Raw genomic sequence first — 53,634 nt, 5'->3', positions numbered from 1 at the left:
GCAGAGAATGGAAAAGTTCTAGCGGGTGCGGAATTTAAATTAAAGAACGAAGCTGGTCAAGTAGTTGGAGAAGCGAAAACAACGAATAAAGACGGTGTTGTGAAATTCGAAAGCTTAGTGCCAGGAAAGTATACGTTAGAAGAAACGAAAGCACCAGAAGGTTATAAAGCGTTAGAAGTAACAGTAGAAGTAAATGTTGTAGCAAATGAAGTAGTAAAACAAGAAGTTATGAATGAAAAAGTGAAAGAAGAAATTACAGGTCAATTAGAAATTACAAAGGTAGACGCTAATAATACAAATAAAATATTAGCAGGCGCAGTGTTTGAAATTTGGAAAGACGGAACAAAAATCGACACATTAACAACAAATAAGAGCGGTAAAGCGACTTCTAAGAAGTTAGAACCAGGAGATTACACTTTAAAAGAAATCCAAGCGCCAGAAGGATATACTTTATCCGATAAGGAAATGAAATTTACGATTTCTAATGAAAAAATTGAATTTGTAAAACTTCAAATTACAAATAAAAAAGATACAGAAAAAGGTCCGGAAAAACCAGGTGAAGGAACAGAAAAACCAGGTGAAGGAACAGAAAAACCAGGTGAAGGAACAGAGAAGCCAGGTGAAGGAACAGAGAAGCCAGGTGAAGGAACAGAGAAGCCAGGTGAAGGAACAGAGAAGCCGGGTGAAGGAACAGAGAAGCCAGGTGAAGGAACAGAAAAACCAGGTGAAGGAACAGAGAAGCCAGGTGAAGGAACAGAAAAACCAGGTGAGGGAGTAGAAAAACCTAATTTACCAGAAAAAGGACAAGGTTCTTCTAATAATCAACAACTTCCAGCTACAGGACACAATACGAATTACGTTCCATTCATCGGTTTTATGCTTCTGTTACTAGGAATACGTTTAAGATTCATGGCTAAAAATAGTTAAAAGATGTATAAAAGGCATCAGAGATTATACAATCTCTGATGCCTTTTAAATTAATACAGATAAATATTTTAAGCTTCAATTACGCTAAGCATTCTGTTTATAAATGCAGCTGCGTGTGCACGTTGTGATGGTCCTTTTGGTACGAATTGATTAAATTCATTACCTTTTACAATTCCATATCCATACACTCTTTGTACTTCTTCTTTAGCGTAAATTAAGTTTTGGTCTACGAATGGTAGTTCAACTTGTTTTGCAAAAATACCAGCGTGTTTTAGAGAACGATCAATCATAATAACAGCTTCTTCGCGTGTAATTGTAGTATTTGGATCAAATGTATTATCACCACGTCCGCGGATTATGCCTGCGCTTGCTGCACGATTAATACCGTCTCTTAAAGATGGGTGTACTTGTTCTAAGTCTGTGAACTTAGCGTTTCCACTTGGTAATTGTAAAGCACGAGTAATTAGTGTAGCAAATTCAGCACGCGTTACAAGACGTTCTGGGAAGTACTTGCCGTTCCCTTCTCCTTGCATAATGCCTCTAGCTGCTAATTGACGAATGTCTTGTTCATACCATCCACCTGTAATGTCATCAGTTACGGGATTTTTTTGGTTTTCCTTATAGTATGTTTCAGTTCCTTTTAAGAAAGCATTCCATTGTCCGCGTTGAATCATAAACGCAGGGCAGTTTTTTCCTGACCAAAATTGATGTTTTTGGACCTTATCTAGAGAAATATTTAAGTCGTTCATTAAATAAGCTGCCAATTTACGGGCATTTTCTACCGCTTTTTCATAGTTTCCATCTTGATTAACGGCAATTTCAATTCCGATAGATTCATAGTTTCCAGTTTTATTTCCAGCATGCCATCCAACTTCATTTACCGGAAGATGTTGATAAATTTCTTTATCATCTACTGTGAAATGCCAAGATGCGGCGCGATCAGCTGTTCCGCGTGCTTGGTTATCTAAGAATTTTGCATGATTTAGAGCATTAGCACCTTTCGCTGTATTAGCCGTTTCGTGAATCGTAATATATTTAGGTACCATCGGGTAGCCAGGGCGAATATCGTCATTTCCTTTTGGGACAATCATTTCTTTAAATGTAACGCCATAAATATTGTTTGTTTGTAGAGCTTCCGGAACTCTCAATAAACTATTTTTAGCAGTACGACTGTTTTTTAGTAATGAAGCTTTTGTACCTTCAAATGTAGCAGAAGGTGCATAAATCCATTTTGCTGTTTCGTTTATTTGGACTTTAAACCAATTTCCAGCTTGTTCAGTAGGAGTAATGACTTGTGGTTGTAGTTTCCCTTCTTCTTTAAACGATTGGAACGGAAGGGCATGTATGGAAGCTTCTTCTTTTACGATTAATTTTTGGTTAGATAGTTTATGAATCTCTTGAACTTCTAAGCTATTATCATTGTTATCTATCCATCCAGCGCCAGTTGGCGTCGTTATGTAGTAAGCATTTCCTTTTTTCTTTGTCGCCGTTACGACTTGTTCTGTAATCTCGATATTCGATTTGTTTTTTAAATCATTCGCGGTATATAATGAATGCTTTTTTGAAGTGTATAGTAGGAATTGGCCAGTAACCTCGATATCTTCTTCATGAGTACTATGCTCATTAACATGCTCCTTAATACTTTTAAAAACTTGATCCTCCGTATATACTTCGGCGGATTTTTCAGCACTCTCTGCAAATGAATAAGTAGGTGCAAGAACAGTTTGTAATGCAAGAGAGAGAGTTAATACACTATAAAATTTCTTTTTCATATTTTTTTTTAACACATTAGATTATAAAATCTAGTGTTAACATTCCTCCTTTATATATTGTATTTTCGCTATGTAACGATTTTTTGTACTAATAAATTTTAACAAGAGAAAATCATGATGTCTATATACATGAGCGATATTCATAAAAAGAATTATTTGAAAAAATGTAAGAGAAACAGGTAAAACCTTCTGTATTGACCTGTAAACGCCCTTCAAGTAAACTAAAGAGAGTTTGCAAATGAAAAGGTGATAATGTGTTAATTTCAATTAAAACGTTACAAGATGATCGTTTTTTACGTCCGCTACAAAATATTGGCGGCTTATTTTTTGAAGATAGTACGATTGGATTTGAACAAGAGGAAGCGAATCTGATCGTTGATATACACATTGAGGATAATGTGAAAGCATCCGCTCGATTAACGGATGTTAGCACAGGAAATGTGTATGAAGCAACATTCTCGAAAGATTTATCTGCTTTCACAGATGAAAAAGAGCGTATGAAGCAAGTGAAGCATGTTGTTTCTTATGTATATCTTTCTGTTCTTCAGCAGTTAACTGGACTTGAACAAAGCTGGGGTATTTTAACGGGAGTACGTCCGACGAAACTTCTTCATAAAATGCTTCAAAATGGTATGTCAAAAGAAGAAGCGCATCAAGAACTTCGTGAAAGTTATTTAATTCATGAAGAGAAAATTGAACTTCTTCAGCGTATTGTTGATTGCCAATTAGCAGTTGTTCCGGATTTATACCGTTTGAAAGAAGAAGTAAGTATTTATATCGGTATTCCGTTCTGCCCAACGAAATGTGCATACTGTACATTCCCGGCTTATGCGATTAATGGACGCCAAGGGTCTGTTGATTCGTTCTTAGGTGGTTTACATTATGAAGTTCGTGAAATTGGTAAGTTTTTAAAAGAAAAAGGTGTGAAAGTTACGACGATTTATTATGGCGGCGGTACACCTACAAGTATTACAGCAGAAGAGATGGATATGCTGTATGAAGAAATGTACGAAGCGTTCCCAGACGTGAAAAATGTACGTGAAGTAACAGTTGAGGCAGGTCGTCCAGATACGATCACGCCAGCCAAGCTAGAAGTGTTAAATAAATGGAACATTGACCGTATTAGTATTAATCCACAGTCATACCATCAAGAGACACTAAAAGCAATTGGACGTCATCATACTGTAGAAGAAACAATCGAGAAATACCATTTAGCTCGTGAAATGGGAATGAACAATATTAATATGGACTTAATTATTGGTCTTCCTGGTGAAGGGTTAGATATCTTCAAGCATACGTTAGATGAAACAGAAAAGTTAATGCCAGAATCATTAACAGTTCATACGTTATCATTTAAACGTGCTTCTGAAATGACGCAAAACAAACGTAAATATAAAGTAGCAGGTCGCGAAGAAATTACAGCGATGATGCACGAAGCAGAAGAATGGACGCAAAAGCATAATTACGTACCATATTACCTATATCGTCAAAAGAATATTTTAGGTAACTTAGAGAACGTTGGTTATGCAATGCCGACGCAAGAAAGTATTTACAACATTGTCATTATGGAAGAAGTACAATCAATTATCGGACTTGGTTGCGGTGCATCAAGTAAATTTGTTCATCCGAAGACGGGGGCAATTACGCACTTCGCGAATCCGAAAGATCCAAAATCATATAACGATGGCTTCGTAAAATATACAGAAGATAAATTGAAAATTTTAGAAGAGCTATTCGCATAAGAAGAAAGAGGTTGTTCCGAGTCGGAACAACCTCTTTTTATCCTGCAGTAACGGGGGGCCGATTATATCTTGTCAGTTTTTGTCGGTAAGTCGATATATTCGAAAAATCGCCGATATAATTTCATTTACCGTCTAGCGGTATCGTATGTAAAACTATGTCGATAATAATCAGAAAAATTAGTCAAAACATTGAAGGACAATGTCTACTTATAGACGAAATGATAGATTTATGAAAGAGAAAAGGGGGAAATTGTTGGCATGTACATGACGATAGGGAGAATTTTTGATTTATCTGTTGGTAAGTATACGAATAAAGAGGCGTTAGTGGAACCTGAAAAAAATATTCGCTGGACATATAAACAGTGGGATGAACAAATAAATAAAACGGCACACGCTTTATTAGAAGACGGAGTAAGAAAGGGAGATACAGTATCTGTTTACTTATATAACTGCCATGAATTTGTAAACGTTTACTTAGCTTGTGCGAAAATTGGTGCAATTTTTAATCCGATTAACTTTCGCTTAAAGGCGAAAGAAGTATCTTATATTCTTCAGGACGCATCCTCGAAAGTCGTTGTCTTTGAAAAAGCAGTTGAGTCAACTGTTGCTATCATTGAACGAGATTTTCCAAATACATCTTTTTGGTCTATAGAAAACGATAAACCTTCCTATGCAAGTTCCTACCATGAAAAAGTGAATGCAGCATCTTCTGAGAAAGTAAATATCGAAATTGATGAAATGGATTATTGTTCAATGCTTTATACGAGCGGTACGACAGGTCATCCGAAAGGCGTGTTACATCGTCATCGTGAAATGGCTGAGCATAGTATGATTTGTACGTATTTCCTAAAATATAATAGAGATAGCGTTGGGCTTGTTGTTGCGCCTTTATATCACTGTGGTGAATTAAATGCCGGAATCATACCACGCATTCAAGTTGGCGGAAAAAATGTCATTTTGCATCATTTTGATACAGAAACAGTATTACATACGATTCAAGAAGAAAAGATTACGACGTTCTTTGCAGCACCGACGATGTGGAATATGTTGTTGCAAAAAGATTTAACTCAGTATGATTTAACTTCAATGAAAATCGGTATATATGGCGGAGCGGCAATGGCACCGGCGTTAGTGAAGGAATGTAAAGAACGTCTTTATATTGACCTTGTTCAAATATACGGAATGACAGAAATGGGACCAGTTGTGGCGTTTCTCGTAGAGGAGGATCAAATTACGAAAGCTGGTTCAGCAGGCACGCCATGCTTTAGTCATGAAGTTCGTATTGTGAAACCGAACGAGGATGCACCGGCAGAACCAGATGATGTATTACCTCCATATGAAGTAGGAGAAATTATTTTACGCGGCCCAACTATGATGGCTGGCTATCATAATCGCGAAGAGGCAAATAAAAAATCGATGTATAAAGGATGGTATCATTCTGGTGATTTAGGATACTTTGATAAGGATGGTTATTTATTCGTTGCAGATCGTGTTGATGATATGGTAATTAGCGGTGGCGTAAATATTTACCCTCGTGAAATTGAAGATTTCCTTCATAGTCATCCCGGTATATTAGATGTGGCGGTACTTGGTGAGCCAGATGAATTATGGGGAGAGCGTGTTGTAGCAGTTATTGTGAAGAAAGATGAAACAATAACAGAAGCTGATTTAGAAACGTATTGCAAAGAAAGTGACGAATTAGCAGATTATAAGCGTCCACGTCATTATTTATTTGTAGATGAACTCCCACGTAATGCGAGCGGGAAGTTGCAGAAGTTTGTGCTGAGGGAGTCACTGAAAGGTGCGAAAAAATAGAAAATGAAGGATGCCCCATATCTATGGGGTATCCTTCATTTTTCTGTATTAAACAGAAGAAACAATATCTTTTTCAATTCTCATTTCTTCTTGGTGAAGGTTAATTAGCGCATTTGAAATAAGGTGGAAAAACAAAATGGATGTAATGTCCAAAAAGAAAAGACACCTTAAGGTGCCTCTCTCCGACTTGAACCATTTCATTTCATACGAATCGGAATCTATCCGTATTACCATTACCCCTTTGTTATGAGTGTAAACACACACTATAAAGCAGAATCGTCTATATACACTAGATTGTTAGTTCACAAAAGACAAGAGATTTGAGATCAATATCGAAGTGACGCCACATCCCCTATAATAATTGATATGTTACGCCTTTTAAAAGAATCTGCTTTATAGAACGTGCCCACAAGTTATATTTTAATACATATAATATTCATTTAGTGTATTTTTTAATGAATATGTATAATTACATAAACTGTATGAAAAAAAAGAGAGTATACTCTAACATTTTGTAATAAAGATAAAGCCCGCTTACGGAATAGGGGGCTTTTCTTACTTTTTATAGATATTTATTCCAATTATATTATCAGATGAATCTAAACGAATATAAACGTCAGCTGATAAAAGGTGTGCATTATATATTCGTTGTTTATATGTTGATATCTCGAAGCGTTTTCCATTTAATTCACATTCTAGAATAATCATATCGCCATGTTCTTTCCAATTTATTAATTTAGCAGTTGTATTCATATAAACCTCCTCTGAATCATTTTATGAAAATTAATAGAGATAGTGTGAGAAAGGAGTTTATATAACAAAAAAAGACACCTTAAGTGTCTTTTTTGATTACTATAAAAGTCGTTGGATGAAATAGGTTTCTATTTTTATTTACGTGAAAACCCTTCTTCATCAAGGTATTCCGCAGCTTCTGGATAAGAGTTGAATGTACCGTCTAAGTTTACACCAGCGTACACGTTCCACATGTCATCCTCTGAAATAAGAGTAAGAATATGACCATCTTCGTTCTGCCATTCTTCTTCTTTTGCAGGTTCTACAGGTGCTACTACTTCTTCTTGTGATAGAAGGTCAATTGATTTCTCAATTACTGAACGTAACTCTTCTGCTGAAAACTCACGGATGTTAACCATACCCTTATCATCCGTTTTGTAACCTTTAATACCGCTTGCATACACAAATCCATTTCCATTTGGGTGTAAATGAAATACAACGTTCTTTTTATCTAAACGACTTTCTTCAAAGTGGAAGTTTACACGTTTTAATGATACGTTCTTTCTTTCTAGTTCTGGGAAAGATTCAATAATCGATAATTTTTCTTCAAAAGTTAGCATAGTGCCTCCAAGTATATAGTAAAAGATTTAATTTGTTCATTATAGCATAGTTGCAATTGTTTCCAAAGATAAGGGGGAAACTTTTCATTGAATACGTTTACGTCACGAGAATGTAAAAAGTGAGCTAACGAATGTATCTTTTTAGGTGTACAATGGAACATGGACTTTATACAAAGGTGGTTTTTTTATGTTTCAAAAAATAGCAAAGGAATGTTTAGCAGGATTTACTGTTGCGATTGTTGCGTTACCACTTGCGATTGCATTTGGTATTGCTGCGACAGGAACGTCTGAGGGAGCGCTTGTTGGATTGTATGGTGCGATTTTTGCAGGTTTATTCGCAGCGTTATTTGGCGGGACACCTGGGCAAGTAACGGGGCCAACTGGACCGATTACCGTTATCGCAACAGGAGTTATTGCGACGCACGGGTTAGAGGCAAGTTTTATTGCCTTTATGATGGCAGGGTTATTTCAAATTTTATTCGGTGTATGTAAGCTCGGTTCTTACGTTCGATATATTCCGTATCCTGTCGTTTCAGGATTTATGAATGGTATTGCATTAATCATTATTTTAGGCGAAATAAAGCACGTACAAAATAGTTTTCTACTTGTTGTGTTAACGATTATTGTAATGATTGTTTCTGGTAAATGGATTAAGGCGATTCCATCTAGTTTAGTAGCACTAGTCGGTGTGACAGCTTTGCTACCTTTATTTTCTTCCCTACTTGAAGGACTTACAGTAAATTTACCGATTATCGGAAATCTTTCATTAAACAAAGTAATTGAAAAGATTGGAATCATTCCAGAAGCGATGCCTACGCTTCATATTCCATCTTTAAGTGGAACAGGAATAGCAGCACTTATTTTACCAGCGCTTAGTATTGCTTTATTAGGATCGATTGACTCGTTGTTAACATCGGTCGTAATGGATAATGTGACAGGTACACGTCATAAAAGTAATAAAGAGCTCGTTGGACAAGGTATCGGTAATATGATGAGCGGATTGTTTGGTGGATTAGCAGGTGCAGGTGCGACTGTAAGGTCTATCGTGAATATAAGAAGTGGCGGTAAAACGGCACTTTCGGCATGTATGCATAGTGTTATCTTATTCATTTTTATTATGGGTCTTGGTTCGGTCGTACAATATATTCCACTTGCTGTATTATCAGGTATTTTAATTTTAACTGGTATTGGAATGTTCGACTGGGAAAGCATGAAAAAGATGCATGTCGCGCCTAAAGGTGATGTCGTTGTTATGCTAGTAACGATGATTGTGACGGTGAAGTTCGATTTAATGATTGCTGTTGCATTCGGTATTATTCTTTCATTCATCATATATATGGTGAAATGTAAAGAACGTAAAACTTCTATCGTAAAAGAAAGAGAAGAAACGTATACGATTCAAGGACCGCTCTCTTTCTTATCAGTAGATCGTATTTTCTCTACTTTACAAGATGTGAAGTCACCGGTTGTTTTACGTATGAAAGATGTGCGTTATATGGATGTATCAGGAGCTATGGCATTATTAAATTTTGTTGAGCAATCAAATAAAGTAGGAGCAAGTGTAAAGCTTGAGCAAGTACATCCGAGTATTGAAAAAACAATCATAGTAATGGCAAGCGATGAACAGAAAGAACAATTGAAAATCTTAAGTGCTTAGATGGTAATTAGAATATCTCACAATCTTACATACATTATAATGTAGAGTTGTGGGATATTCTTATAATGTTTTTAGTAATATGCACTGCAGTGATAGAGAAGAGCTCTTTTTGAGTAACGAAAACAGTTATAATGTGTACATATAATGGAAGGAATTAGAAATTAGAGTGTGAAGAGATAGGCGTAAATTGGTTCTCTTTTCTATTTTGTAAAAAAAACCAAGTATTCAACCTATAATAAATTTGTTATGATAACCAATGGGATAAAGTGAATCCCTATCGTTTAAAACAATATGTTTGAGAGTATATGTATAAAAGAAAAGAGAAAAAATATGAATAAAACATTTGTAAAAGGAGCGGCGATTTTAACAATTACAACCTTTTTGTCAAAATTGCTTGGTAGTTTTTTTCAAATTCCATTACAAAATATTGCAGGAGATGAAGTGCTCGGTATTTTCCGCCTTGTTTTTCCTGTATATATGATTGCTCTTACATTATCGGTAGCCGGAGTTCCACTTGCAATTTCGAAATTAATTGCAGAGTTGAACGAAAAAAATAAGCAAAAGGAAATTGCGAAATTATTTACATCAGCGTCAATTATAGGGATAGCGTTTGGCGTTTTCGGCTGTTTAGTCATTGTATTATTTTCTATTGAAATTGCAAATATGCTTGGTGGACAAGAAACTAGAATGCCGTTGCTTATTACTTCATTAGCATTACTCATTGCTCCATACATGGCAGTTTATAGAGGGTATTTTCAAGGTTTCGGTGATATGAAACCAACAGGGGTATCACAGGTCATTGAGCAATTTGTACGTGTGTTTTTTATGTTAATAATTGCTTACATACTAGTATCATGGGATAAGAGTAATACTGTTATTACTAGTGGTGCGATGGTTGGCTCTTTTCTTGGAGTCATTAGTTCCCTTATATATTTGCGTATAAAATATAATAGAAGTCCATACTACAATAAAAGCAATTCCTATTCACTCCGAGATTTAAGAGAAAACGGCAAAAAGATATTGCGGGTATCGATCCCAATCGCTATCGGAGCTTTATCAATGCCACTTTTAAATTTAGTAGACTCGCTTACAATACCGCATGTATTACAAGGATCATCAACAGAAATTCAAGAACAATTTGGAATATACAGTCGCGGTTTTGCATTCACGCAAATAATTGTTATTTTTGCAAGTGCAATTGTATTTCCGTTAATACCACTCTTAACTTCCGCATTGGCCAAAAGAGATATAAATTTGGCGAAAATAACAATTCAAAATACAAATCGACTAGCGCATGTTTTGACAGCACCGTTAACAATATGGTTGATGGCATTAACAGTACCGTTAAATGTCGGATTGTTCACAGACGTAAAAGGCAGTAGTATGTTAACAGTTATGATTGGCAGTTCGTATTTTACTGCGGTTATGGTATTATCAATAGGTGTTTTACAGGGCATTAATCGTTCTGCACAAGCTGCATGGATTGTTATTGGTGCGAGTTGTGTGAAAGTCGTGTTAAACATAATGTTCGTGCAGAAGTTTGGCATAGATGGAGCGGCGTATAGTACATTCATTACTTACGTATTGATTTGTATTGTAAATCATTTGTATATTCGAAGCTATATTGCCTATTCTATTCATTTAAAAAGCTTTTTTGGTGTGCTAGCAATAGCATCTATTTTAGGACTAGGATTGTATGAACTATTTAATGTGATAGATGTTACATCTTCAAGAATTATGACGTTATTATTCAGTGGTATAGCATTAAGTATTACAACCATTTTGTATGGTGTATGTGCTTTGAAATTAAAATGGATATCAATAAAAAAATACCATTTTTGAAAAGATAAATATAGAAAATTAATTTTTTATTAAAATTCATATGAGCTGATAAAGAGGAAACTATGTAGGGTATTAAGTGTTTAGGTAAGGAATGGGTACCAGTTTATGTTAGATGAAATAAACGGTTACCTAGTTTTGGAGGAGATTTAGGGTGCGTTTAGTCTTATCAGGATATTATGGTTTTTATAATGTTGGAGACGAGGCGATTCTACAATCAATTATTGAATCGTTAAGTAAAGAGAACCCGGATATAGAACTAGTAGTACTATCAAATGATTCTAAATATACAAAGGAAATGTATGGTGTAGAATCGGTAGATCGCTGGGATATAAAAGCTGTTTATCATGCGATCAAAAACAGTGATGGAGTTATTAGTGGTGGCGGGAGCCTTCTTCAAGATCAGACAAGTACGAAGAGTATTCTATATTATACGGGTATTATGGGACTCGCTCGATTATTAAAAAAGCCGTATTATATTTATTCACAAGGAATAGGTCCAATTACAAAAGGATATAATCGTCTATTAGTAAAATGGAACTTGTCAAAAGCTTCCTATGTATCAGTTCGAGATGAGGATTCGTTTTTATATTTAAAAGGACTTGGCATAAAAAACGATATTGAAATTGTTCCAGACCCTGTTTTAACATGGAAACGGACAAAACAATCGGATTGGTTGCAAAAGCATTCGATACATGGAAAAGTAATCGCGGTTAGTGTGCGTTATTGGAATGCAAAAGAAGATTATATAAAAAAATTAGCTGCGGCATTAAAAAAATTAAAGCAAGAAGGATACCAAATTCTATTTGTTCCAATGCATGAGCCATTTGATCAAAAAGCTTCGCGTGAAGTAGTAGACTTAATGGGAGAAGAGACGTATATGCTTCCATATAAAATGGATATCGACGAGAAAATATTCATTTTATCACAATGTTCATTACTAATTGGTATGCGTCTTCATGCACTAGTTTTTTCTGCTGTAGCCAAAACTCCAATGGTCGGGATTTCATACGATCCGAAAATTGATTCGTTTTTAAGTCAAGTGAATCAGCCAGTTATAGGAAGTGTGGATGGCGAATGGAGTGCTGAATATTTATATGAAATTGCGAAAAAGCAATTAATGCAACAAGGAACTGTGCAGCAAGAGTTACAATTGACAATAGATGAGCTTCGGTTGCAAGGCAAACAGGCAACAAAGAAACTCATTGATCATATGGAAAAAGGCACTTTATTAAAAAAGTAAAGTGTCTTTTATTTTGTTTTGAATGTAATGAAAATTCTAATTAAAAAACGTTTTATTTTAATTCCTATTTATTATGCTAAAATGATTGTGAGTATTATATAATCAAATTTGTGATAATAAATTAGTAGATTACGAGGAGGATAACCTTGAAGACTTTTTCAAAAGGTATAACAGCAGTGGCATTAACGGGATCATTACTTTTAACTCCTATTTCAAGTTATGCGGCAAATGATGATATTACAGGACATATGTTTGAGACGCATATGCGCTCACTTATTACTAAAGGAGTTTTAATGGGGTATGGAGACAATGTATATGCGCCTGATAAATTAGTAACAAGAGCAGAGTTTGCTACATTCATAGCAAGGGCTTTAAATTTACCGAAAGCTGATTCGAATTTTGAGGATGTGCCGAAGACTTACGGTTTATATGATGGTGTAAGTAGAGCATATGGAGCGAAAATTATTAATGGTCGTACGAACGAGACATTCTCACCAAATGATGTGATTACACGTGAAGAAATGTCGATAATGGTAAAGCGAGCGTTAGACTATAAAAATATTAAAGTAGCTGTAAGTCCGCTTACCTTTACTGATAAAGATAGTATTAACTATAAAGAGCATGTGCAAGTTATGGTGGCTACTCAAATTATTAAAGGGTATCCAGAAGATAATACATTTAGACCACATTTATCAGCTACAAGAGGGATGGCTTCAGCTATGTTGGATCGTATGCTTCAGACGATTGAAAAAAACGGAAATAGCAATCCTGTAGAAACTAAGAAATATGTTGTGACAAATGTAAGAGAAAACGGAACAGAGCAAGAAGTAGAGCGCTATAATACGTATAAAGAAGCGGTTACGGCTGCTCAAAATAAAGGTATGAATGCGGTAAAATACGAGAACGAATTTTTATGGATTAAAGATGGTTTTGCAAGTGCGAAAAGAATAACTGGGCAAAACATCATTAATATTTATGATGAGAATTTGTCAACAGTATATACGTATATTCAGTATGGAACGGAATTGAAAGTGTTAGAAGTTGGCGAAGATCGTGTGAAAGTTCAACTTTCTGGTTTGACAGGTTATGTGAAGAAGAATGAAATCACTTTAATTCCTACAAATGAAATGAAACAGTCGTCTTATTATGTGAAATCAGATGGATATTTATACCATAAATATTATACATATAATACAAGTTCACCTGGATATACAGAATTTAGATATGGTGTGGCACCTTCTTTCATGAAGCAAGGACAGCAAATGTATAGTGTAGATGGAAAGACATTCGGAGACGAAACTTTCTATCAATATTTCAATTATTTATCATTACGTTCGAAAACAGATTATACAGCTGAACAACTAGATAGTTATGTGAAATCGATTAAGCCAGACTCTCCATTAATTGGTTTAGGAAAGAAATTTAAAGAAGTAGAAAGCAAGTATAATGTAAATGCATTATTCTTATATTCATTAGCAATTCATGAAAGTTATTATGGAACAAGCGCTCTTGCAAAAGACAAAAATAATTTATTTGGTTTAAAAGCAACAGACGATAGTCCATATGGTAACGGAGAAGCATTCAATTCAAAAGAAGATTGTATTGAACATGCAGCAAAATTATACATGAATGAAGGATATTTAAATCCAGGACATTGGCGTTATACAGCAACATATACAGGTGATAAAGCTGCTGGTTTAAATGCGAAATATGCATCTGATGCGAACTGGGGTAAAAAAGTAGCGGGGCATATGAACCGTTTTGATTCTTATTTAGGTAAAAAAGAATACAACAAGTACAAACTTGCACGTGTGATGAATAACGTGGAAGTGAAAAAGAATCCTAGTATATCAAATGAGCGACTGTATCGTTTAAATACAAATGTAGTTGTCACAGTTACTGGTGAAGAAATAATAAATGGAAAAGCGTGGGTTAAAGTTATTTCAGATAATCCTACTGTAACAGAAGCGTATATTGCAAAAGAAAGCTTAGAATACGTAAAACATTAATTAAATAAAAAAGAAGGTGCTACTGACATTTCGTAGCACCTTCTTTTTTATTCAATTTCAAAATCAACAATGATATAAGCGAGTATAACAACGAAGAAAATACTAACGGCTGGCGCTGTTAATACGTGGCCAGACATAAAGCCAATGCCAAGTGATAGAATGAGTGTGCTCGCTAATAGCATATACTTTACGGTCATGATTTTCTTAAAGTTTGTGATCATGCGGATGAATAATTTAATACCAAAGTATAGAAGTGGTATTAAGTAAATAAGGAAACCGACAATTCCAAAGGCGAAAAATAGGTCATGGAAGTCCATTTCAATTAATTTAATTTTATCTGTGTAGTTACCAGCGTAACCCATTCCGAATAGTTTTTGTGAAAGCGGTGCGTCTTTATAGTACTGTTTGTATGTTTTTAAGAATTTGTCGCGATCACTGTAAATCAAACTTTTCATTTCAGAATCTGTAAGTTCACCTTTTGCATGTTTTTTTGTATCTTCTGGATCTTCTTTAATTACTTTTCCTTCTTTTCGATCTTTTTCTTCTTGTACTGATTTTTTGTATTCATATATTTGCATGTGAATGCCCATATTTTTTGCGATAGGAGTATGCGGTGTAAGAACAATTAAACCTCCTAGTATAACTGCGGCAACAACGGTATTTACAATATGTGTGAATCCTTTTCTTTCTTTTTTACGATTTATCATGTACTCAATGAATGAGAAGAAAAGTGCTACGCCTAATGTAATCACAATTGCGCCATATCCGACTTTCGTTCCGACCATAATACTTGCATACATCGCAAGTATTGTTGGAATCCAGTAATATATTTTCGAGAAAGAAGTTGTTTTATGAATCGAATATAAGACAATGATTGGGAACATAATGGCGAAAAGAGAACTTAAATCATTTCCAGCGAAGAACCAACCTCTTGAACCGATTTTTGAGTGAGGATAGCTTGGGAAATCCGTTCCAGTTTGCATTGCGACAATCATTGTGATGCTTAAAATTAAAGTTGCATATAAGAAATATGTAATGATTTTATGAAATACATACTCTTTATTTTTTAGCTCTTTAAAGGCGATAATATATCCAAACAGTAGCACAATTGGATATACGCTCTTTAAAATGAATTTAACTTCTTCTCCAAATGAAACTGGAGATTTAACCATCATATTATTTACAAGACCGATTGCGAGTGCGATTCCGAGTAAACATAAATAGAGGATGTACTTTTTCGCATCTTGTTGTTTGTGATGAAGAAGTAGGTATCCTAATGCAAGAAGCATAAAGGCGAAACGGACTACAACTCCAACTGTTGCGCTCATGTGTAATATATAGATTGAAAAAGATGTTAATAAATCTAAAATTGGTTGAAACACAATGAATAGCAATAGGAAATGTGGGAAGTAGTTATCCGTTTGTTTCAACTTATTAACCATATGTTCCTCCAGTTCTTCATTCCTTTATTACAACACCCAAAAGATGGGTATAAAGCCTTTTTTACATAGTAAGGCGAATGAATTTCAATATTTGTTTTTTTATCAAACTTAAGAATACACCATTTCATTGTAATGGTAAATAGATGAAAAGCATGGATAAACCGACTTTAATTTCTATATTTTTCAACGGAATTGTATGTTTTATACGGTATATGTACAAATTGCGAGATTATTAGACAGAAAATTGAGAAAAAAGAAGGATTTTTCAATGGTTCTCTATAATTATATAAGTATAATCTTTATGGAGAAAAGAGGGGTATATATAATGGAAATAACAAGTAAAACAGAATCTGTCGTTGTGAAATATGAAGGCCACGTTGCAACGGTTATGGTCAATCGCCCAGAGGTGTTAAATGCGTTAGATGAGCCGACATTAAAAGAGTTATTACAAAAGTTGAAAGAAGTAGCGGAAAGTTCTGCGCATATCGTTGTGTTATGTGGGAACGGCCGTGGTTTTTCTGCGGGTGGGGATATTAAATCGATGCTTTCAAGTAATGATGAAAGTAAGTTTGATGGCATTATGAATACTATTTCTGAAGTTGTCGTGACGTTATATACGATGCCAAAGCTTGTTATTAGTGCAATTCATGGACCAACTGCAGGTCTTGGGTTAAGTATTGCGTTAACAGCTGATTATGTAATGGCGGATATATCATCTGTTATTGCGATGAACTTTATTGGAATCGCTTTAATTCCAGATGGAGGCGGTCATTTCTTCCTTCAAAAGCGCGTCGGTGAAAATATGACGAAGCAAATTATTTGGGAAGGTAAGAAATTATCAGCGACAGAAGCGCTTGATATCGGCTTAATTGATGAAGTAATCGGCGAAGATTTCCAAACGGCTGTGAAGCAAAAAATTAATGAATGGTCACAAAAACCGATTAAAGCAATGATTCAAACGAAGCAAATTTTATGTGAAGTAAATCGCTCTAATTTAGAGCAAACATTGCAATTAGAGAAGCGTGGTCAATATGCAATGAGACAAACAGCGGATCATAAAGAAGGAATTGCTGCGTTTTTAGAGAAACGTTTACCAGCATTTAAAGGGGAATAAAGTGAAGTGAGGATTTTGTCCATTCCTCACTGATTATTAGCTCGTTAATTCGGGATAAAGGGGAGAAAGTGCTAACACATTTTAGTATAATTGTGTTAGCACTTTTTTTAAGGAGTAATACATGAAGAAAATGATCGGTGTTATTACTATTATTTTGCTTACATATTCTGCTTTGCATAGTACACCATCTTTGGCAGTTCGGACTGCGTTGTTTTTTGAGGGACATCCAAGTGTTGCATTTTCTGATGGGGTGACGAAAGAAAAAGATGTGAAAAAAGAAGCGATTCTAGATGAGTATCAAACTCTATATGGTAAGGACGAAGACTTAGAGCACTATTTCTTTCCACATGTAAGAGCACATGGATCAGGAATTGATATGTTAAGTGCGTGCGTGAAGAAAAAATGGTTTTTCTATAAAGCAGAGCTCGGATGTTATTAAATATAGGAGGATGAATGATGTCAGCATATAACAAGTTAGTAAGAGATCGTGTTCCAGAGAAGATTTTAATGTCTGGAAAAACGTATACAGCACAAAAATTAACAGGGCAAGCATACATACAGGCTTTAGCGAAAATTGGAACGGAAGAAATTCGTGAATTTGCTTCTATGAAAGAACGCGAACATGCGCTAGATTCTCTTGCGGATGCGCTAGAAGTTATCATTTCATTAGCACGTGCAGAAGGTGCATCGATTGAAGATGTAGAACGCCTTCGTAAGAAAAAAGAAGTAGAGCGCGGTGGATTTGAAAGAGGTATTTATTTATTAGACGTTTCAGAAGAATAGTTTTATAGGAAAAGCATAGCGTTAATGAGTAACGCTATGCTTTTTTGTTGCAATGAAGCTAATAATGAAGAAGCTAGCTGTTAATATCCAGCCGATTGTAATAGAAGTAGTAGTATGAATGGCATAAGAGATTTGTAAACAAAATAATGATGCTAAAAACCAAATGAGTGCAATGTGTATATATTTTTTTGATATATTCATATTTCAGGACTCCTTTTGTATACTAAAAAGAATTTTACTACAATTTAGAAAATTAAGCTATATAAGTAGAGGTTTTCTGGCGGATTTTGTATACTGAATAGTAGAGAAAATGAGGAGGAAACGACAATGGCACATCATACGAAAGAAACGATGGAACTGATTAAGGAGCTTGTCTCTATTCCGAGTCCATCTGGAAATACAGCAAAAATTATTAATTTCATTGAAAACTATGTCAGTGAGTGGAACGTAGAAACGAAGCGTAACAATAAAGGCGCTCTTATTTTAACGGTAAAAGGGAAGAATGATGCGCAGCACCGCTTATTAACGGCACACGTTGATACGTTAGGTGCGATGGTGAAAGAAATTAAGCCTGATGGTCGCCTGAGTCTTTCTATGATTGGTGGATTTCGTTGGAACTCTGTAGAAGGAGAATATTGCGAAATTGAAACATCAAGTGGCAAGACGTATACAGGAACGATTTTAATGCATCAAACATCTGTACATGTATATAAAGATGCAGGTGAAGCAAAACGCGATGAGAAAAATATTGAAGTTCGTATTGATGAGCGCGTATTTTCAGCTGATGAAGTACGCGAATTAGGAATTGAAGTAGGAGACTTCGTTTCATTTGATCCGCGCGTTCAAATTACAGAGAGTGGATACATAAAATCACGTCATTTAGATGACAAAGTAAGTGTTGCGATTTTATTAAAATTAATTAAAAGATTACAAGATGAAAACGTAACATTACCATATACGACGCATTTCTTAATTTCTAATAATGAAGAGATTGGATACGGTGGTAATTCTAATATTCCAGAAGAAACTGTTGAATACTTAGCAGTTGATATGGGAGCGTTAGGTGATGGACAAACATCTGATGAATATACAGTATCTATTTGTGCAAAAGACTCTAGCGGCCCGTATCATTACGCACTGCGTAAACATTTAGTAGAGCTTGCGAAAACGAATCATATTGAATATAAAGTAGATATTTATCCATACTACGGATCTGATGCATCAGCTGCGATTCGCGCGGGATTTGATGTGAAACATGCGTTAATTGGAGCGGGTATTGATTCTTCTCACGCATTTGAACGTACACATGAAAGTTCTATTGCGCATACAGAAGCATTAGTGTATGCATATGTAATGTCTAATTTAATTGAAGAATAATTTCATAGATAATAGAGAGCTGATTAAAAATATTATTTTTAATCAGCTGTTTATTTGGCGAAGCGATTAGGAGACATGCCCTAATCGTTTTTTTATCCCGCTATTTGTGGGTTGATTAAAATTCTATTTTATATACATTCATTATAAGTTATATATATGCGATTTTTGTTATACGGCCGGAAACGTATTTACTATAGATATATAATGTTATACACTATGAAAGGAATTAATTAATAGTTAATATTTTTTAGTTAGCTTGAATAAAAAAATTGTATGAATATGAAGTTTTGAGAGGAGATTTATTTTTCATGAAGTACAAAGCAATAGCCGCAGGTTTATTAGCAGCAAATTTACTAGCACATCCAATTAGTAGTTTAGCAGAAACGAAGAAATTTCCTGATGTTTCAGATAGTGCGTGGTCGAAAGACGCAATTTATTATTTAGTAGAGAGAAATGTAATTAACGGTATGCCAGATGGTAACTTTATGCCATACGGAAATTTAACACGTGCCCAGGCAGCAAAGATTATCGCAACAGCAATTGGTGCTAAAGTAGATCCGAATGCAAAGCCGTCTTATAATGATGCAAAAAATAATTGGGCAGCTTCATTTATTGCAGCTATGGAAAAAGAGAATATTATTAAAGGGCGAGAACCAGGAGTATTTGATCCTGAAGGAAAAGTAACTCGTGCTGAAATGGCAGCTATGCTTGTAAGAGCATATAATCTGAAAAGCAAAGTAACAGGACCAGTTCCTACAAAATTCGCTGATTTAGAGAATCATTGGGGTAAAGAAGAAGTTAATATTTTAGTAGAATTAAAACTTTCTTTAGGTACAGAGAATGGCTGGAAACCGAATGATTCTATTACGCGTGAACAAGCAGCTCAGCTTACTGCGCAAACAGATAAATTTAGCAAGAATAGTGATCGTCCAGTAGAAACAAAGAAAATGTACATAGATAGAAAATTCATTACATATCACGCACCATCATTAAGTTCTGGGATTAGTGCAAATCAGCATAATCCACAAACGGTAGAAATTAAAGAAGAACGAGATGGATGGATCAAAATTGCAACAAGTAACGGTGATAAATGGACACCTTTAGTGGAGAAAACAGAAGTTATTAATGAAGGATTCACTACTTATGCAGAAGCTTCTTCTTCGTCAAAAGTAATGGGAACACATAACGCACAGCAAGTAACTGTTATTGAAGAGAATGGCAGCTGGATTCGTATCCGCATGGGCGCTGGTTTCCAATGGGTTAATAAAAATCAATTAAATCCAGTGAAGCAAGGTAACTTCTTAGAAGGAAAAGCGATTATCATTGATCCAGGTCATGGTGGAGTTGATCCAGGGCATTCTGGTGTGAAAATGGATGAAAGTGCTATTGTATTAGATACATCTTTACGTGTACAAAAACTATTTGAACAAAAGACACCATTTACTGTTTTATTAACACGTAATGATGATACGCGTCCGGGAAATACTCCTGGTGAATCTTTGAAAAAACGTGTAGAATTTGCACAAGAAAATAAAGGTGATATTTTCGTAAGTATTCATGCAAACGGGTTTAATGAACAAGTAGAAGGAACAGAAACGTTCTACTACAGATCGGCAACAAATCCAAATTCAGAAGAAAGCCGTGTACTAGCAGAAAAAGTACAAAAACGTTTAGTACAAGCACTTCAATCAAATGATAGAGGTGTAAAGACAGAAAACTTCTATGTAGTGAAATACAATACAATGCCTGCTATTTTAGCTGAACTAGGTTTCATCGATGCTAAAGGTGAAGGTGAAGGTGAAAAACTAGCTACTGAAGAATGGAGACAACGTGCAGCGGAAGCTATTTATCAAGGTATTTTAGATTACTATGAAGAAATGGGTAACAACGTGTCTTCTTTCCGTTAATAAATAATAAGAGATTGCCATTGGCAGTCTCTTTTATTTATTAACGTTTCTCTTTATTTCCGGCATATGATATCATTTAATTTTATATACAAAAAAGTATTTGAGTAATTGTAATCATAACAATTTTAAACGATAGAGGATGATAATAGATTGAATAATCATAGTAAAACACCTGCCTGTATATATACGTATGCATTTCGTGAGGAGGAGCGTGCTTTATGTTACTTGGAAATGCGCTCGTTCTTTGGAATGGAGTCGCACGTTAATATTTTAAAAAGTGATGTAAAAATTGACCCGAGTAGAAGTGCGTTTATGAAAGAGCGCGTTGAGGTTATGTATGAAGGGGACGACTTAGAAAGCATTTTAAAACAAGTGGAACAAATTGATTTAGCGGGGGCGTCGTTTAAAGTTATCTTCGTTAAAATCAATGACCTCGTTGGAGAAAATAAAATTGAATATGGAGAAAGACGTCTTATTGAACGAGACCTTGGCATGCATATTGAAGGAGAAGCGGATGTTCGTAATCCAGAGCGTGTATTCGGGATTGTTCCTCTTGGAGGACGCTGGTACTTCGGGCACTATGTAGAAAGCGAACCAGTTTGGTATCATCACATAAAAAAACCGCATAGTTATTCGACATCACTTAGCACACGTGTTGCGAGATCAGTTGCAAATATCGCTGTACCAAATCCAGAGGGAGTACGAGCAATTGACCCGTGCTGCGGTATTGGAACAGTAGTAGTAGAAGCACTTTCTATGGGGATTAACATCGTTGGTAGAGATATAAATCCACTTGTAGTTCTTGGAACGAGAAAAAATATCGCACATTTCGGATTTGAAGGAACAGTAACAAAAGGTCCGATCGAGGAAATTACTGAGAACTATGACGTTGCCATTATCGATATGCCGTACGACTTATTTACGCATGCCACACCAGAAGACCAGCTCTCCATTCTTTCAAGTGCGCGCCGCATCGCGAAAAAAGTAGTCGTTGTCACGATGGAAACAATGGACGACATGATCCATGAAGCAGGATTTGAAATTACAGATCGCTGTATTACAAGAAAAGGATCATTTACTAGACAAATTCTTGTTTGTGAATAGAAAGAGAAAGGTCACCCGTTTGGGTGACCTTTTTCTATTGTAGTTTGATGTGTGATTGGTTGGTGGTGTAGATAGATGAATTAGCGGAATTTGTCGGTAAGTCGATATTCCATGGCAAATCGCCGATATATTCCGAGAATCGTCGATAGCGTTACATTAGAATGTTACTGTTCTTTTAATTTTTCTTGTTGTGCGATTAATAAATTGCGTAATATGTGTCCGCGGTAACTTTCTAGTTTTCTTCCTTCATGATAGCGCACACCTAATTTTTTTAGTTCAGCTACGTACCAGCCCTTTGTTCCGTAATACATGGGATCACTTCCTTTTTGCTTTTGAACAGTATATGTTGGGGGACGAAGTAACTTTACATTGAAAATAATAATGGTAAAAGGAATCTTACATGTGTGTACGAGAGGAATTGCAAAGTTATCGAGGTGTTTTATAACGTAACATCCAAGCCGTGTATAAAAAAGTAGACAGTTGTATATGAATTTGTTGAAAAAAGAATACACATTACTGAGGGGATTTGAAAAAAGTAATGCTATACGATTTGGCATGATACTTGCGTTGGAAATAGTATCAACGTATAGGGGAGAGATAGAAATGAAGGTTAGTAAAATATATACAACGATTGATGCACACGTAGCTGGGGAGCCGCTTCGAATTATTACGGGCGGAGTGCCAGAAATAAAAGGGGAAACGCAGCTGGAAAGACGCGCATACTGTATGGAACATTTGGATTACCTTCGTGAAATTCTGATGTATGAACCGAGGGGGCATCACGGGATGTATGGTTGTATCATTACACCGCCAGCAAGTGCCCACGCTGATTTTGGTGTTTTATTTATGCACAATGAAGGATGGAGTACGATGTGTGGTCATGGCATTATTGCTGTCATTACAGTTGGAATTGAAACAGGCATGTTTGAAGTAAAGGGTGAAAAACAAAAGTTCATTATTGATAGCCCAGCCGGAGAAGTTATTGCGTATGCAAAATATAACGGGAGTGAAGTAGAATCTGTATCATTTGAAAATGTTCCTTCATTTGTATACAAAAAAGACGTTCCTATTAAAATAGATAACTATGAATTTCAAGTAGATATCGCGTTTGGAGGAGCATTTTACGCTGTTGTAGACTGTAAAGAATTTGGTTTGAAAGTTGATTTTAAAGACTTGCCCGCTATTCAAACGTGGGGCGGTAAAATTAAACATTATATAGAGAGCAAAATGGAAGTGAAACATCCACTTGAAGAAGGATTGAAAGGAATATACGGCGTTATCTTTTCAGATGAACCGAAAGGGGAAGACGCAACTTTACGAAATGTAACAATCTTTGCTGATGGGCAAGTAGATCGTTCTCCTTGCGGTACAGGAACTTCCGCAAGAATCGCAACTCTTTTTGAAAAAGATGCTTTACAAAAGGGAGAAATTTTCGTCCATGAATGCATTACTGACGGGAAATTCGAGGGGGAAGTATTGTCGGTAACCGCAGTAGATACATATGAAGCTGTCGTTCCAAAAGTAACGGGGCATGCCTTTATTACAGGATTTCATCAGTTCGTTGTAGACCCGAGAGATGATTTGAAACGGGGATTTTTGTTAGGATAGAAGGAGGAGGTGGAAAGATATGCTAGTTATAAGCGCGAACGAACAAAGAAACTTAGTAAATATGAATGAAGTTATTGAATACGCGGCGCTTGCTTTAAAAGAATTTTCCGCAGAAAGAACGATTACACCAATAAGAGGCTCATTACCATTTGCGAACGAGCAAAATACGGCATTAATTATGCCTTCAGTAGCGGAAGGACTTGAGGCACTTGGAGTAAAAATAGTAACGGTAGTCCCGCAAAATAAACAGATAGGAAAGAAAACGATCAATGGGATTGTGATGCTATCAGACTTTCAAACGGGAGAACCGCTCGCACTTCTAGAAGGATCGTACTTAACGATGATCCGAACGGGCGCCTTATCAGGAGTAGCGACAAAATATTTAGCTCGTCATAATGCAAAAACTTTATGCATTATCGGCACGGGCGAACAAGCGAAAGGAATTGCCGAAGCAATATTTGCAGTTAGAGATATCGAAAAAGTCATCTTATACAATCGAACAGAAGAAAAAGCGTATGCATTTGCGCAACATATACAAGAGAAATTTGGTAAACCTGCTTACGTTTACAGGGATCCAAATGAAGCAATACGTGAAGCAGACATTATCGTCACAACTACGAACGCAACCACACCAGTCTTCTCAGAAACACTACAAAAAGGCGTCCACGTAAACGCCGTCGGCTCATTCAGACCGAGCATGCAAGAACTACCCTCACATGCCATAGCTGAAGCAAACAAAGTAGTAGTCGAATCAAAAGAAGCAGCACTAGACGAAACAGGAGACCTTCAAGTTCCGATAAAAGAAGGTCTATTCAAAGCAAACGCCATTCACGCTGAACTTGGTCAAATTATAAGCAAAGAAAAAGCTGGCCGCAAAAATGATGAAGAAATTACTATTTTCAAATCAGTTGGTTTGGCGGTAGTAGATATCATCGTTGCGAAGTATTTGTATGAGAGAGCGGTGGAGCGTGGAGTAGGGAATAAGATTGAGTTTTGAGACTGCCTTTTGGTGGTCTTTTTAATTTTGGTTATAAGTTATTCTATTTGGTGCTTCGTATATTTTTGTATATGAAAGTGTTTTGAGATTGTGGTGTTTTTTTGTTTGTAATGCGTGTACATATATCAAATTTGATGTGTAGTGTTTGCGAATTTAAAAGTATAACTGGTAATTATCTTATCCGTTTACATGTGACTAAAAATTTTTATATTTTAATCGTGTAATGTTGTTATGTATGAATTTCTATGACGAAAAAATAATATGTTTTTTAGTTGGAGTTCAGAATATATGTTCTGTTCTGTTTTTGTAATGTTTGATATAATTAAAATTGAAATATTTTACAAGTGAAAGGGGCGGTTTGATGAGTGTACAATCACATTTAGAGAGTTTAGCAAGTAAATTAAATTTAAAGCAAGATGAAAAGGATAAAGTGAAAAAATCAATAGATACTCTGTCTGATCGATTGGATAGATATTTTAATGGAGAGCTTAAAGAACATTTCCAATTCGGATCATATACAAGAGGGACTATCTTACCTAGAAAAGCAGACGAATATTCCGATATTGATTATATGATTATCTTTATTAATTCCAATGACTATAAGCCTCAGACGTTACTTAATTATTTGAAAAAATTCGCTGAATATTACTATCATAGTTCAGAGATTTATCGTTCACATCCAACTATTGTGCTGGAGTTAAATCATATTAAATTTGAATTAGTACCATCTAAAAAAGACTATTGGGGGAATATTTATATTCCGTCTCCATCATCTTCTTATGAGGAATGGATGAAAACTGATCCAAATGATTTTAATAAAAAGTTAACCGATGCAAATGTGAAATATTCTTATGAAATAAAACCATTGGTTCGTTTAATGAAATATTGGAATAGATTAAATGGTAGTTATCTCTCTTCCTATGAGTTAGAGAATTGGATTACTGAAAATTATTATTTGAATTGTTCTAACTTGAAAGATTTTATTTATAGTACCTTTGAAAAATTGAACTATAATTATTCTTCACCTCAATATTATAAGGATAAGGTAGATAGAGCGAAAAAAATTATCGCAAAAACGAAAGAGTATGAAGCCGATGGTATGCCTTACTCAGCTCAAGAGGAAATTAAGAAATTGTTCCCGGATTTTTAAGGGATGAAAGTAATATATTTGTAATGAAAAATAGGGTAGTCCACCATGTTTTTCTACATATAGTGGGTATGAGGCGATGAATCTTGAAAATGAAACATTCCCCACTTAAAATTGGAACTGAAACATATGTAACACTAAAAATTGAAGAATTATTCTTACGAGCTTTGGAAGTATATTTTTCCGAATTGAAAGATCAAAGTCTCCTGTAAACTAGGAGGCTTATATATATATGAATAGAAATTTCATGTTATATTTTATGTGCTAATACAAAATGTTCCTCGATATAAAAGTCCAATTTTGCCATTCAAAAAGTAATGGTAAAGTCCCGTGATAATATATGTGATAAAAGAAGTTTTTGAACAACTGGAGAAACAAGAGTAAGATTTACTTCATCATGTATTTCAAACGTTAATTCAAGAAATTTTGATTCATCAGGATGGAACAGCGGATATTTCATACTGTTTTGCAGAAAGTGAGTGAACTTTCTTGTGTAATATGGAACTGTTTTTTCGCGCAGATGTAGAGTGGTTTAATAGTTGGAATTAAGTTCCTTTATATAGATACATTTATTAGGTGAATATTATTTTCCTTTATTAGTAATAAAGGAAGTGGTAAAAAACGCTGTTAAAGAGAAAGTATGCTAATATTAAATTATATAATAATGAGATTTGGATATAAATATTAGTATAACGAGAGAGAGGTAACTGAATTTGGCGGATATCACGAAATCTATAAATCGATTTATAACAGAGGAGATAAAATTGTTAAAAGAAGACATAAGTTCGGCTGTAACTAGTAGAGAATGGTTTCTGAACAGAATTAAAAATGTTATTCAAAATAGAGAAAATGAACCTGATCTTCATTCTAATAATTTCGTTAAGTTTGGTAGTTATTTCAAAGGAACAAAGGTTACCAATGTTGATGAATTTGATGTACTAGTAGTTATTGATTCTCGCTCTGGTGAATATAAGGTAGATGAAAATATTATTGGAAAGGGATTAGGAAATGCTAATCCCAATCATAAATATGATAAAAAATATAGAAAAAGTGATGATTCGGGAGTTAGTCCAAGTAAGTTGCTAAATTGGTTAAAGGGAATTGTGGAGGAAGTTGTTAAAAGTTTTCATGGGCAAGCGCCAGAAAGAGATGGACAAGCTATAACTGCAATCATCAAATCTAAAAATTTAAAAATCGATTTGGTGCCAGCTGGGATATTTGAAGAAGAAGATGGCACAGTATTTTATATCATTCCTAAAGGTGATAAAGGGAATGGATGGATTAGAACTCAGCCTAAAGATGATATGAAAAAATTGGAAGATGTGGCGAAAGAAAAAGTAGGATTTAGGAATGTAACACGTTTGCTGAAATTTATTCGTTCTGCGTACAATTTTAAGGTATCTTCATTTGCCATCGAGTCAGCTGTTGTTAACTATGGGAAAACAGAACTATGGAAAAATGATTTATACACTGATTTAAAGGGGTGTTTAGTTTATTTGGCTCAGAATTTTCGGGATGGGGAAATAAAGAGCACAATTGATGAAAAGGCTAATTTAATTAGCGATGTTGTTAGCCTTGATTATTATGCAACTAGAATAGATAAGATTGTAACAGTGCTTGGGAACTTAGAGAGTGAACAAGATCAAAAAGTTGCTAATGAAGAAGTGAGTAAAATATTTAAAAATGAATAGAAGCTCTTTGAAGAGCTTCTATTCATTTTTATTTAATTATTTAATGGAATGATTTTTAAGAGATTTTTATTCCAGTTATTTTTATTTGCTTGTGTGGAGAGCCATAGATTATTCAGGAGTTTAGGCATCATTTGCATAGAGGGAACAAAGCCATATTCTCTAAAGTAAACAAAGTATTTTAAATACAAAGTACTTACGTTCGGAAGATGGATGTTACGATAGTAGTCCTCATTTTCTGCAAGTGTAGCAAAGGAGTTTGTTTCAATTCCAGATACAAAACGAGTTTCAGAATTATCATATATATTAGAAATATAGTGAAGGTTGCTTGAAACAATGGGATCATCATCACCGTCTACGTTTGCTAGTTTAGATTGTTGAATAGGAGACAGCAAGCTAAGTTCTTTTGTTTTAATGGATACATGAGCATACGCTTTATCATACCCTTGATTTTTTGGTGTCAAGTGTTCTGAGTTTAATTGTTTAATTAAGGGTAATGACACCCCTTGGTTAAGGTAGGGTGGAATGAAAATTTGACGTGCTAGTTTTAATTCGGAAAAGTTGCTTACTTCAAAACTTGTAATGTAATACCATTGATTATTATCATCTAAGGTTAGAAAGGAAATATCTGAATTTTTTTTATGGTAATCAGTAAACCGATTGTTTTTATCGAAAGAAAATTCTTCTTGTCTAGAACTGGAATATTCGTGTAGGCTTTGTGGTGTATCTATTTTAACTGCCACATGGATAAAGATACTTTCAATAACTTGTTTCAATATTACTCACCTCGAATTTAAATGACTTATGAAAGGAGATATTTCATGAAAGAAGATCGTTTAACAGGGCACAATGTAATTCAGCTAATTTATCCACTAAGAAGAAAGAATGTACAAACTTCTATATGCGATAATTTAGAAAATAACCCTGAATGGGAAAAGATTCTATCTAGTGAAATTCAAAACAATGATCAACACAATAATAACATAAAGTATATCTTTCCCGAAAATTACTCTGTTGATGAAGTTGATCAAGATGGTGGTACAAATCGCAAATGGATGGAATCCAAATACTTTTATAGTTATTTTCATCCAAGTATACAAAAAAACCTTTTTCATGCAAATGCGAATTTGAGTGTTTTTCGAAATAAAAAGTCTTCTAGTAAAATTTATCAAGGATATTTCTATCAAGGTGGGCAAGCTGAAGCGACTGAACCGATTCAATTTGAATGGATAAGTAGCGAAATATATGTATTTTCAGAAGAGACAGCATATTTAATTGTACGATTAAGTTTAAATGAAAATATCCAAGTGGATGCTAATGGGGAACAGATATTTAATCATCCGATTCAAAAGCTTAATATTTGGATGAAATTTTTAAATAGAGTTCGACAAAATTATAAAAAGTTTGATGGACAAGAGTGGTTAGTTGTACAGAAAAAGGGATATGCAAATACGCTTCTAAATTATAACAACTTTTTTTATTATGTAGATGAATTTGTGAATGGAAGTTCTTTGAATTTGGTTATAAGTTCTCTTAGCCGTAGGGAAAACCTTACGGGTTCAGATATATATAAGTATGTAGAGCCTAATGCATATGCTCATGCTTTTGTACAGACTGATATGTCAACGCAGGAATTAACGGATGAAGAATTGTATCAAATAATTTATATTGATGATGTTGAGGGACAGAGTGGAAAAAGTAATCAGGAGTTTTTAAATACACATCTTTATAAACGATGGGCCCCATATACATATTATACGAGTATTGATTATGGGTCTGTAACAATAGCTAGCGCTAGTAATTATTGTTATAAGGGTTCCAGTGTAAAGAAATATGGTTTTGGTGATGTAATGTATCAGCACCATACTAAGCATTATTTGTTTCTAGTGTTGCTACAATACTATTATAGGGATCAGCTTCAAGAAATTCTTGTTCAATACTCCAACTTAACGGAGCTTACAACAAAAGTAAAAGAAGAAGGAAAAATGGTATTGGAGAATTATTATAACCTTAATCAACATTTCTTTTTTGATAGAGTTACCAATGAAATTCAAGGGATGGAGTTGTGGGATTTTTATCAAAGGATTATGGGAGTAAAAGTGCTTCATGCTTCGGTTCGTGCAGATATGCAGGAGTTAAATCAAAGGATTATAGAGAAAATTGGCGAAAAACAAAATGATGATATTCAAACTTTAACGGTTATTGCTGCACTCACAGGAATGTTGGGCATGAATCTTATTATCCCAAGAGCGGACGATGATAATATTTTTTCTTTTTTATTAAATTTTCAATGGATTAAAAACGGAGTGCCTATAGTTACTATAATAATGAATATAATTACTATATTCATTATTGTATGGGTGTTGAACAAGGGGATAAGTCATATTTCATCTAAACTAAAAAGTTGGTGGAAGAAAAAGCGGAAGTTTAAGTTGAATTTTTGGAAAAGTTAAAAGTGAAGCGAGTTAGAGTGTAAGTAGTAATTATATTTTGTTATTTGAAGTTATAAATGTTTTAAGTCGCTGTATATGATGGTTTAATTTACTTTTACAAACACTACACATCTCAATTGCAATACAAAAGCCAGGGATTAAAGGATGTTCACAAGCAGTTGCTGAGCTTCTTCGTATGGAAGAGCTCGAACTATAAGAAAGCAGCCGACTTTTATACAAAGAGTTGGCTGTTTTTCTGTTTGAGATATAATTGTATTATTCGTCACACCTTCCTTTATTAAAGATTTTAATTTTATGAAATTTAGTTACAGTGAGTATTCAATTTATGATGGGGTGAATTAATAAATTGCAAACTTTCCACATTTACAAAAAAGTTTGACTTTACATACAGGTAGTGGTAATTTAAAACCTATAAGAAAACTCGGTATTAATTCCGAGTTTTCTTATAGGTGTAAATAGTCGAGAGGGGTCGAAATATGAAGAAGAAGTTGTTTGTATTACCATTTGTCCTACTATTATTTATTGCATTAGCTGCTTGTTCAGGGGAAAAAGATTCGAAGCAAGCGAGCACTAGTAAATCAGGGACTCCGAAAGACGGAGGAACGTTAACGATTGGTGTTAGCGATAATCCAGATACGATGAATCCGCTTTATGCGAATGATCGTGTGTCATTAACTGTGCAGCAGGCTTTATATGCGCCGCTATATCATATGGAAGACGGTAAGAAAAAGTTTGTTCTTGCTGAGAGCTTTACGCCTTCAGAAGATCAATTAACGTGGACACTGAAGTTAAAAGATAATTTGAAATGGCATGATGGTAAGAAAATTACATCAGACGATATAGCATTTACATTCCAATCTATTTTAGATGAGAAGCAAAATAGCTCAAGTCGTGAAAACTTTATTTTTAAAGGAAAGCCGCTTGAGGTGAAAAAGGTAGATGAGTTAACAACTCAATTCGTTTTACCACAAGTAAGCGCATCTTTCGAAGGTGTGATGAATGATTTCTTCCCGATTCCGAAACATGTATTTGAAGGGGAAGCAGATTTAGCGAAGAGTAAGAAAAACTTACAACCTGTAGGGTCAGGTCCGTTTAAGTTTAAAGAATATAAATCAGATGAGTACGTTGCATTAGATCGATTCGATGATTATGTAGGTGGGAAAGCTAAATTAGACTCTATCGTATACCGAATTGTAAAAGACCGTAATACAGCAAATGTTTCACTGCAAAATGGTCAAATCAACATGAAGATGATTGAGCCGCAAGACTTTAAGAAACTAGATAGCACTGGGAACTTCTCAATGGTGACATTCCCTGAAGGTAGATTATTCTACTTATCTTATAACATGAATACTGATCTTATGAAGAAAAAAGAAGTGCGCCAAGCAATTGCACATGCGTTAGATAAGAAAGAAATGATTAACTCAGCATTCGTTTCAGGTGAATTTGCAGAACCAGCAAATTCAATCTTAACGCCAGACGCTATGTATTATGCGAAAGATATTAAAGACTATAAGTATGATAAAAAAGAAGCGAAAGATTTATTAGCAAAAGCTGGCGTGAAAGATAAGGAAAAAGTACGTGTGATGTATGTAACGAATAATAAAATTATGGAAAGCTTAGCGTTATATACACAACAAAAATTAAAAGAAGTTGGCTTAGAAGTTGAACTAAATGCATTAGATGCTAGTGCGGCAAGTGAAAAAGGCTTAGATAAAGAGAATAAAGAATATGACATTACATTTGGTGGTTACATAATGGGACTTGAGCCAGATTCATATAAGAGCTTATTCTTAAGCAATGCTGAATACAATTATGCACGATATAAAAACGCTGATTTCGATAAGTTATGGGAAGAAGCTGCAGTTGAGACAGATAAAACAAAACGCGCAGAGCTATACCATAAAATTCAAGAGACAGCTAGAGAAGACGTACCTTATCTACCAATCGCGTATCCGAAAGCAGTTATTGCAGTAGATAAAAAGTTTGATGGATTAAAAGAAGCGAAAGCAATTCCTGTCACAATGTTTGAAGATCTATCTAAGATTTATGAAGTGAAATAAGAAACAATAAAGAAGCTGGTGGAAATCAGCTTCTTTAGCTTGAGGGGGGAAGTTTGTGTATAAAGTAATTGCGAAGAGGCTTTTAAATGCAATTCCGCTTTTATTTGTTATTTCTATTATTTCTTTTCTATTAATAAAACTAGCACCGGGGGATCCGGTTCGAAACTTTGTAACGCCAAATATGAGTCCAATTGATGTGGAGCGTATTCGCAAAAGTTTAGGACTAGATGAACCAATTTATGTGCAGTATTTTTTATGGTTAAAAAACATTTTAACAGGAAACTTTGGTTACTCACTTCAAAATCATCGTCCTGTTTTGGAACTTATCACAGAAAGATTACCTGCAACAATTGGATTAATGGGATCATCTTTACTCGTCTCATTCGTAATTGCAATACCACTTGGACTATTTACAGGTGTGAAAAAGAATTCATTCTTTGACCGCATTGTAAACTTTATTTCATACGTTGGTATTTCTATGCCGGTTTTCTGGTTTGCACTACTATTAGTCTACTTATTCTCTTTAAAATGGAACCTACTTCCGAGTATGGGTATGCGCACCGTTGGTAAAGATTCTGTTTGGGATATTGTGCAACACGGCATTTTACCTTGCATGGTGCTAGCGTTCCAAAACGTATCTGTTTATATGAGATATATTCGTTCAAGTACGATTCAGCAATTAGAAGAAGAATATGTACAAATTCAATATGCGTACGGCGCTTCAAAGAAAACGGTGTTATTTAATCACGTACTTCGAAATGTATTAATACCGATCATTACAATTTTCGGATTATCGATTCCAAGTTTAGTAGGCGGAGCATTTATTACGGAAACAGTATTTTCATGGCCGGGTCTTGGTTCACTTGGGGTAAATGCTATTTTTAGATTTGATTATCCGATTATCATGGCAATTACATTACTATCATCATTCATGTTAATTCTCGGTAACTTAATTGCTGATATTTTATATGGCGTAGTAGATCCGCGCATTCGAATGAGGGGGTGATTTGGAATGAATAATAGGAGATTTCAAACGATAAAACATAGCTTTACGAAAAATAAGTTTGTTGCAATGGGAGTTATTATACTTGCGATTTTAACGGTCGCATCAATTTTCGCATTCGTATCGCCGTACGATCCTAGCAAAATGTCGATTCCAGATCGCTTACAAGAACCAAGTATGAGTCATCCTTTCGGAACGGATGATTACGGAAGGGATTACTTAACGAGAGCGTTATATGGCGGACGAGTTTCACTTGCGATCGGTTTTCTTGCGATGGTTGTTTCTATTACAATCGGTACCGCAGTTGGAACAATTAGCGGATATTTTGGCGGAAAGTTAGACAACTTTTTAATGCGAGTTGTTGAAGTGCTTATGTCAATTCCATCATTCTTTTTAATGCTACTATTAAATGCTTATTTAAAACCAGGAATTACGACGCTAGTTCTTATTATCGGATTACTAACATGGATGGACACCGCGCGCATTGTAAGGGCAGAAACGTTATCTGTAAAAGAGCGTGAGTACGTTTTATACGCAAAAGTATCAGGACAAAAATCACTTATGATTATTGTAAGACATATCATTCCTAACATTTTATCAACCATTATTATCGCCGCGACATTAACGATTGCGACATCAATTTTAATGGAATCATCACTTAGTTTCTTAGGTTTAGGTATTAGAGAACCAGATTCTTCTTGGGGCAGCATGCTAAACAATGCGCAAGGATATATTGGTGAAGCTTGGTATTTAACACTCTTCCCAGGATTCCTTATCCTTTTAACGGTACTTAGTTTTAACGTAATTGGTGAAGCATTGAAGAAAGCTTTCGCACCAAAAGGAGCCGGACATGAAAACTAAAGTGTTAAGTGAAAGGAGTGAGAAGCGTGTCTGAAAAACTACTAGAAGTGAAAAATTTAAAGACTTCTTTTTTCATAGAAAGTGGCGAAGTTGAAGCGGTTCGCGGCGTTACATTTCGCTTAAATAAAGGAGAAGTAGTCGGTATCGTTGGGGAATCTGGAAGCGGAAAGAGTGTAATGGCGAAGTCTGTTATGTCTCTCGTTACGTCACCAGGAAAAGTGAAAGAAGGGGAAATCCTTTTTCATAATGAAAACATACTTTCTAAATCTGAAAAAGAATTACGTTCTATTAGAGGAAATCAAATTTCACTTATCTCTCAAGACCCAATGTCAGCGCTAAATCCAGTCGTGAAAATTGGGAAACAAATGACGGAAGTAATTATACGTCATCAAAAAGTGAAAAAGAAAGAAGCAGAGCAAATCGCGATTAACTTGTTAAAACAAGTCGGCCTTTCGTCACCAGAAGAAAGGGTAAAACAATATCCGCATGAACTAAGCGGTGGTATGAAGCAGCGGGTTATGATCGCAATGGCGATGTCTTGTAACCCAGACCTTCTTATTGCTGACGAACCGACGACTGCACTTGATGTAACGATACAAGCACAAATACTAGATTTAATGAAAAACTTAAAGAACGAAACGAATATGGCGTTACTTCTTATTACGCATGATTTAGGAATTGTCGCGCAAAACTGTACGCGCGTCATCGTTATGTACGGCGGGCTTATTATGGAAGAAGGATCTGTACTTGATATTTTCCAATCGCCGAATCATCCATATACGAAAGGGCTATTAAACTCTCTGCCAAAAATAGCGAACGGCGTAAAAGAAAGACTCGCTCCTATTCAAGGGGTAACACCAAACTTATTAAACCCGCCACAAGGTTGCCCATTCGCAGAGCGTTGCCCGCATGCGATGGATATTTGTGAAAAAGAACGTCCACCATATTTTGAAATCGGAAACGAAAGACGTTCCATGTGTTGGTTAAATGATAGGGCGGTAGGTGATTTCCATGCATGAAGAAAACTTAATTGAAGTTCGGAACTTAAAAAAGTATTTTCCTATTAAAAAAGGACTATTTGGCAGGAAAACAGAGCAACTAAAAGCAGTCGATGACCTTAGCTTCACCATTAAAAAAGGTGAAACATTCGGATTAGTAGGAGAATCAGGTTGCGGAAAATCAACGACAGGAAGAAGCATCATTCGTTTACACGATGTCACTTCAGGTAACGTTTTATTCGACGGAAAAGATATCGCAAGTTTAAAAGAAAGTGAACTAAAAGAATATAGAAAACGAATGCAAATTATTTTCCAAGATCCATACGCATCATTAAACCCGGCAATGAACGTATTCCAAATTATTAGCGAACCGATGAACATTCACGGTTCCTACGAAAAAGAAGAACAAAAAGAAATCATTTTAGACCTTCTGAAAAAGGTAGGATTAAAAGAAGAACACTTATATCGCTACCCGCACGAATTTAGCGGAGGCCAGCGCCAGCGCATTAGCATCGCGCGTGCACTATCTGTAAAACCAGACTTTATCCTATGTGACGAACCAATCTCAGCACTCGATGTCTCAGTCCAAGCACAAGTCGTAAACATGCTGCAAGACATCCAAGAAGAAACAGGCGTCACATACTTATTCATCGCACATGACCTATCTATGGTAAGACACATATCAGACCGAATCGGAGTCATGTACCTAGGAAACATAGTAGAAATTGCCGACAGCGAAGACCTATACACAAAACCGGCACATCCATACACACAAGCACTACTCTCATCTATGCCAGAACCAGATCCAACAAACATAGGAAAAGAACGGATCATCCTAGAGGGAGAAGTGCCAAGCCCACTAAACTCACCATCCGGCTGCAAATTCAGAACGCGCTGCAAATTCGCCACTGAAAAATGCGCGCAGGAAGTACCGAAAATGGTGGAGATTGCGAAGGGGCATCAGGTGGCTTGTCATTTGTTTTAGATTTGAGGAAAAGCATTGGGGGGACCTGGTGCTTTTTTTCTTTGTAGGTGGACGTGGTGTGGGATTGGTTGTTAGTTTAGGAGATAACGCGCTCGAAATTTGTCGGTAAATCGATATGTTGTGTCGAAACGTTGATATATTCGGAGTTACGATCGATATAATCGAATAATCGTTGATATATTTTTTTAAAGAGTGGGATTGGTTGTAAATTAATGTAGAAATTTAATGTTTTCGAAAAAAAGAATTGACTTCTATATTAGTTGTAACTAAAATAGTTACATAAAGATGTAATCAATTTAGTTACAACTAATATCTGCTAAAAATATGATTTATATATTTAATTAAGGATGGTGGTCCATACGTTGCCACCCGGTGTAGAAAGTTACTAACACATTCAAATCAATGCATATTCTAAGCTTTAGTATTTTCTGTTACGGGGCAATAAGGTGCAACGTTATCTTTTGTTAAAAACATTGGTGGATCTTTCTTTGGAAATATTAGTTTTGGGGAAATATAGTAAGGTATCTAAAAAAGAACAAGGTATAAAAAGATGTACTTATATAAACCAAAAATTTAGTTGAGCTGGATAATAAAAAAAGGTAGGAGATTTAAATGGAGACGAAACAAGATAACCTTATTTACGTATGGGATGCATATTGTGGATGGTGCTATGGTTTTTCAGAAAGTATTAAAGGATTTTACAAAAACCACACTGAAGTGCCATTAACGGTTTTATGTGGAGGGTTATTTTTAGATAATTTACCAATGAAAAACTTCTCATATATAGAAGAAGGAAATAAAAGAATTAATCAACTTACAGGTGCTGAATTTGGTCCTTCATATCAAAAATTGGTGGAGGAAGGGACTTTTAAAATGAATTCGAAAGATGCTGCAATTGGTTTTTCAGCTTTACGCTCATTAGCGCCAGACCGTTTATTAGAATTCACTTCGGCTATGCAAAAAGCGTTTTATTATGAGGGTCAAAGTCTGAGTGATCCTGAAACATATCGCAAGATTGCAATCGAGCATGGTTTGGACCCTGAACAAGTATTAGAACGTTTAAACGCTCAAGAAACAATAATAGATGTCCAAAATGATTTCAATAAAGTTCGACAGCTTGGTGTTAATAGCTATCCTTCCTTACTTTTACAAAAGGATAATCAAATTATTCCTATTGGTGGTGGCGTAATGACGCCGGATAAAATTGAAGCGCGTTTTAAAAATTTATATTAAGAAAATTTAGGATATAGTAGCAAACATGTTATCTTAGGCCACCTGACATTCATCTCCGGAATATTCGCCAGTACTATTACACTTTCAGATGAATGGGAGTGGGAGATTTTATCCCGCTTTAACGGGCAGTAAGACCCCCACCTCAAAATTCAGTGGAAGCAAAGAAGTTAGGTGGGGGATCAACTGTCCGTAAAAGTCCGATTGGTTCAACTAATAATCAGTGGGGGATGAACAAAACCCCCACTGATTAAAGTTTCACTTTATCGGAACAAGATAAAAATATGATAATTAGTTCATAACTTTAACAAAAGGAGAATAACATACTATGTTTAAAACAATCGATACAAATCAACAAGATGTGAAATTAACGGTGTTTAGTTCGGATGAAAAAAGCTTTATGGTCACAGCAACATTAGTTGAGAAAGCAGGACATGCATTTTTAATAAACTCAAAATTTACTCAATCTGATTCGAAAGAAATTGTAGAGTATTTGAAAAAAAACAACTTATCTCTAGATCAAATCTTTATTATTCATGGGGATCCAGACTACTACTTTGGATTAGAGAGCATTAAAGCCGTTTACCCAGAAGCTATAGCGTATGCTACGGAGTCTACTGTTGAACATATCGTTCATTCTGTCTTAGGGAAATTAAAAGTTTGGAAAGACGTCCTTGGAGAAAATGCACCAAGTAACGTGGTATTACCTCAAGTGTTTAAAGAAAACACAATTGATTTTCAGGGGTTAACATTTGAACTAGTAGGCTTAGATCATTACAGAACTAGCTTATTTAATAAAGAGCTGAAAGTATTAATTGGTGGTATTGATGTATTTAACGAAATACATGTATTCTTAGCGGATACTAGTTCAAAAGCGGCGATGGAGGCGTGGATTGAGAACTTGAAAGTGTTACAAGCATTATATGCTGACATAATTGTACCAAGCCATGGATCAATCGAAAAATCTCTAAATAATCAAGCACTTACTGCCACAATGGATTATCTAAGAACTGCGGTTCAAGCTTCTGAGGAAAGTGGAACTTCAAAAGATTTTGTGGCAAAACTTGAAGCAGCATATCCAGACTATGCAAATAAAGGTGTATTAGAATTAAGTGCAAAAGTTGTAACAAAAGAAATGCCTTGGGGTTAATGATATGAATAAATATCAAAAACTATTACATGAAACGTATGTGTTAACTGGCGAAGGGAAATTGGATGCGTTCAAAACGTATTTAAGTGAAAATGTATCTTGGACAGAAGCTGCTGGGTTTCCATATGCAGGTACTTATATAGGTCCAGATGAAGTAGTGAAAAACGTACATGAACGTCTTGGCACGGAATGGGATGACTATAGCGCTAAAGATGAAATTTATACTTTTAATAACAATACTGTTATTGTGTATGGAAAATATAGTGGAACATATAAAGCTACAGGGAAGTCATTTGTAGCAGATTTTTGTCATCTTTATAAGTTTGATGAGAACGATAAGGTTAAGAAGTTTATTCAAATTGTGGACAGTGCAACTGTTAATGAGGTATTAAGTTAGAGCTAATCGTTTCTAATATGTCTTGTATAGGGGGGCTAGGATAAATGAAATTCCTAACATTACCCCTGACATTATATTTTGGGGAAGGTTTCTCCTTCTTCAAACTTTTTATAGAAGAAAACTTATTTAAGTAGAAGAGGTAGGTATATATGAAATTAGAGAAAAGTTTAATCATAACAATTATTTCTGTATTTATTTTAGGAGTAGTTTCGACTTTAGTATATCAAGCTTCCACCGGTAATAACAAAGGGAACTCAATAAAGAGCGAGAATGTTGCTTCTGTATCAAAAGAAGTGAAAGAAAATGAAAAGAATAAAAAGATGGTAGTTGATTTCTATAATGAAGTTTTTAACAAACATAATATCGATATTATCCCTAAATATGTTAGTGAAGATTATAAGCAACATAATCCTTTTGTTGCTGATGGACGAAAAGCCTTCATGGATTTCTTTAAGGAGGATTTTGTTAAAAATCCTAATTCCTCTGCAGAGATTAAACGTGTAGTAGCTGAAGGGGATACAGTTGCTCTTCATGTACATTCTCGTACTAATTCTCAAGATAAGGGAGTTGCTATAGTGGATATATTTCGTATCAAGGATGGAAAGATTGTCGAACACTGGGATGTAATTCAAGAGATTCCAAGTGAAGCAGCTAATGATAATACGATGTTTTAGATAGAAGATATATTTAATAATTGTTTAATTGATAGTGCTGTATAAAATTTAGAAATTTAGATAAGTAAAGGAGATGTCCTAGTACCATGCCTGGGACATCTCCTTTTTGTTTTAACGAGATTTAATTTATTGTTACTTGTATTTTTTTATGTACTACTATTCGATTACACATCATTTCAGGCGGTTTTCTTTTATCCCGCATTAATGGGCAGTAAGATCCCCACCTCTTTTAATTCTTCAATTAATAAAAAGTTTGCTTTCAAATTAGAAAGGGTTAGTCCCTCACACCCAAAAACAAAGGGGAACTCAATTATTCAAATTCATATAAAGTTTCAATCTTGTCTAAGCATCCATTAGGATATGCAATGGATCATCCGTTTTTCTTTACATAATCTCCAGATGCAGTCCATATCAACTATAGATTCTTGTCTTATGCTAAATGTAATCAAAAAGCAAGTAGATAAAGATAATGACTAAAACATTAACTCTAGATACTTTTTTGATGAATATTACAAATAAACAGGAGGTAATGAAAAATGATTAAAACATTATTAGCAGGAGCAATTTTAAGTACAGGATTGGTAGCGGGAGGTGCAGATGATGCGAAAATGGACAATTTAAAGTCAAATGAAGATAGTTCAAATCAAGTAATTACACAGAGTGTAGATGGAACAACGTCTTTCTCACAAAACTTTGATTTACCTAAAGATGCAGTGCCAGCAACTCCTAAAGGAAACGCAAAAACTGTTGAAAGAACAGAGGGTACAGGTTCTCAAGAAGGAAAAATGGTACCAACAAAAGAAGGTACAGATTCTCAACCAGGATTTGAAATGGGATCCCCTGAGAAACCAGAATATGCAAAAACAGTTGAAAGAACAGAAGGTACAGATTCTCAAGAAGGAAAAATGGTACCAGCAAAAGAAGGAAATTAAATAATATATAGTTATAACGAGGAGCATCCAAAAAGTGGTGCTCTTTCTATATTATAGGAATTAACTAGTTCTACTGAATATAGAACTGTAGGAAGAATTGAGACTAGAACATGGGGGCCTATCTCTTCAAATCATGGTGTTTAGGGCAATAGTTTTGGTGGTAACGTTACAATACAAACATTTATTAGAGATTTTCTAAATTTACATACACTCTAGATAGACTACATATCAACTTCAGATACCTGTTTTATGATACAAGTAATCAAACAAAAGGAGGGCAATACAAAATGATTAAAACAGTATTAACAGGGCACTCTTTTAAGTACAGGAGATTATTAGCAGGTGGAGCAAATGTTGAAGATGTACAGACAGATAAGCATATTCCATATGAACAAGATGAATTGCAGCAAACTCTAGAAAAGTACGATTCGAAGAAGTTTGAGTTATAAAAAGAAAATAGATAAATGAACAAGAGAAAAGTATTTTCATTTGGATATAGGACTTGAATCAAACTTTTATACTAAAATATATACGGCAAAAAGGAGGGAGTACATTGCAGAAAATTATTTATGGAATATTAATTTTAATATATACTTTGTATTCATTTTTTGTAAGTGATGGAAGTGAAGTAAGGTTTATTATGCTGTTAACTATAGTGCTTATCTTTTCTGTGGTTTTAGAAAAAGGAAATGCAAACAAAAAGACTGATTAAGGGTCGTTTTGTTTGCATTTTTTTAATTGGCTATTACAGTCCAGATGTTTTAGGGGGAGCACCAAATTTCATTTTTGGGGCACTATTAAATTTTTAGTTGATGAAAATACGGTGCAACTCCTACTAGAGAAAACACCGCCTAAAATAGAAAACTTTTAACCTATTATCCTCTATTCCGTAGTTTTTAAGGTATTTAACACGACTTTGGTTGCATCTGCAATAAGTTTATCATCATATTTAGCATCTTCTTTATCATGATTAGAAAGTATAGCAAGAACAATCGGCTTTTTATTTGGTGGCCAAATAATTGCGATATCATTTCTTGTTCCGTAAGATCCCGCGCCTGTTTTATCAGCTACTTCCCATCCTTTTGGTACGCCAGCACGAATCAATTTATCTCCAGTTGTATTTCTCTTCATCCAATCTACTAATAGTTCACGTTTTTCTGTTGGAAGTGCAGTCCCTAATGTAAATGATTGAAGTGTCTTAGCTATCGCTTCTGGTGTACTGGTATCATGTGTTTCTCCTGGATGCACTTCATTTAATTCAGGTTCAAATCGTTCTGAAGTAGTAACAGTATCTCCTACTTCTCTCAAGATTTTTTCAAATTCAGAGGGACCTCCTAATTGTTTAAGAATCAAATTATGTGCTGTGCTGTCACTATATCGAACAGAAGCATCTGCAAGTTCTTTTAACGTCATTCCTGTATCAACATGCTTTTCAGTAATTGGATTATAATTAGAAAGATCTTCATGAGTATACGTAATCCTTTGATCAAGAGCTTCTAATGAGTTCTTGCGTAAAAGAGCGCCCACAGCTAATGATTTAGATGTAGATGCAAACGCAAAACGATCATCTGAATGATAAGCAACAGTTTGATTCGTACCTGTGTCCAGTGCATAAATACCAAGCTTAGCATCATATTCTTTTTCAAGTTTAGCAAAAGATTGATTACCTGTATTTTCTTGTTTAATTTGATTAGCTTGATTCGTTTGTTTAGGTGGTTCAGATTGAGCATTACTATTGGAACAGCCTATAAGTGATACACATGAAAGTAATACTACAGGTACAATCTTTTTGTAATGTAAAATGTTATAGAACTTGTTTAAAACGAACATAAATTTTCAACCTCTTTCAAGAATATATGGATTTTGTCTAGGTATTCTAAATACCGATGTAATTAAAGATGACATAAGGTAACAATACTACTGCAGCTGAAATTTCACAGGTTAAATGACATCCAAAACGTTTATCCCGCTATTTGCCGGGCAGTAAGACCCCCGCTGATTAAAGTTTCACTTTATATGATTGATAAGTCACGGTTTGGGTTGTTTCTTTTTTGTTTCCACTTGTAATGGTTCACCTGTGAAAGTATTACAATACATGTTTTTTACTTTTGGGAATAATAAGTCCTTTCATTTTTTTGTAATACATAAAAATAGATGTCAAACGGGATATGTTGTATCCAATCTGGACAACTCATATTAGAAATACACTTATTAGACACTCTAAGTAATAAATTTGTTCCACTTTAAGATGAGGAAGAATTTGGGGTTTGTAAATTAACAATGGAACTACGTGTTTTTTCGTCATACAAAAACCTCTACATATAAGTAGAGGTTTTTAAATTGCATATTAACGAATTATGCTTTTTCAGATAAACGAAGATAATAGAATACATAATTTTAACTAGATTTATTGTTAACTAATTTATCCCCACCAAGCTCCGCCTCAATCTGCGAAGTTTTCGATGACTCATCCATACGCCAATACGTAATAAAGCTTATCGCGATACAGCCAGCTACGTAGAAGTAGAATAGTGATTCCATTCCGATACTCTTTAGCCATAAAGCGATGAACTCAGCTGTTCCGCCGAATATCGCGACGGTTAGTGCATATGGTAAACCTACGCCGAGTGCGCGGATTTCAGTTGGGAAGAGTTCTGCTTTTACAATTGCGTTAATGGAAGTGTAACCAGTAACGATAATGAGACCGACCATCATGAGTAAAAATGCTACGATTGGTTCTGTCGTTTTTTCCATGAAGAAGAAGATCGGCGCTGTTAGTAATGTTCCGAGAATACCGAATGCCATTAATAGTGGGCGGCGTCCAATTTTATCGGATAGTAGCCCTGCAATCGGTTGAAGTACGACGAAAATAAGTAGTGCGACAAAGTTAATCCAGCTTACAACTTCTTTCGGAAGACCGACTGTGTTTACCATGAACTTTTGTAAATATGTTGTGTACGTATAAAATGCAACAGTGCCTCCTAATGTTAGGCCGACTACTGTTAATACTGCTTTCGGGTGTTTCATAAGCGCGCGAACGGTTCCTGCGCTCTCGCGTTTTTGTGATTTTATGTTTGAGAACTGCTCCGACTCATCCATCGTACGGCGAAGCCATAATACAGCTACTGCGCCCATCGCTCCAATAATGAATGGAATACGCCATCCCCAAGCTTTCATATCTGGTTCGCTTAGTAATTGCTGAAGAACAATTTGAACGCCTAACGCAACCATCTGTCCGGCAACGAGCGTTACATATTGGAAACTTGAATAAAAACCACGGCGTCCACTACTAGCCATTTCAGATAAATACGTTGCGGAAGTTCCATACTCTCCGCCGAGTGACAACCCTTGAAGTAAACGAGCAAGAACTAAAATAATAGGGGCCATAATACCGATACTTTCGTAACTCGGTGTACAGGCAATAATTAAAGAACCACCGGCCATAACTGTAATGGAAAGCGTTAATGCTGCCCGGCGTCCGTGCCGATCCGCATAGCGTCCCATTAATAAACTTCCGATAGGGCGCATTAAAAATCCAACTGCGAAAATAGCCGCTGTGTTTAGTAACTGACTCGTTGGATCTCCTTTAGGAAAGAACTCTGCTGAAAAATAAACGGCGAAAGCAGAGTAAACGTACCAGTCGTACCATTCAATTAAATTACCGACAGAACCTTTGAAGATATTGCCAGCGACTCGGTTTGATTTTACTTGAGCCATACTAATTCCTCCTCTTGCTTAGTAATAAAATGATAATTATGAAAGCGTGTTCAATGTAAAAGAATTGTACTGTTCTTTGGATGAAATCTCAATATTATGACAATTTTATTCTTTTTGTACTTTATGAACATGGATATTTTTAATAGTTGCTTCATTTTCAGTTTTGTCATAATAATAGAAAAGGAGATTGATAGTTTTGAATATTTTATCAAAGGATATGAAGCATGAAAAAATCACGCAAAGTGTCATTACAAACGAAAATAGTAAGCTTAATTATCGCGTTAATTTTATTTGTCGTTCTCCTATTAGCGGGAATATTTGTTTACATTCAGTCCGTTGATACGAAGCGCCAAGTAGAACAGTTAGCGCTGCAAACAGCTAAATCTCTTTCTTTTATGCCAGCTATAAAAGAGGCTTTTCAAAATAACGAGCATAAAAGTAACATTCAATCTATTGCGGAACAAGTTCGTGAGCAAGCTGGTGCGGATTATGTAATTGTGGAAGATCGCTATGGGGTTATGTATTCCCATTCTAATTCTGAGTTGATTGGAACAAAGAGTAACAACCCGTATAACTATGAAGCACTCACTTTTGGTGGCTATTATACGCTCGAAGGAAATGGTGAAAGTGGTCCTGCTTTAATGGCAAAGGCACCCATTATTGTTCATAACGGAGACTACGATCAAGTCGTAGGTGTTGTGACAGTAGAGTTTTTAATAAAAGGTATCGAATCTAATATACTGAGCAGAACGAAAGAAATTATACTCTTTTCCTTAGCTGTATTATTAGTTGGAATTGTTGGTGGCATTCTTTTAGCACGTAGCATTCGTAAAGATACACTCGGTTTAGAGCCAAATGAAATCGCAGCGCTATACCGGGAACGAAGCGCCATACTACTATCTATAAAAGAAGGAATTATCGCCATTGATCAAAATGGTTTTATTACGATGATGAACACGTCGGCAGAAGAAATGCTTCATGTAAATGATGATTATATGCAGCAGCACATTTCAAAAGTTTTACCGAATTTTAATATGGAAAGAGTGCTAGAAACCGATCAAGAAATCGCGTTTCAAGATAAAGTGTTTATTTTAAACATGACACCGATACTCGAAAATAATAGTACGGTAGGCGTTGTATGTAGTTTTAGAGATAAAACAGAACTGCAAAACTTAGTGAATACGATATCTGAGGTAAGAAAATATTCCGAGGACTTACGTGCTCAAACACATGAATTTACAAATAAACTTTTCGTCTTATCAGGATTACTTCAGTTAGGACATTACAAAGAAGCAATTGAATTTATCCAACAAGAATCTAATATTCATCAAAGCCAAAATCATATTTTGTTCCATCAAATTCATGATGCGAAAGTACAAGCTATTTTATTAGGAAAAATCGGAACAGCATCTGAAAAGAAAATTGATTTTCATATTGAAGGAGATAGCGCGCTTCATCCTTTACCAGAACATATAAAATTGTCGCATCTTATTACGATACTTGGAAATATAATCGATAATGCATTTGATGCGGTGAATGAACGAGAGGAAAAGAGTGTTTCCTTCTTTGTTACGGATATTGGACACGATATTGTGTTTGAAGTGATAGATAGCGGGATAGGGATACCGGCAGAAAAAATAACGACCATTTTTCAAAAAGGATTTTCAACGAAAGGAACTGATCGTGGTTACGGACTAGCAAACGTGAAAGAAATGGTAGATCTACTAGAGGGAACAATTGAAATTCAAAACGAGAAAAATGGGGGAGCTATTTTTATAATTTACCTTCCGAAAACATTGAAAGAAAGTACATGACAAACAGGGGGATGGACATATGTTGAAGGTTGCAATTGCAGAAGATGATTTCCGCGTCGCGCAAATTCAGGAAGAGTTTTTATTAAAAATAAAGGACGTAAAAGTGATCGGAAAAGCATTAAACGCAAAAGAAACGATAGAACTACTACAAAGAGAAGAAATCGATTTACTTCTATTAGATAACTATTTACCAGATGGAATTGGTACAGATTTATTACCGAAAATCCATGTTGACTTTCCAAACGTTGACGTCATTATGGTAACAGCGGCGAATGAAAACTATATGCTAGAAAAAGCAATTCGAAACGGAGTAAGCAACTATCTTATAAAACCGGTCACGTTAGAAAAATTCGTTCGCACCATTGAAGACTATAAAAGAAAGAAGCAATTATTACATAGTAACAATGAAGTAAATCAAGCACTCATCGATAACTTCTTTGGGATTTCGCAAACACAAGACATAAAAAACTTACCGACAGGTGTGGATCCGTTAACACTGCAAAAAGTGAAAGGGATTATAAAAGGATTTGAAGAGGGCATTACAATAGAAGAAATGGGAGAACAAATGGGGGCCTCCAGAACAACCGCAAGAAGATATTTAGAATACTTAGTAGCGACCGGCGAATGCACAGTAGAGTACACATACGGCATTATCGGACGACCAGAACGAAAATACCGAATAGGAAGAGGACTATGAAAAAACGATTATTACTATGTATATGGATCATGACAGGAGTAATAGTAATAGCTGGTTGTTCCTCGGAAAAATCCCATACGAATAAAGTGAACATCGACAAATTAGAAATCGTTGCGCCAAACGTTCAAGGAGCAGGATGGGACTTAACAGCACGAGCAATGCAAAAAACACTAACAGAAGAAAAAATCTTCACAAAATCAATCACAGTCACAAACAAAGTAGGTGGCAGCGGTGATGTCGGATGGAAATATACGAAACAAAAAGGCGGTCACGTACTGGCGATTAACTCAAGCTTACTCATAACGAACAACCTACTAGGCCACAGTAAACTAACATATAAAGACTTCACACCGCTCGCAACACTTGCATCAGATTGGGAAGTTGTTGTCGTATCAAAAGACTCAAACATAGAAAACGCAAAACAACTCATGGAACAACTAAAACAAAACAAGAAAAACTTCAAAATCGGCGTTGCCCCAGGCCTAGGAAACGACGATCACTTATCCTTCGTACAAGTAAGCAAAGCATTCGGTATAAACCCGGCCGAACTACAATTCTTCGTCTACGAAAACAAAGAAAAAATCATAAACGCCCTAACGAACAAACAAATAGGCGCCGCAACCATGACCCTATCTGAAGCCGAAAAACAATACAAAGCCGGCAAAATAAAAATACTAGCCGTATCCGCACCAAAACGACTAGACCGACTACCAGAAATCCCAACATGGAAAGAACAAGGAATCAACGTCATATTCCGACACTGGAAAGGAATTATGGGCCCGAAAGATATGACGGAAGAAGAGGTTGCTTATTGGGATAGCATTATTAAAAAGATGGTGGAGAGTGATAGTTGGAAGGGGATTTTGAGGGAGCGGGGTTGGGAGAGTTTTTATAAGGGGAGTGGGGAGACTAGGGGGTTTCTTGAGCAGAGTAGTGAGGAGTATAAGGAGCTAGTGGGGAATAATAGGAATTATTAAATCATACAGTATGGCGTATGATTTTTCTTTTACACATAGTTTGGTAAAATAGTAGTAATTGTAATTTATTGTAACGGTGGGGATGAAAATGTTAGAGCAACTCATAATTGAATTGGCTAAATCAATGAAGCAGGCTGAAGATATAAATGGTGATAAAACTTATTGGATTATAAACAAGGATGATAAAGGATTAGATGTTCAAACTAAAACTTCAAGTGGACAATATGCAAAGGAAGAAGAAGCACCATCTTATTTTAACGTGAGTTTTGAGCTTCTTAAGAATGCTTGGGGAAAGCTTATCGCTATGCGTACGGTAAAGAGTGAAGATTTCGGACAAGTGAGTGAATGTAACGATTTCTTAAGAGCTTTCTTTTCACAGCTTCCATTTGTGAATGTAACGGAATCAGGGGCTATTACATTTAAAGAGTTCCAAACTGATAATTTGCCATGTGAGCAGTATCATAAAGTTGTTGGGTTTTTGGAAGAGGTAATAAACGATACGTACGATCCGAAAAATTTAAGTGATCAAATTAGTGGTAATTTGTATAGAGTTAAATCTAAAGGAAGACAAGATTTAAGGTTACTGGGATTTTTAAATGATAATCATGATATTGATACGTCTTTATTAAATGAATACATTGGAGAAAAGAGTAAGAATGATGCTATTCGGAAGCTAGTTTTAAAGCAGGAGTATTTTCAAATTGCTCTGTTTGTACTTAATCTTTTAAGAGTGTATCCGAGGGCTGCCAAGAAAGCTACTTTAGTTGATTTAGCGATGACAATCGTCCGGAACTCTAGAGGGGATAATTTAATGCTAGAATCATTAGCGAAAGAGCGTACGCATAATCTCTTAATGTGGTCTGAGAAATTGGAAATAATTAATGCTGAATGGATTCCAGCCGAGCAATACATAAAAAAGAGTGAAGAAAAGGGCGGTAATATGAGTAGTAGTTTACGTGAAGGCCTTTTAAAGGTAATGAAAGAATATTTGGATGCAAAAACAGAAAAATTTGCAGGACATAAATTAGGATTAACAGTCCGAAATGATATAGCAACGGAAATCATTCGTTTACCATTTATAAATGAGAAGCAGTACAGTGTGATAGGGTCAGTTGGGAAAGGGAATTGGGCAACAGTTCCGTGGATTGCGCTAATGCATAGAGATATTACAACATCGACACAGAGAGGATATTATATCGTCTATTTATTTAGCGAAGATATGCAACGATTGTATTTGACCATTGGACAAGGTGTGACAGAAACAACTAAAGAAGAGATGCAAAAAATTAAAGAAGAGATTCGTGAACAAATACATATGTCCCAAAAGGTGAAAAAAGATGATGAGATTTTTCTAGGAACAAGCTCAAAAGCAAAAGGATATGCGAATTCAACAGCGGCTTATATTGCGTATGATGTTAATAAAATGCCAAGTGAAAAAGAGTTAGTAGAGGATCTAGAAGAAATGCTTCGCTATTATGAGGGATTCATATCCTATAAAGAGGAAGGAACGAAGTATGAAATGATTTATGAAAGGAAAGAAGTGTATTTAGATCAACAATCAATTATTGATCATGTGTCTTCTTATATTCAAAGTAAAGGTTTCTTTTATGAGAAAAAGGATCTTATTAATTTCTTCCTTTCATTAAAGACAAAGCCGTTTGTGATTTTATCAGGTATTTCAGGTACAGGGAAAACGAAAATTGTTCAGTGGTTTGCCGAGAGTTTAGGGGCTACGGAAGAGAATGGACAATTTACACTTATTCCGGTTCGACCTGATTGGAGTGATAGTTCTGATTTGCTTGGTTATGTGAACCTTCAAGGGGAGTTTCAAGAAAGACCGTTAATTAAAGTTCTTGAAAATGCAGATGCAAACCCAAATAGGCCGTATTTTGTAGTGTTGGATGAGATGAATTTAGCGCGAGTGGAATACTATTTTAGTGATTTTTTAAGTGTAATTGAAAGTCGTAAATGGAAAGATGGAAAAATTGTTACGTCACCAGTGCTTCCAGAATCCATTACGAATAAGCACATTACGATCCCAGCAAATGTATATATTATCGGAACGGTAAACATGGACGAAACGACACATCCTTTAAGTAAGAAAGTATTAGATCGTGCGAATACAATTGAATTTAATACCGTTAACTTAGATTATTTTAATTTCTTAATGGATATAGAAGAGAAGGAAGCTGAAGTTGTTTCTAATAGCTCTTTAGCAACCGAGTATCTTCATTTAAAAGAATGCTTTAAAGAAAATGAAGACCTTGTGAGAAATATATCGACTATTTTAATAGAAATAAATAAATCACTGGAATCAGTTGGGGCTCAAGTTGGATATCGTATACGAGATGAAATTTGTTTCTATATGGCATACAACGAAAAAGGAAAGTTATTATCGTTTGATGAAGCACTTGATTATCAAATATATCAAAAGATTTTACCACGTCTTGCAGGTAGCGATGGAAGAACAGAAGAGGTATTAAAGCAGTTGTATATATTATGTGCAAATGAGGAATATGATAGTGGCAACAATGATGCTTCATATGCTAAATATCCTCGTTCTGCTAACAAGCTGTCTCATATGTTAAGGAGGTTCGAGTATGATGGTTTCACCTCTTTCTGGATCTAATAATGAGATAGAGCTAGTTAAGATTGAAACAGAGGAGCTATCATTGACGATTAAAGGAAATCCTTATCATGAAAAATATGAGAGTTTAAAAGAGTATCACGCTATGAACGCAGATGAAATGATGTATTTTCAGGTAGATGGGAAGGCAGAATCCGTTTCTGTGTTTGATGCGAGATTGCAGAGATTAGATAAATGGAACGAACATCCGCCGATCTTTTTTGAAAATAGAAGTTATCAGCTTGTTGTTGTTCCGAAAAATAACAAGCAGCTCTCCTTTTATCATGAACATCCAGGATTTCGAAAACAAGTTAGTTCCATTAAAATGGGTTCACTTCACGTGTTAATGGGAAATCTTTCTTTTCCGAATGAAGTAGGAAATACAACGTTTGAAATTAAAGATGATAAAGAAACTTTATTAACCGTTACATTTGAAGTTTTTCCAGTAAAACTTGATTATAAGGATGATTATAAAGCTTTATTAGATGAGGTAAATGATGAAATTTATAATTTAGCGTTTCATCTACTAAAGAGAACTTACTTAGGAGCATCTGCAATTTACGCTACAAATCCATCGAAGAGTGAATTTTATCGTATTTTAAATGATTCCTTTGAGCGATTTATGAAGTCGATCTCTCATATAAAAAGACAGCCGCATCACACACTTATGACTAGGCATCAACTTGTACGAGGAGAAAAAATTCGTAAATTGGATTCTGTCGGAATGAATTATTTACGAAAGCGACCACACTTGCTGCAAGAAGAAAACAGTATACCGACTAAAGGCATTACAGCTTATAAGGAAGTGTCTTATGATACGTTAGAAAATCGATTTGTTAAATGGATGATTCAACGAGTTGTACATAAAATAGATGATCTACTTAAGGCGTTAGAGCCAAAGTCTAGATATACACGTGGTGAAACTGATGAAGATTTGCTGGAACGTGTAAAAAATATGAAGTATCGAATGAAAAATGAATTGAACGATCAATTTTGGAGAGGAATCGGAAAATTAGATCGATCAGTTTTTTCACTTGTTATCCAAATGGCAGCAGGCTATAGAGATGCGTATCAAATCTTCTTAATGCTATCACGAGGCTTAACATTACGAGGACAAATTTTTAAAATGTCGGTAAAAGATGTTGCAAGGTTATACGAATACTGGACGTATTTAAAACTTGGACAAATTCTATCCAAAAAGTATATACCGCTCCATCAAGATGTTATTCAAGTTAAACAAGATGGTTTATATGTAACGCTAGATGAAAGTAAAACTGCGAAAAGAACGTTTAAACACCCAGAAACAGATGAGGTAATCGAGCTTTACTTCCAAAAAAGAAATGGTGGACTGCCAACAGTTACGCAAAAGCCGGATACGATGCTCGCTATTGAGAAAAAGGGAAAGAGCTATCAATATCAATACATTTTTGATGCGAAATATCGGATTGATTTTGCTGAAACAGCTCATTATAAAAGTCGATATCGAACCCCTGGTCCGCTAGAAGAGGATATTAACACAATGCATCGATACAGAGACGCATTAGTAGTAGAACAAGAAGGACCCTTTGAGCGGACAGCTTACGGAGCGTACGTATTATTCCCATGGAACCAAGAGGAAGCGTACGAGAACCATCCATTTTATAAAAGTATAGAAAAAGTAAATATTGGTGGATTTCCGTTCTTACCCAAGGCAACAAGACTAGTTGAACAATTTCTAGATCATCTCATTGAAAAAAGCCCAGAAGAAATTATAAGAGAAGGAATCCTTCCAAGAGGAACAAAAGAAGAATGGCACTCTGCACTAGAAGAAAAAGTATTAGTAGGCAGTGTGAAAAATGAAAGTGACTATGAAACATATAGAAAGAATGGCGTATATCAGCTACCAGTTACACAACTAAAACCAGGATGGCAAGAAGCGAAGTACATAGCATTATATGCACCGAAAAAATGGCACGGAGAAAAAGGTGGCATTCAATATGTAGCCAAAATTAAACACATTCAAATGCAACAAAACGATGCTTATGTACATTTCGAACTAGAGCCATGGAAAAAACTAGACCACCTCATCCGCCCAGTAGGATATGGCATTCAAACATATACAATAACAACTATGTCGCTATTAAAAGAAGTACAAGAACTCCCAGAACTCTTCATGAAATCAAAAGAAGAACGAACTCTTTGGAAAACGCTGCGCCGTTTTACGAAGCAAGTTAAAGTTGAGTTGGATCATCGTAATTTAGATGAGGCTTCTTCTATTAAAAGTTATTATGTGCAGGATGTTCAGATTTGGGTTGATTATGAGAATGGGGTTGTTATGGTGGGAAGAGATGGGCGAGTTAAGGAAGTTCCTTTGGAGTTGGTTGTTGGGAGAGGTTCGGTGCTGTTTAGGGAAGTTTTAGAGGTGCTGAATGTTAGGGAATAGCGCTTAGATACAAGGTTGATTAAGTCATGGATAAGGGGCCAAAAGATAAATATTAGTTGAATAAAGCGTATTGTTGGCTATGGGAAGAAGAGCATATGGGATATATGCTCTTCTTTTTATTTGTAAATAAAGTGGATGTGAAATTTAAATGATGAGCACCACCCTGTCAAGGTGGCGCTCTCCCTGCTGAGCTACGGGAGAAAGATTGATTTAAAGGGGTTTTCACAGGTTTGTATAAATGAAATTCCATTAAAAAACAATGGTTATTGTAAGTTCTGTGACCATTTGTGACCACAAAATTATGTGCTTAGCTGTCTGTATATGAGTTTGTTTATTTGTAACAGTTATTGAAATGTCGATTATAATATATTGTTTTATAAGATTAAAATATTGATAAATATAGGAACTTCCTATACAAGGATAACCAAATTATTCTAATTTGTTATGTGATTTTTGGTATAATAAGATTCTAAACGGTTGGTAAAACATTACTAAATATAAAATTAATTGTTATATATAATTAAAGTGATTTAATGTGTATTATTGAGGAGTAAATTAAAAAAAAGAACATGGAAGGAGTATAGATATGTCAAAGAATCAGCTAACTAGAAATATGGAAAAATTATTAAAAAAATTAAAAAAAAGCCTGAAACAATCCGATATAGATAAGGTAAGTACATATCTAAAACAGGGATGCGAAATTAGTGGTTCAACTTTTTTTGTCTTACTAAAAAGTAACGTATATGATATGTTCGGGGAAGGTAACTACTCAGCTTAGTTAGGAAACAAGGCATGCCAAATACATGTTTCCGATTTGAAAACATGATAAAGAAAAGACTCCAATCAGAGAATGAATCTAGATCAAATCGAGAAATTCTCTTATGAAGTCGTGATTTTCCAAGGAACCGTTCCGGTTTCTATAACCTGGCCTATCGCTTGTAAGACAGATTGTTTTTGTTTTTTCATGGTACTCATAAAGCTTCGTATTTGACAAAAAGATTCTGCACCTTTCTCACTTCGGAAAGTCCCAGACACTTTCTGTTTAACTTTCGTCATTCGAATATCCCGTTCTGCTTGATTGTTATCAAATGGAATGTCTGGATGTTCTAAGA

46 protein-coding genes and 1 pseudogene are annotated in these 53,634 nt (G+C 35.3%); 36 read left to right on the top strand and 11 right to left on the bottom strand.

The genetic code is table 11. The features are described 5' to 3' along the window. A partial coding sequence (locus ATL10_RS25050) for an MSCRAMM family protein (RefSeq protein WP_142670004.1) occupies window positions 1-927 on the top strand: 927 nt, incomplete at its 5' end. A 68-nt stretch (window positions 928-995) separates the two neighbouring features. Here ATL10_RS25050 and ATL10_RS30985 read toward each other — a convergent pair. Beyond that, window positions 996-2,699 carry an S-layer homology domain-containing protein gene (locus ATL10_RS30985; RefSeq protein ID WP_142670005.1) on the bottom strand — a complete coding sequence of 568 codons (1,704 nt, stop codon included), beginning with the start codon at window positions 2,697-2,699 and terminating at the stop codon, window positions 996-998. A 254-nt stretch (window positions 2,700-2,953) separates the two neighbouring features. Here ATL10_RS30985 and ATL10_RS25040 point away from each other — a divergent pair, with 254 nt between their 5' ends. Together ATL10_RS25040 and ATL10_RS25035 are read left to right on the top strand one after the other, a co-directional pair. After that, a complete protein-coding gene (locus tag ATL10_RS25040) occupies window positions 2,954-4,441 on the top strand; it encodes a coproporphyrinogen III oxidase (protein ID WP_098834924.1) in 1,488 nt (495 codons plus the stop codon). Window positions 4,442-4,699: 258 nt separating this feature from the next. Continuing rightward, window positions 4,700-6,256, top strand: a complete 1,557-nt coding sequence (locus ATL10_RS25035; RefSeq protein WP_075716845.1) for a fatty acid--CoA ligase — start codon at window positions 4,700-4,702, stop codon at window positions 6,254-6,256. 555 nt (window positions 6,257-6,811) lie between these two features. Here ATL10_RS25035 and ATL10_RS25030 read toward each other — a convergent pair. Together ATL10_RS25030 and ATL10_RS25025 are read right to left on the bottom strand one after the other, a co-directional pair. Then, window positions 6,812-7,009 (bottom strand): hypothetical protein, encoded by a 198-nt coding sequence (locus ATL10_RS25030; RefSeq protein ID WP_001098258.1) that lies wholly within the window; start codon window positions 7,007-7,009, stop codon window positions 6,812-6,814. A gap of 134 nt (window positions 7,010-7,143) precedes the next feature. Then, window positions 7,144-7,608: a hypothetical protein gene (locus ATL10_RS25025; RefSeq protein ID WP_000954998.1), complete on the bottom strand. Its 465-nt coding sequence runs from the start codon at window positions 7,606-7,608 to the stop codon at window positions 7,144-7,146. A 187-nt stretch (window positions 7,609-7,795) separates the two neighbouring features. Here ATL10_RS25025 and ATL10_RS25020 point away from each other — a divergent pair, with 187 nt between their 5' ends. From ATL10_RS25020 to ATL10_RS25005, 4 genes and pseudogenes are all read left to right on the top strand, one after another. Continuing rightward, window positions 7,796-9,265, top strand: a complete 1,470-nt coding sequence (locus tag ATL10_RS25020; RefSeq protein ID WP_110497773.1) for a SulP family inorganic anion transporter — start codon at window positions 7,796-7,798, stop codon at window positions 9,263-9,265. Between the two features lie 330 nt (window positions 9,266-9,595). Then, window positions 9,596-11,115 (top strand): annotated as a pseudogene (locus ATL10_RS25015) (putative polysaccharide biosynthesis protein). 143 nt (window positions 11,116-11,258) lie between these two features. Then, window positions 11,259-12,347: a polysaccharide pyruvyl transferase CsaB gene (gene csaB / locus ATL10_RS25010; protein ID WP_001241596.1), complete on the top strand. Its 1,089-nt coding sequence runs from the start codon at window positions 11,259-11,261 to the stop codon at window positions 12,345-12,347. 146 nt (window positions 12,348-12,493) lie between these two features. Continuing rightward, window positions 12,494-14,356: an S-layer homology domain-containing protein gene (locus tag ATL10_RS25005; RefSeq protein ID WP_000847496.1), complete on the top strand. Its 1,863-nt coding sequence runs from the start codon at window positions 12,494-12,496 to the stop codon at window positions 14,354-14,356. 47 nt (window positions 14,357-14,403) lie between these two features. On the opposite strand, the gene ATL10_RS25000 is transcribed toward ATL10_RS25005, so the two are convergent. Continuing rightward, a complete protein-coding gene (locus ATL10_RS25000) occupies window positions 14,404-15,798 on the bottom strand; it encodes an O-antigen ligase family protein (protein WP_098854747.1) in 1,395 nt (464 codons plus the stop codon). A gap of 301 nt (window positions 15,799-16,099) precedes the next feature. On the opposite strand from ATL10_RS25000, the gene ATL10_RS24995 reads away from it, so the two are divergent. The 3 genes from ATL10_RS24995 (at window position 16,100) to ATL10_RS24985 (ending at window position 17,695) form a co-directional block, all read left to right on the top strand. After that, window positions 16,100-16,912, top strand: a complete 813-nt coding sequence (locus ATL10_RS24995; protein ID WP_001999174.1) for an enoyl-CoA hydratase — start codon at window positions 16,100-16,102, stop codon at window positions 16,910-16,912. A 121-nt stretch (window positions 16,913-17,033) separates the two neighbouring features. Further along, window positions 17,034-17,351, top strand: coding sequence for a hypothetical protein (locus ATL10_RS24990; protein ID WP_061660965.1), 318 nt, complete (start codon window positions 17,034-17,036; stop codon window positions 17,349-17,351). A gap of 17 nt (window positions 17,352-17,368) precedes the next feature. Further along, a complete protein-coding gene (locus ATL10_RS24985) occupies window positions 17,369-17,695 on the top strand; it encodes a nucleoside triphosphate pyrophosphohydrolase (protein ID WP_001277348.1) in 327 nt (108 codons plus the stop codon). A gap of 21 nt (window positions 17,696-17,716) precedes the next feature. Here the strand turns inward: ATL10_RS24985 and ATL10_RS24980 are convergent, their stop codons facing one another. Further along, entirely contained in the window at window positions 17,717-17,896 is a 180-nt protein-coding gene (locus ATL10_RS24980) for a hypothetical protein (RefSeq protein ID WP_016513660.1), read from the bottom strand. 126 nt (window positions 17,897-18,022) lie between these two features. Between ATL10_RS24980 and ATL10_RS24975 the strand changes: the two genes are divergently transcribed. From ATL10_RS24975 to ATL10_RS24965, 3 genes are all read left to right on the top strand, one after another. Continuing rightward, on the top strand, window positions 18,023-19,072 hold the full coding sequence (locus ATL10_RS24975) for a M42 family metallopeptidase (protein WP_000930086.1): 1,050 nt from the start codon (window positions 18,023-18,025) through the stop codon (window positions 19,070-19,072). 308 nt (window positions 19,073-19,380) lie between these two features. Then, on the top strand, window positions 19,381-20,979 hold the full coding sequence (locus tag ATL10_RS24970; RefSeq protein WP_110497769.1) for an N-acetylmuramoyl-L-alanine amidase: 1,599 nt from the start codon (window positions 19,381-19,383) through the stop codon (window positions 20,977-20,979). A gap of 150 nt (window positions 20,980-21,129) precedes the next feature. Further along, on the top strand, window positions 21,130-22,083 hold the full coding sequence (locus ATL10_RS24965; protein WP_001059320.1) for a TRM11 family SAM-dependent methyltransferase: 954 nt from the start codon (window positions 21,130-21,132) through the stop codon (window positions 22,081-22,083). A 164-nt stretch (window positions 22,084-22,247) separates the two neighbouring features. On the opposite strand, the gene ATL10_RS24960 is transcribed toward ATL10_RS24965, so the two are convergent. Continuing rightward, window positions 22,248-22,478 carry a YflJ family protein gene (locus ATL10_RS24960; RefSeq protein WP_100910561.1) on the bottom strand — a complete coding sequence of 77 codons (231 nt, stop codon included), beginning with the start codon at window positions 22,476-22,478 and terminating at the stop codon, window positions 22,248-22,250. A gap of 160 nt (window positions 22,479-22,638) precedes the next feature. Between ATL10_RS24960 and ATL10_RS24955 the strand changes: the two genes are divergently transcribed. The 3 genes from ATL10_RS24955 to ATL10_RS24945 all read left to right on the top strand — a co-directional run bounded on the left by ATL10_RS24955 (window position 22,639) and on the right by ATL10_RS24945 (window position 25,838). Then, window positions 22,639-23,691 (top strand): proline racemase family protein, encoded by a 1,053-nt coding sequence (locus ATL10_RS24955; protein ID WP_072939872.1) that lies wholly within the window; start codon window positions 22,639-22,641, stop codon window positions 23,689-23,691. 19 nt (window positions 23,692-23,710) lie between these two features. After that, a complete protein-coding gene (locus ATL10_RS24950) occupies window positions 23,711-24,688 on the top strand; it encodes an ornithine cyclodeaminase family protein (RefSeq protein WP_110497767.1) in 978 nt (325 codons plus the stop codon). A gap of 361 nt (window positions 24,689-25,049) precedes the next feature. Further along, window positions 25,050-25,838 carry an SMODS domain-containing nucleotidyltransferase gene (locus ATL10_RS24945; RefSeq protein ID WP_110497765.1) on the top strand — a complete coding sequence of 263 codons (789 nt, stop codon included), beginning with the start codon at window positions 25,050-25,052 and terminating at the stop codon, window positions 25,836-25,838. 304 nt (window positions 25,839-26,142) lie between these two features. Here ATL10_RS24945 and ATL10_RS31405 read toward each other — a convergent pair whose 3' ends face one another. Continuing rightward, window positions 26,143-26,295 carry a hypothetical protein gene (locus tag ATL10_RS31405; protein WP_181419345.1) on the bottom strand — a complete coding sequence of 51 codons (153 nt, stop codon included), beginning with the start codon at window positions 26,293-26,295 and terminating at the stop codon, window positions 26,143-26,145. 304 nt (window positions 26,296-26,599) lie between these two features. Between ATL10_RS31405 and ATL10_RS24940 the strand changes: the two genes are divergently transcribed. Continuing rightward, entirely contained in the window at window positions 26,600-27,526 is a 927-nt protein-coding gene (locus tag ATL10_RS24940) for a hypothetical protein (RefSeq protein ID WP_258375791.1), read from the top strand. A 32-nt stretch (window positions 27,527-27,558) separates the two neighbouring features. Here the strand turns inward: ATL10_RS24940 and ATL10_RS24935 are convergent, their stop codons facing one another. Beyond that, entirely contained in the window at window positions 27,559-28,299 is a 741-nt protein-coding gene (locus tag ATL10_RS24935; protein ID WP_258375790.1) for a hypothetical protein, read from the bottom strand. A gap of 45 nt (window positions 28,300-28,344) precedes the next feature. On the opposite strand from ATL10_RS24935, the gene ATL10_RS24930 reads away from it, so the two are divergent. From ATL10_RS24930 to ATL10_RS31395, 13 genes are all read left to right on the top strand, one after another. Beyond that, entirely contained in the window at window positions 28,345-29,976 is a 1,632-nt protein-coding gene (locus tag ATL10_RS24930) for a hypothetical protein (RefSeq protein WP_110497761.1), read from the top strand. 476 nt (window positions 29,977-30,452) lie between these two features. Continuing rightward, window positions 30,453-32,039 (top strand): ABC transporter substrate-binding protein, encoded by a 1,587-nt coding sequence (locus ATL10_RS24925; protein WP_110497759.1) that lies wholly within the window; start codon window positions 30,453-30,455, stop codon window positions 32,037-32,039. A gap of 55 nt (window positions 32,040-32,094) precedes the next feature. Further along, window positions 32,095-33,045 carry an ABC transporter permease gene (locus ATL10_RS24920; RefSeq protein WP_098508306.1) on the top strand — a complete coding sequence of 317 codons (951 nt, stop codon included), beginning with the start codon at window positions 32,095-32,097 and terminating at the stop codon, window positions 33,043-33,045. A 6-nt stretch (window positions 33,046-33,051) separates the two neighbouring features. After that, entirely contained in the window at window positions 33,052-33,903 is an 852-nt protein-coding gene (locus tag ATL10_RS24915; RefSeq protein WP_110497757.1) for an ABC transporter permease, read from the top strand. Between the two features lie 26 nt (window positions 33,904-33,929). Then, the gene (locus ATL10_RS24910; RefSeq protein WP_001291162.1) at window positions 33,930-34,922 is read left to right on the top strand and encodes an ABC transporter ATP-binding protein; all 993 of its coding nucleotides are present in this window, start codon (window positions 33,930-33,932) and stop codon (window positions 34,920-34,922) included. Continuing rightward, a complete protein-coding gene (locus ATL10_RS24905; protein ID WP_000544130.1) occupies window positions 34,915-35,886 on the top strand; it encodes an ABC transporter ATP-binding protein in 972 nt (323 codons plus the stop codon). Before ATL10_RS24910 ends, ATL10_RS24905 begins: the two co-directional genes overlap by 8 nt. Window positions 35,887-36,498: 612 nt before the next feature. Further along, a complete protein-coding gene (locus ATL10_RS24895; RefSeq protein WP_000448622.1) occupies window positions 36,499-37,119 on the top strand; it encodes a DsbA family protein in 621 nt (206 codons plus the stop codon). 325 nt (window positions 37,120-37,444) lie between these two features. Continuing rightward, entirely contained in the window at window positions 37,445-38,266 is an 822-nt protein-coding gene (locus ATL10_RS24890) for an MBL fold metallo-hydrolase (RefSeq protein WP_110497755.1), read from the top strand. 4 nt (window positions 38,267-38,270) lie between these two features. Next, window positions 38,271-38,663, top strand: a complete 393-nt coding sequence (locus tag ATL10_RS24885) for a nuclear transport factor 2 family protein (RefSeq protein WP_001046367.1) — start codon at window positions 38,271-38,273, stop codon at window positions 38,661-38,663. A 149-nt stretch (window positions 38,664-38,812) separates the two neighbouring features. After that, window positions 38,813-39,337 carry a nuclear transport factor 2 family protein gene (locus ATL10_RS24880; protein WP_000764214.1) on the top strand — a complete coding sequence of 175 codons (525 nt, stop codon included), beginning with the start codon at window positions 38,813-38,815 and terminating at the stop codon, window positions 39,335-39,337. Between the two features lie 536 nt (window positions 39,338-39,873). Then, window positions 39,874-40,269: a hypothetical protein gene (locus tag ATL10_RS24875; protein ID WP_000598091.1), complete on the top strand. Its 396-nt coding sequence runs from the start codon at window positions 39,874-39,876 to the stop codon at window positions 40,267-40,269. Window positions 40,270-40,556: 287 nt separating this feature from the next. Next, on the top strand, window positions 40,557-40,718 hold the full coding sequence (locus tag ATL10_RS31400) for a hypothetical protein (protein ID WP_016082676.1): 162 nt from the start codon (window positions 40,557-40,559) through the stop codon (window positions 40,716-40,718). Between the two features lie 104 nt (window positions 40,719-40,822). After that, complete coding sequence (locus ATL10_RS31395) at window positions 40,823-40,981, top strand: hypothetical protein (RefSeq protein ID WP_181419344.1); 159 nt, start codon at window positions 40,823-40,825, stop codon at window positions 40,979-40,981. A 170-nt stretch (window positions 40,982-41,151) separates the two neighbouring features. Here the strand turns inward: ATL10_RS31395 and blaIII are convergent, their stop codons facing one another. Next, a complete protein-coding gene (blaIII, locus tag ATL10_RS24870) occupies window positions 41,152-42,099 on the bottom strand; it encodes a class A beta-lactamase BlaIII (RefSeq protein ID WP_097996994.1) in 948 nt (315 codons plus the stop codon). Between the two features lie 567 nt (window positions 42,100-42,666). Continuing rightward, a complete protein-coding gene (locus ATL10_RS24860; protein ID WP_016513670.1) occupies window positions 42,667-43,986 on the bottom strand; it encodes an MFS transporter in 1,320 nt (439 codons plus the stop codon). 224 nt (window positions 43,987-44,210) lie between these two features. Between ATL10_RS24860 and ATL10_RS24855 the strand changes: the two genes are divergently transcribed. The 6 genes from ATL10_RS24855 (at window position 44,211) to ATL10_RS24830 (ending at window position 53,300) form a co-directional block, all read left to right on the top strand. Then, a complete protein-coding gene (locus ATL10_RS24855) occupies window positions 44,211-45,800 on the top strand; it encodes an ATP-binding protein (RefSeq protein ID WP_110497753.1) in 1,590 nt (529 codons plus the stop codon). Window positions 45,801-45,819: 19 nt separating this feature from the next. Beyond that, complete coding sequence (locus ATL10_RS24850) at window positions 45,820-46,497, top strand: response regulator (protein WP_110497730.1); 678 nt, start codon at window positions 45,820-45,822, stop codon at window positions 46,495-46,497. Continuing rightward, window positions 46,494-47,474 carry a tripartite tricarboxylate transporter substrate binding protein gene (locus tag ATL10_RS24845; RefSeq protein ID WP_142670003.1) on the top strand — a complete coding sequence of 327 codons (981 nt, stop codon included), beginning with the start codon at window positions 46,494-46,496 and terminating at the stop codon, window positions 47,472-47,474. Before ATL10_RS24850 ends, ATL10_RS24845 begins: the two co-directional genes overlap by 4 nt. 88 nt (window positions 47,475-47,562) lie before the next feature. Beyond that, the gene (locus ATL10_RS24840) at window positions 47,563-50,103 is read left to right on the top strand and encodes an MrcB family domain-containing protein (RefSeq protein ID WP_142670002.1); all 2,541 of its coding nucleotides are present in this window, start codon (window positions 47,563-47,565) and stop codon (window positions 50,101-50,103) included. Next, window positions 50,078-52,522: a restriction endonuclease-like protein gene (locus ATL10_RS24835; protein WP_142347273.1), complete on the top strand. Its 2,445-nt coding sequence runs from the start codon at window positions 50,078-50,080 to the stop codon at window positions 52,520-52,522. Before ATL10_RS24840 ends, ATL10_RS24835 begins: the two co-directional genes overlap by 26 nt. A gap of 586 nt (window positions 52,523-53,108) precedes the next feature. Further along, entirely contained in the window at window positions 53,109-53,300 is a 192-nt protein-coding gene (locus tag ATL10_RS24830; protein WP_110497724.1) for a hypothetical protein, read from the top strand. A gap of 101 nt (window positions 53,301-53,401) precedes the next feature. Here ATL10_RS24830 and ATL10_RS24825 read toward each other — a convergent pair. Next, window positions 53,402-53,634, bottom strand: a 233-nt coding sequence (locus ATL10_RS24825) for an IS66 family transposase (RefSeq protein ID WP_142670001.1), incomplete at its 5' end; no start/stop codon positions are given.

This window comes from Bacillus sp. 196mf (assembly GCF_003217275.1).
Classification (GTDB): Bacteria; Bacillota; Bacilli; order Bacillales; family Bacillaceae_G; genus Bacillus_A; species Bacillus_A thuringiensis_S.
The sequence above is the reverse complement of the archived record's forward strand: the minus strand, read 5'-3'. Positions and strand labels throughout refer to the sequence as shown.

Coding starts and splice junctions, on each gene's coding strand:
- ATL10_RS30985 (WP_142670005.1), bottom strand. CDS start 2,699: ATGAAAAAGAAATTTTATAGTGTATTAACTCTCTCTCTTGCATTACAA.
- ATL10_RS25035 (WP_075716845.1), top strand. CDS start 4,700: ATGTACATGACGATAGGGAGAATTTTTGATTTATCTGTTGGTAAGTAT.
- ATL10_RS25030 (WP_001098258.1), bottom strand. CDS start 7,009: ATGAATACAACTGCTAAATTAATAAATTGGAAAGAACATGGCGATATG.
- ATL10_RS25025 (WP_000954998.1), bottom strand. CDS start 7,608: ATGCTAACTTTTGAAGAAAAATTATCGATTATTGAATCTTTCCCAGAA.
- ATL10_RS25020 (WP_110497773.1), top strand. CDS start 7,796: ATGTTTCAAAAAATAGCAAAGGAATGTTTAGCAGGATTTACTGTTGCG.
- ATL10_RS25000 (WP_098854747.1), bottom strand. CDS start 15,798: ATGGTTAATAAGTTGAAACAAACGGATAACTACTTCCCACATTTCCTA.
- ATL10_RS24995 (WP_001999174.1), top strand. CDS start 16,100: ATGGAGAAAAGAGGGGTATATATAATGGAAATAACAAGTAAAACAGAA.
- ATL10_RS24990 (WP_061660965.1), top strand. CDS start 17,034: ATGAAGAAAATGATCGGTGTTATTACTATTATTTTGCTTACATATTCT.
- ATL10_RS24985 (WP_001277348.1), top strand. CDS start 17,369: ATGTCAGCATATAACAAGTTAGTAAGAGATCGTGTTCCAGAGAAGATT.
- ATL10_RS24980 (WP_016513660.1), bottom strand. CDS start 17,896: ATGAATATATCAAAAAAATATATACACATTGCACTCATTTGGTTTTTA.
- ATL10_RS24975 (WP_000930086.1), top strand. CDS start 18,023: ATGGCACATCATACGAAAGAAACGATGGAACTGATTAAGGAGCTTGTC.
- ATL10_RS24970 (WP_110497769.1), top strand. CDS start 19,381: ATGAAGTACAAAGCAATAGCCGCAGGTTTATTAGCAGCAAATTTACTA.
- ATL10_RS24955 (WP_072939872.1), top strand. CDS start 22,639: ATGATACTTGCGTTGGAAATAGTATCAACGTATAGGGGAGAGATAGAA.
- ATL10_RS24950 (WP_110497767.1), top strand. CDS start 23,711: ATGCTAGTTATAAGCGCGAACGAACAAAGAAACTTAGTAAATATGAAT.
- ATL10_RS24945 (WP_110497765.1), top strand. CDS start 25,050: ATGAGTGTACAATCACATTTAGAGAGTTTAGCAAGTAAATTAAATTTA.
- ATL10_RS31405 (WP_181419345.1), bottom strand. CDS start 26,295: ATGAAATATCCGCTGTTCCATCCTGATGAATCAAAATTTCTTGAATTA.
- ATL10_RS24930 (WP_110497761.1), top strand. CDS start 28,345: ATGAAAGAAGATCGTTTAACAGGGCACAATGTAATTCAGCTAATTTAT.
- ATL10_RS24925 (WP_110497759.1), top strand. CDS start 30,453: ATGAAGAAGAAGTTGTTTGTATTACCATTTGTCCTACTATTATTTATT.
- ATL10_RS24915 (WP_110497757.1), top strand. CDS start 33,052: ATGAATAATAGGAGATTTCAAACGATAAAACATAGCTTTACGAAAAAT.
- ATL10_RS24905 (WP_000544130.1), top strand. CDS start 34,915: ATGCATGAAGAAAACTTAATTGAAGTTCGGAACTTAAAAAAGTATTTT.
- ATL10_RS24895 (WP_000448622.1), top strand. CDS start 36,499: ATGGAGACGAAACAAGATAACCTTATTTACGTATGGGATGCATATTGT.
- ATL10_RS24890 (WP_110497755.1), top strand. CDS start 37,445: ATGTTTAAAACAATCGATACAAATCAACAAGATGTGAAATTAACGGTG.
- ATL10_RS24885 (WP_001046367.1), top strand. CDS start 38,271: ATGAATAAATATCAAAAACTATTACATGAAACGTATGTGTTAACTGGC.
- ATL10_RS24880 (WP_000764214.1), top strand. CDS start 38,813: ATGAAATTAGAGAAAAGTTTAATCATAACAATTATTTCTGTATTTATT.
- ATL10_RS24875 (WP_000598091.1), top strand. CDS start 39,874: ATGATTAAAACATTATTAGCAGGAGCAATTTTAAGTACAGGATTGGTA.
- ATL10_RS31400 (WP_016082676.1), top strand. CDS start 40,557: ATGATTAAAACAGTATTAACAGGGCACTCTTTTAAGTACAGGAGATTA.
- blaIII (WP_097996994.1), bottom strand. CDS start 42,099: ATGTTCGTTTTAAACAAGTTCTATAACATTTTACATTACAAAAAGATT.
- ATL10_RS24860 (WP_016513670.1), bottom strand. CDS start 43,986: ATGGCTCAAGTAAAATCAAACCGAGTCGCTGGCAATATCTTCAAAGGT.
- ATL10_RS24855 (WP_110497753.1), top strand. CDS start 44,211: ATGAAAAAATCACGCAAAGTGTCATTACAAACGAAAATAGTAAGCTTA.
- ATL10_RS24850 (WP_110497730.1), top strand. CDS start 45,820: ATGTTGAAGGTTGCAATTGCAGAAGATGATTTCCGCGTCGCGCAAATT.
- ATL10_RS24845 (WP_142670003.1), top strand. CDS start 46,494: ATGAAAAAACGATTATTACTATGTATATGGATCATGACAGGAGTAATA.
- ATL10_RS24840 (WP_142670002.1), top strand. CDS start 47,563: ATGTTAGAGCAACTCATAATTGAATTGGCTAAATCAATGAAGCAGGCT.
- ATL10_RS24835 (WP_142347273.1), top strand. CDS start 50,078: ATGGTTTCACCTCTTTCTGGATCTAATAATGAGATAGAGCTAGTTAAG.
- ATL10_RS24830 (WP_110497724.1), top strand. CDS start 53,109: ATGTCAAAGAATCAGCTAACTAGAAATATGGAAAAATTATTAAAAAAA.